Origin of the sequence: Actinoplanes auranticolor, assembly GCF_018332655.1 — a bacterium.
GTDB classification, from domain to species: Bacteria; Actinomycetota; Actinomycetes; order Mycobacteriales; family Micromonosporaceae; genus Actinoplanes; species Actinoplanes auranticolor.
The window spans coordinates 1-57,031 of the sequence record NZ_BOQL01000013.1; the positions used below are offsets into that span (position 1 = coordinate 1).

The window sequence follows — 57,031 nt, forward strand, 5'->3', positions numbered from 1 at the left end:
GGACGCCGCCGGACTTAACGTACAGTCGAGGGCCTTCCCCATAGGGGTTGGCCCTCGGCTGCTTTTGTGTGTCAGGGCCCTAGTAGCGTTGGATGGGCGCGTGCTCGACCCGCGCCCCGGCGCCCGATGGCAGGGCCGGCACCAGAATGATCTTGTACCACCCGTAGTGATCTGTTCCGTACTTGATGTGCTCCGGCAGCCCCGCCGATGGTGTGCGGGCCTCGCCGAACTTGGAAGGACTTGACCCGTGAACCCAGGACCGCAGGACGGCGGCTCCAGCAACCGCGACGACGAAGGCCGGGACGGCCGCGGTCGCGACGGAGGCTCCGGCGCGAACCCCCGCGGTGACCGGGGCGACCGAGGCGGCCCGCGCCGCGAAGGCGGCTTCCGCGCCGGCGGCGACCGCAGTGGCGACCGGGGCGGCTTCCGCGGCGGTGACCGGGGAGGTTCGTCCGGCGGTGGCGACCGCGGGGGCTTCCGTGGTGGCGACCGTGACCGTGGTGGATACCAGGGTGGCGGCGACCGCGGCGGTTCGTCGGGTGGTTACCGCAGTGGTGGCGACCGTCCGCAGGGCGGTGGGTTCCGCAGTGGCGGGGACCGCCCGCAGGGTGGCGGGTTCCGCAGTGGCGGTGATCGTCCCCAGGGCGGCGACCGCGGCGGGTTCCGTAGCGGTGGTGACCGTCCCCAGGGCGGCGGCTTCCGCAGCGGCGGTGACCGCGGTGGGTATCAGGGCGGCAGTGACCGGGGCGGCTCGTCCGGCGGTTACCGCAGCGGCGGCGACCGTCCGCAGGGCGGTGGCTACCAGGGTGGCGGTGACCGGGGTGGCTACCGCGGCGGCGGCGACCGTCCGCAGGGTGGCGGGTTCCGCAGTGGCGGTGACCGTCCTCAGGGTGGTGGCTTCCGTGGCGACCGTGACCGTGGTGGATCTCAGGGTGGCGGAGACCGTCCCCAGAGTGGCGGGTTCCGTAGCGGTGGTGACCGTCCGCAGGGTGGTGGCTTCCGTGGTGGCGACCGTGACCGCGGTGGGTACCAGGGCGGCGGCGACCGGGGCGGTTATCGCAGCGGTGGCGACCGTCCGCAGAGCGGCGACCGTGGTGGATACCAGGGTGGCGGTGACCGTCCGCAGGGCGGCGGGTTCCGCAGTGGCGGTGACCGTCCGCAGGGTGGTGGCTTCCGTGGTGGCGACCGTGACCGCGGTGGATACCAGGGTGGCGGTGACCGTGGGGGCTACCGCAGTGGCGGCGACCGTCCGCAGAGTGGTGGGTACCAGGGTGGCGGTGACCGTGGCGGATTCCGTAGCGGCGGCGACCGTCCCCAGGGCGGCGGCTTCCGTGGTGGCGACCGCGACCGTCCGCAGAGTGGTGGTTACCAAGGCGGCGGTGACCGTGGCGGATTCCGTAGCGGTGGCGACCGTCCCCAGGGCGGTGACCGTGGCGGGTTCCGCAGTGGCGGCGACCGTCTCCAGGGCGGCGGCTTCCGTGGTGGCGACCGCGACCGTGGTGGATACCAGGGCGGCGGCGACCGGGGCGGCTACCGCGGCGGGGATCGCACTGAGGGCGGCCCGCGCAACAGCTTCCAGGGTGGCGCCGGTGGTGGCTACCGGGGCGACCGTCCGCAGAGTGACCGTCCGCAGGGCGACCGTGGTGGTTACCAGGGTGGCGGCGACCGGGGCGGCTACCGCGGCGGGGACCGGCCGGGCAACCGCACCGACGGCGGCTTCCGTGGCGACCGTGACCGGCCGCAGGGTGACCGTCCTCAGGGCGGCGACCGCGGCGGGTTCCGCAGTGGCGGCGACCGTCCGCAGAGCGGCGGCTACCAGGGTGGCGGCGACCGCGGCGGATACCGCGGCACGCGTGACGACCGCAGCACCGGCGACCGTGGCCCCCGTGACGGCGGCTTCCGCGACCGCGACGACCGCGCACCCCGCGACGACCGTGGCCCTCGTGACGACCGTGCTCCGCGCACGGACGGGGCGCCTCGCGACGACCGTGGGGCTCGCGACAACCGCGGACCTCGCGACGACCGTAACTTCCGGGACGACCGCGCCCCGCGTGACGACCGGGCGAACCGGGCCGGCCGCGACGACCGCTCTGGCCGCGATGACCGGGCGACTCGTGACGACCGGGCGCCGCGGGACGACCGGGGACCTCGGGGTGAGCGTGGGTATGAGCAGCCTGACCTGCAGCAGCCCGCGTTCCAGGCGCCCGAGCTGCCCGAGGATGTCGTGGCGACCGATCTCGACAAGGAGGTTCGCGCCGAGCTGCTGAGCCTGTCTCGGGACACCGCCGACCTCGTTGCCCGGCACCTCGTGGCTGCCGGTCAGATCATCGACGAGGACTCCGAGCTCGCGTTGCAGCATGCGATCGCCGCGCGGCGGATGGCTTCGCGGATCGCGGTGGTGCGGGAGGCCGTCGGGCTGGCCGCGTACGCGGTGGGGGACTGGACCACCGCGATCGCCGAGCTGCGCACGTACCACCGGATGACGGGGCGGCAGACGCACCTGGCCGAGCTGGCCGACTGTGAGCGCGCCCTGGGTCGCCCGGAACGGGCGATTGATCTCTTCCGCGGTGCGGACAAGGACACCCTCGACAAGGCGGGCGCGATCGAGCTGCTCATCGTGGCCGCCGGCGCCCGTGGTGACCTCGGTCAGCACGACGCCGCCGTGGCGATGCTGCAGGTCCGTGAGCTGACCGCCGACGAGGACGCCGAGTGGGCCGTCCGGCTGCGGTACGCCTACGCCGACGCACTGCTGGCCGCCGGCCGGCGCGACGAGGCTCGGGAGTGGTTCGCGCGGGCCGCGGCCGCCGATGAGGACAACCTGACCGATGCGGCGGAGCGGCTGCTCGAGCTGGACGGCGTCACGATCGAAGGCGATGAGCCCGAGGACGACGACCCGGCCGACGAGAGCCAGGCCGGCGGCGGGCCGGTGGCCGCGGTGGAGACCGACTCGGACGCGCCGGCGACGGACGCCGACGAGGAGGACGAGGAGTACCGCGACGAGGCGTTCGCCGGGGATGAAGACGATGACGATGAGGACCGGGCGCAGGACGACCTGGTCGAGGACGTCGACGCCGGCATCGACGAGGCCGAGGCCGCCGACGACAAGGCCAGCGACGCAGCGGCTGGCACGCCCGCCGACGACAAGGCCGGCGACCTGGCGGCCGACACGGCCGCTGACTCCAAGGCTGGCGACGCGGCGGGCGACAACGCCGACCGAGTCACCGAGGCCAAGGCCGGCGACACGGTAGGCGACACGACCGCTGACGCCGGGGGCGGCGACGCGGCGGGCGACAACGCCGACCGAGTCACCGAGGCCAAGGCCGGCGACACGGTGGGCGACGCGGCCGTTGACGCCGAGATCAGCGGCGTGGCGGACGACAAGGTCGTCAAGGCCGCCGCCGCCGACGCGGGAGACGGCCGGGCAGCCGACGAGTTCGAGGGTGAGCGCCCGGCGAAGGGTGACAAGGAGCCGGAGGCGTGAGCCTGGTTGAGGCGTACGACCTGGTCATCTTCGACCTGGACGGCGTCATTTACCTGATCGACAAGCCGATCGAGGGTGCGGCTGAGGCGGTCGAGCGGCTGCGCTCGGCCGGCACGGCTATCGCGTATGCGACGAACAACGCGTCGCGGCGCGCGCCTGACGTGGCCGCCCTGCTCACCGGTATGGGTGTGTCCGCCACCGCCGACGAGGTTCTCACCTCGGCCGGCGCGGCGGCCGCCCTGCTGGCCCAGCGGCTGCCCGCGGGCGCTCCGGTGCTGGTCGTCGGTGCGGAGGCGTTGCGGGCGGAGGTTCGCGATGCCGGGCTTGTGCCGGTCGAGCGGTTCGAGGACGAGCCGGTTGCCGTGGTGCAGGGCTACGGTCCGGACGTCGGCTGGAAGGTGCTGGCCGAGGCGTCTCTCGCGGTCCGCGCCGGCGCCTTGTGGATGGCTACCAACACCGACCGCACCCTGCCGAGCCCGCGCGGGCCGTTGCCGGGTAACGGCTCGCTGGTGTCGGTGCTGCGGACCGCGTTGAACCGGGAGCCCGACGTTGTTGTCGGCAAGCCGGCGCCGGCGTTGTTCGAGACTGCGGCGTCGCTGTCGAAGTCGCAGCGGCCGCTTGCGGTCGGTGACCGGCTTGACACCGATATCGAGGGTGCGGTCGGCGCGGGTATGGACAGCCTGCTGGTGCTGACCGGGGTCAGCGGACCGGCTGAGCTGCTCGCGGCTCCGCCCGAGCGGCGGCCGACGTTCGTGTCGGCAGACCTGTCCGGACTGTTCGGCGAGGCTCCGCCGGCGCGGCTCGCCGCCGGGACCGACGAGCTCGGCGGCTGGCGACTGATGGACGGCAAGCTCGACGGCTCGGGCGACCCGGTCGACGCGCTGCGGCTGCTGACCGGCTTCGTCTGGGACGGCGGCAAGGCACAGGCCGGCTCGGACGCGGCCCGTGAGCTGTTTACCACGTGGGGTCTGTGAGCGCTGCCCGCAACTGTCGTTGATCCCCCGCAGGCACCACGCTTGCGGGGGATTTCCGTGTCCGCGCCGGGCGGAAGTAGCCGACTCCGCTCGTCCCGCCGAAGCCCGCGGCGACGTGGGCGGCGACAGGTGACCAGATCCGGACAGCTTCACCGATCCCCGTGACCGGGGCCAACGTGGCCGCGGTGATCGGCAGCGGATGCGCCGCAGTCCTCCGGGCGATGGCGGTCCGGACCCTTGCCGGCCACACACTCGGGGCCCGGCCCGGCCCGGCCCGGCTCGGCTCGGCCCGACCCGAGGTGGGGCGAGGTGGGCGGTGGTCAGTCGACCTGGCCGGACTGGTAGGCGAAGACCACCAGCTGGGCGCGATCGCGGGCGGTCGGTTTCACCATGGCTCTGCTCACGTGGGTGCGGGCTGTTGCCGGGCTCAGGACCAGGCGGGCCGCTATCTCCTCGTTGCTCAGGCCCTCGCCGACCAGGCTGACCACTTCGCGTTCGCGGTCGGTGAGGGCGTTCAGCTGGGGGTGGGGGCTTAGGACGCGGGTCGGGCGGGACGCGAATTCGCGGACGACCCGGCGGGTCACCTGCGGGGACAGCAGGGCTTCGCCGGCCGCGACCCGGCGGATCGCGCGGACCAGCTCGGCGGGTTTCGTGTCCTTGATGAGGAAGCCGCTGGCACCGTGGCGCAGGGCGTCGAAGACGTAGGCATCGACCTCGAAGGTCGTCAGCACGATCACCCGGGTGCCGGTCACGCCGGGGTCCGCGGCGATGCGGCGGGTGGCCTCGATGCCGTCGATGCCCGGCATGCGCACGTCCATCAGGACCACGTCCGGCCGGTGCGCTCTGGTCTGCTCGACCGCGGCGAGTCCGTCGGCTGCCTCGCCGGCCACGATCAGATCGTCCTCGCTGCCCAGCAGGGTGCGCGGCCCAGCCGGACGAGGTCCTGGTCGTCCGCGATGACCACGCTGATCGTCCGCTGCGGGGTCATCGGCGCACCGGGAGCGTGGCGGTGACGGCGAAGCCGCCTTCCGGGCGGGGATCCGCGGTCAACGAGCCGCCGAGGGCCGACACGCGTTCCTTCATGCCGGCGAGGCCGTGGCCGTCCCGGCCCGGCGTGGGCCCGGCCGTCGCGGCCGGTGTCGCTGACCGAGACGGTCAGGTCGTCGTCGGTCAGGGCGAGGCGGACCGAGGCTGTGGCCGTACCCGCGTGGCGCAGGACGTTGGTCAGCGGCTCCTGGACGATGCGGTAGGCCGCCAGGTCCACCGCCGCGGGCAGAGACGCCAGCGGACCGGCCACGTCGACCGCCACCGACACTCCTACCGCGCGGGTGCGGTCCACCAGCGCGTCCAGGCGGGCCAGGCCGTCCGGCAGGTATCTGCGTACCCGGTTCATGACGCTCACAGGATGTCACGGCGTCGCAGCAGCGCGTCGCCCGCTGCCGCGAACACCAGCAGATATCCACCGACGATCAGCGCGGCCCGGTCGCCACTGACCCGCGCCTCAACGCCGGGTGTGTCCCCGCTCGCGCCGAGCGCCGCGACCAGCGAGCCCGCATGGGGACCGGGCAGCGCCTTCTGCAGCTGCGCGACCCAGCCCAGCAGGGGCGCGGCGATCAGGGCGAGGAGATTCTGCACGGCGAGCAGCCACACCAGGCCCAGCCCGACCGGCAGGGCGACCCCGCGCAGCGCGATGCCCGACAGTGCGCCGAGGACCGTCCACATCGCCGCGATCAACCAGCCCGCACCGACCCCGGCGAGCAGGTCACCGGCGCCCGGCCAGGTCATTGTCCGGCTCTCGGCGAGCGCGACGGCGATGCTCGCCACCGCGCCCACGGCGAAGACCGCCAGCACCCCGGCCAGCGCCGCCAGGCAGACGGTGACGAGCTTGGCGGCATAGACCCGTAGGCGGGCCGGATCCTGGGTGACGACCGTCTTCCAGGTGCCCGAGGCGTACTCGCTGCCGACGGCCAGCACGCCGAGGATCAGCATCAGCGCCCCGAGGAACACGGGCAGGCCACCGATGGAGTTGCCGACGAGCTGGTCCGGCAGTAACGCCGCCAGGCCGCGATCGGCACGTGGGCCACCGGTGCCGCCCGCGTAGCCGGCGTAGGGGATGAGGTAGGTGAAGGTCAGGCTCAGCCCGATCGCGATCGCCAGCAGCGCCCAGATCGCCGGGCGGCGTACCAGCTTGGTCGTCTCGGCCCGGATGTCGTCGGCCAGCCGGGTGGCGTCGCCGGAGCGGGACAGCCGGCGCGGGGAGTGCACCCCGAAGTCCGTGTCACGTATGGCCGGCTCCCGAGGTCAAGGCGAGGAAGGCGTCCTCGAGGCTGCGCTCGTCCGTACGCAGCTCGCTGACCGCTATGCCGGCGCCGACCAGCGCGGCGTTCAGCTCGGCAGCGCGGGCCGGGGGGCACGGTGAGTCGCAGAGCGCCGTCGGTGACCTGGACGGCGTGCGGGCCGAGCAGGCTTCGGGCCTGTGCCGCGGCAGCGTCCAGCGGGGGCGGCGACCAGTCGCAGGCCCGGCTCGCCGCGGAGCTCGGCGACTGTGCTCTCGGCGACCAGCCGGCCGGCGGCGATGACGCCCACCCGGTCGCACAGCTCCTGGACCTCGGTCATCAGGTGGCTGGAGAGCAGCACCGTGCAACCGGCAGCGCCGAGGCGGCGCACCAGCAGGCGCATGTCCGCCATGCCGGCCGGGTCCAGCCCGTTGGTCGGCTCGTCGAGCACGATCAGACGCGGATCTTTGAGCAGGGTAGCGGCCACGCCCAGACGTTGCTTCATGCCGAGCGAGTAGGTCGCGTAGCGGTCGCCGGCGCGAACGGTCAGCTCGACCTGGTCGAGCACTGCCGCGACCCGGGCGGGCGCGACGCCGGCGTGGCGGGCCATGACCCGCAGATTGTCGCGACCGGTGAGGTACGGATAGAAGGCCGGCCCCTCGATGAGCGCGCCGACGCCGTCCAGCCGTCCCGGGGCCCGTCCGAACAGACGCACCTCGCCGGAGGTGGGCCGGATCAGACCCAGCAGCATGCGCAACGTGGTGGTCTTGCCGGCACCGTTGGGACCCAGGAAGCCGTAGATCTCGCCCGGCTGAACGCACAGGTCCAGGTTGTCGACGGCGGTCAGGGTGCCGTAGCGCTTCGTGAGTCGCCGGGCCTCGACGGGTGCTGTCATGAGCCCATCGTGGCCAGTTGCGGGGCTGGGCGCGTCCGCTCAGAAGCGACACTTCGCGTACGTCTCAGGTCGTACGGCCGGGCCTAGAGCAGCTTGCGCAGCTTCAGCAGGTCGAACGGGTTGGCCTTGATCGAGACCTGGCGGGACGCGATCGCTCGGGTGACGTCGAGGCGGCCCGTGACCAGGGCGATCAGGTCGTCGCTGGCCGCGATCAGGGCGATCTTGGCCTTGGGATCGTCGCCGTCGGCGATGTCGACCAGCCGGCCGCCGGTCAGCCGCGCGTGGAAGGCGGTGTCCAGGTCGGTCACCCGGCACGCGAGCGTGCGGTCCAGGTCGAGCTTGCCGCGGGTCTCGGCGTTGGCGTCCAGCCGGGCGGCGAGATCGTGCAACGCCTGCCGGCACTCGTCCACGCTGGCCAATTCCGGACCTCCTCCGCGACACCACTTCGACGCTCCGCACGGTACCGCAATGCGCCCGCGGGTACTCCCGGTAGCGTTGCACCAGCACACGCGTGGCGCGAGCCGGAGGGGAGCAACATGCAGGACGCATGGCGGGCGTATCTGGAGATGGCGCTCGGACTGACCGAGGCACCGCGCAAGCGGGCGCAGCAGGTGGCCGGCGAGCTCGTGAACCGTGGTGGCGCGACGGCCGCCCAGTTGCAGGGGCTGGTCGAGGATCTGATGTCGACCGGCGTCGCCAACCGCGAGGCGTTGACGAACATCGTGCGCTTCGAGGTGGACCGGGCGCTCGGCCTGGTCGGTCTGGCCACCGCCGACGAGGTGTCCGACCTCAACAGCCGGGTACGCGATCTGGAACGGCAGCTGCGTCAGGCCCAGGCGCGCCCCGGTACGGTCGGGGGCGCCGATGGCGGTGAGGCAGCCGGTGCTCCCGATGTGACCCTGGCCGAGCCGGGGCCGGCCGACGTCGTGCCGCCGGCGAAGAAGGCCGTGGCGAAGAAGGCGGTGGCGCGCAAGGCGGTCAAGGCGACCCCGAACGCGATGCCGGCCGCCGCCGCACCCACGACGAACATGATGCCCGCTGCCGCGACGCCGGGCCGCAAGGCGGCGAAGAAGGCCGCGGGCAACGGGACTTCCCCGGCCCAGCCGGCTCCGGTGAAGGCAGCCACGCCCGGCGCCGCACCGGTCAAGGGTGTGCCGCCGAAGCCCGCACCGAGCAAGGCCGGCCCGGGCAAGGCTGCTCCGGGCAAGGCTGCTCCGGGCAAGGCTGCTCCGGGCAAGGCTGCTCCGGGCAAGGCTGCTCCGGGCAAGGCCGCTCCCGGCAAGGCCGGCCCCGCCGCGGGCGCTTCGGTGGAGGCGGCCGGAACCGGCGCGGGTCCGGGCAAGGCGGCGAAGCCCGCGGGGAGTCCGTCGAAGGCAGCCGGCCCGGCCGCCACTGCCGGTCGGGCGAAGGTTGCCAAGGCCGCGAAGGCGGCGAAAGCCGCAGCCGCGGAACCGGCCACCCCGGCGGGAACCGTAGCGGCGCCGACCGCGCCGGTGAAGGAGGCCGCCGCGGCGACCGAGCTCCCGCCGACCGCCCCCGCGAAGAGGACGGCCACCACGAAGGCCGCCGCCAAGAAGGCAACGCCAGCCGCGGGCGGCCAGGCTTCCGGCCTGTCGGCCGGGAGTAGCCCGGCCATCGGCGAGCCGGCTGCGACCCCGCCCTCCGGTGAGGCCGCCAACAAGAGCACGCCGGCCAGGAAGGCCGCGAAGAAGACGACCAACCCCGCCACGCCGGAGGCCACGCCGTGACGTATCCGAACCAGTCACCCCGCCCGGGCCCGCCGCCCGGCGGCTTCCGCCCCGGCCCGCCCCCCGGTGGCTTCCGTTCGGGCCCTCCGCCGGCACCGCAAGGCGCTGGACAGGGCGCCGGACCGCAGAGCTCCGGACCGCAGAACTCCGGACCGCAGGGCGCCGGACCGCGGAACGACCCGGAGTACCGGCTGGACGCCACGGGCGGCACCGGGCACCCCGCCGTCGATGCCGTTCTGCAGTCGCTGGCCAACGCGGCCACGCTCGCCCCGGGCGACCAGATCGCCGAGTACGAGGGCGCGCACCAGGTGCTCCAGGAGACCCTGGCCAGCATCGACCGCTGACCCCCGTACCGGAGAATAGGTTTTCATGGCCCGCCGTGCGCGTCTCGACGCCGAGCTCGTCCGCCGTAAGCTCGCCCGTTCCCGGGACCAGGCCGCCGCGCTCGTCGCGGCCGGCCGGGTCCAGGTGCGCGGCAGTGTGGCGCAGAAGGTCGCCACCATGATCGACCCGGCCGACCCGGTCGTGGTCACCGGCGACGATCCGACCACCGAGTACGTCTCCCGGGGCAGCCACAAGCTGGCCGGGGCGCTCGCCGCCTTCACCGGGCTCACCGTCGAGGGCCGCCGCTGTCTCGACGCCGGCGCCTCGACCGGTGGCTTCACCGACGTGCTGCTGCGCCGGGGCGCCGGGCGCGTCTACGCCGTCGATGTCGGTTACGGCCAGCTCGCCTGGCCGCTGCGTACCGATGAACGGGTCATCGTCATGGAGCGCACCAATGTGCGGACCTTGACCCCCGACGTCCTCGGCGGTCCGGTCGATCTCACCGTCGCCGATCTGTCCTTCATCTCCCTGCGGCTCGTGCTGCCCGCTCTCGCCGCCTGCACCGGGCCGGACGGTGACCTCGCGCTGATGGTCAAGCCGCAGTTCGAGGTGGGCAAGGAGCGGGTCGGGTCCGGCGGGGTCGTGCGCGATCCGCTGCTGCGCGCCGAGGCCGTCCTCGACGTCGCCGCCACCGGTGCTCAGCTGGGGCTCGGCGTCGCCGGGGTGGCCGCGAGCCCGTTGCCCGGGCCGAGCGGCAACGTGGAGTTCTTCCTGTGGTTCCGGCGTGATGCCCCGCCCGCCGACGAGGCGCGGGTGCACGCTGTGGTCGCCGCCGGGCCGTCCGGCGCGGTAGCCTCCGCCGGGCCGGCACCGACGCCGGTTTCGCCCCTGATGGAGGATTCGTGACGCGGTCCGCCTTGCTGGTCACCCACACCGGCCGCCGGCAGAGCACCCAGCATGCCCAGACCGTCGCCCGCGACCTGGTCGCGGCCGGTTTCGAGGTACGGGTGATCGCCCAGGAGGTCGCCGACCTGGAGCTGCCTCCCGGCGTCACGCCGGTCGACGACCCCACGGCCGCGGAGGGTGTGGAGATCGTCTTCGCGCTCGGCGGCGACGGCACCTTCCTGCGCGCCGCCGAGCTCGCCCGGCCGGCCAAGGCGCCGCTGCTGGGCATCAACCTCGGCAAGGTCGGCTTCCTGGCCGAGGCCGAGCTGAACAACATCGACCAGACCGTGCGCGAGATCGTCGCCGGCGACTACACGGTGGACGAACGGCTCACCCTGGACGTGCGCGCCGAGTACGACGGCCGGCTCATCGCCGACTCCTGGGCGCTCAACGAGTGCAGCGTCGAGAAGGGCCAGCGGGCGCACATGCTCGAGCTGCTCGTCGACGTCGACGGGCGGCCGCTGTCGCGGTACGGCTGCGACGGTGTCGTGTGCGCCACACCGACCGGTTCCACGGCGTATGCGTTCTCGGCCGGCGGCCCGGTCGTGTGGCCCGAGGTGGAGGCGCTGCTGCTGGTGCCGATCAGCGCGCACGCCCTGTTCAGCAAGCCCATCGTCACCGCTCCGACGTCGACGTTCGTGATCACCGTGGATCCGTACACGTCGTTCGCCGTGCTCTGCTGCGACGGCCGGCGCACCTGGGACCTGCCGCCGGGTGCGCAGGTCACGGTGCGGCGCGGGGAGCTTCCCGTCCGCCTCGTACGGCTCAATCCGCGTCCGTTCACCGACACCCTGGTGGCGAAGTTCGCCCTCCCGGTCGACGGCTGGCGCGGCAACCGCCGCTGACGGCTGACCGGCCTCGGTGGGCAATTGTCGGTGGGCACCGATACTGTTCGCCCTGTGCTGGAGGAACTGCGCATCACCGGGCTCGGCGTCATCGACGACACGACCTTGAGGCTGACCACGGGTATGAATGCCATCACCGGTGAGACCGGTGCCGGCAAGACGATGGTCGTGACCGGTCTCGGGCTGCTGTTCGGCGGCCGGGCCGACGCCGGCCGGGTCCGCGCGGACCCGGGCCGGGCGGTGGTCGAGGGCCGCTTGCGCCTCGCCGGGACGCTCGGCGACGCGGTGCAGACCCGCATCACCGACGCCGGTGGCGAGATGGACGACGACGGCTCGGTGCTGCTCAGCCGCACGGTCACCATCGAGGGCCGGTCGCGGGCGCACGTCGGCGGCCGCAGCATGCCGGTGGCGATGCTCAGCGAGGTCGGCGAGCAGGTCGTCGCCGTGCACGGGCAGTCCGACCAGCTGCGCCTGCTGCGCCCGTCCGAGCAGCGGGCCGCGCTGGACCGCTTCGCCGGCCCCGGGCACGAGAAGCTGCTGGAGAGCTACCGGGAGGCCTTCACCCGCTGGCGGGCCGTGGTCGAGGATCTGGCCGACCGCCGCCGCCATGCGCGCGAGCGCAGCCAGGAGGCCGACCTGCTGACCCTCGGGCTCGACGAGATCAGCCGCGTCGACCCGCAGCCCGGTGAGGACGACGACCTGCGCGCCGAGGTGCAGCGCCTGGAGCACGCCGAGGGCCTGCGCACCGCCGCCGCGATCGCCGCGCAGGCGCTGGCCGGCGGCGTGGAGGCCACCGACGACACCCCGGACGCCACGGTGCTGCTGGGCACCGCCCGGCGCACGCTGGAGGCGCAGGCCGGGGTCGACCCGGCGCTGGGGGAGCTGGCCGGCCGGGTCGAGGAGGCCGCCACTCTGGTCGGCGACGTCTCCGCCGAGCTTTCGGCCTACCTGAGCGCGCTGGACGCGGATCCGGCCCGGCTCGAGGTCATCTACGAGCGAAGGGCGGCGCTGCGCGCGCTGACCCGCAAGTACGCCGACGACGTCGAGGGTGTCATCGCCTGGGCCGAGAACGCCCGCACCCGGCTCGCCGCGCTGGACAGCTCCGACGAGCTGCTGGAGGAGCTGGACAAGGAGCGGCTGCGCCTGGCGGCGACCGTGGGTGAGCTGGCCGCCCGGCTGACCGCCGCGCGGGTCGAGGCCGCCGGCCGCTTCTCCGACCAGGTCAGCGTCGAGCTGGCCGGGCTGGCCATGCCGCACGCCCGGGTCGAGATCGTCGTGCAGCCGCGGGCCGGCGGGCGCGACGAGCCCACGGTCCCGGTCGACGGGGCCGAGGTGGCCGTCGGGCCGGACGGCGGTGACGAGATCGAGCTGCGGCTGATCGCGCATCCCGGCGCGCCCGCGCTGCCGCTGCAGAAGGGCGCCTCGGGCGGTGAGCTCTCCCGCGTCATGCTGGCCATAGAGGTGGTCTTCGCCGGGGCCGGCGGCCCGCCGACGCTGGTCTTCGACGAGGTCGACGCCGGGGTGGGCGGTCAGGCCGCGGTGGAGATCGGCCGGCGGCTGGCCCGGCTCGCGCGTACGCATCAGGTGCTGGTCGTGACCCACCTGCCGCAGGTGGCCGCCTTCGCCGACCGGCATCTGGTGGTCGCCAAGGACACCGGCGGGGCGATCACCACCAGCGGGGTGCGCATCGTCGAGGAGACCGAGCGGGCCCGCGAGCTGGCCCGGATGCTGGCCGGCCTGCCGGATTCGGATCTGGGCATCGCCCACGCGGAGGAGCTGCTGGCCGTCGCCGACAAGGAGAAGCGGGCCTGACCTGCACACCAGCGTCGCCGCGGGGGCGGCAGTTCCGGCGTCCGGAACGCGGGAAGCCACGACGGGTGACGGGCAACTCGTACCTTTTGTCGGTGACCTTGTGCATGTCGCGTGCGGTAGAGGTGAAACCGCGTGTCAGGATGGCCGGGATGCGACTTCCCACCTTGCGCCGGACCCGGAGCGTCGAACCGGGAGCCTTCTCCGGCACCGCCCGACTGGATCGCCGGACCAAGCGCCTGGTCGGACGACTGCGCCCCGGTGACATCGCCGTGATCGACCACGTCGACATCGACCGCGTCGCGGCCGACTCGCTGGTCGCCGTCGGCGTCGCGGCGGTGCTCAACGTCAAGCCCTCGATCTCCGGCCGCTATCCGAACCTCGGGCCCGAGGTGCTGATCCAGGCCGGCATCGTGCTCATCGACGACCTCGGCGAAGAGGTGTTCGACCGGATCAGCGAGGGTGACGTCGTCAGCATCGAGGACGACACCGTGCTGCTCGGCGGCGAGCCGATCGCCACCGGCATCCGGCAGGACACCCAGACCGTCGCCGCCGCCATGGCCGACGCTCGTGAGGGCCTGTCCGTGCAGCTCGAGGCGTTCGCGGCGAACACCATGGACTACCTCAAGCAGGAGCGTGACCTGCTGCTCGACGGGGTCGGCGTGCCGGACGTGCAGACCCAGATCGCCGGCCGGCACGTGCTCATCGTGGTCCGCGGTTACGACTACAAGGCCGACCTGGACGTGCTGCGGCCCTACATCCGCGAGTGCAAGCCGGTGCTGATCGGGGTCGACGGTGGCGCCGACGCGCTGGTGGAGACCGGTTACACCCCCGACATCATCATCGGCGACATGGACTCGGTCACCGACGACGTGCTGCGCTGCGGGGCCGAGGTGATCGTGCACGCGTACCCGGACGGCCGCGCTCCCGGCCTGGACCGGGTGCACGGGCTCGGCGTGCCCGCGGTGACCTTCCCCGCCGCCGCCACCAGCGAGGACCTCGCCATGCTGCTGGCCGACGACAAGGGCGCGACGCTGATCGTGGCCGTCGGCACGCACGCCAACCTGGTCGAGTTCCTGGACAAGGGCCGCGGCGGCATGGCCTCGACGTTCCTGACCCGGCTCAAGGTCGGCGGCAAGCTGGTCGACGCCAAGGGCGTGAGCCGGCTCTACAAGCAGAACATCTCCGGCTCGTCGCTGGTGCTGCTGGTGCTGTCGGCCATCGCGGCGATGGCTTCGGCGGTCACCGTCTCCACCGTCGGCAAGGCCTATCTCTCCGTGATGTCCGAGTGGTGGGACAATCTGGTCTTCCAGTTAGGACAGCTCTTCTAATCCGCGAGTGACCAAGAGGCTTTGGCGTGATCAACTTCCGGTACCACGTGGTGTCGCTCACCGCGGTCTTCCTCGCCCTGGCGATCGGGCTGGTGGTCGGCACCGCCGCGCTCAACGGGCCGGTCGTCGACACGCTCAAGGACCGCGTCGACGCCCTCAGCAAGGACAACACCAACTACCGCGAGCAGGCGAACCAGTACCGGGACGAGCTGAACAGCACCCAGGACTTCGCCACCCAGGTGTCGCCCGCGCTGCTCAACGGCAAGCTGACCGGTCGCAAGATCCTCGTGGTGGTGCTGCCGGGCGGCCAGGACTACGCCGAGGGCACCACCGCGATGCTCAAGGTCGCGGGGGCCGCGATCACCGGTACGGTCACCGTGCAGGACAAGTTCTTCGAGCCGGCGAACGCCTTCGAGCTGCTGGACCTGGCCGACAAGGCGTCGCAGCCCACCGTGTCCGCCGAGGGCCTGCCGCTCAACAGCGACGGCGTCGAGACCTCCAGCGCCCTGCTCGCCGTCGCCCTGCTCCAGCAGGCCCAGCCGGTGTCGGCCGCCGACCTCACCGCCGTGCTGACCGCCTACACCAAGCCCGGCTATCTCAACGTCTCCGACGAGATCGTGCCCGGCGCCGAGGCCACCGTGGTGGTCTCCGGGCTGCCGCCGGTCGACCGGGACGCCGCCGAGAAGAACCGGAACGCGGTCACCCTGACCAACCAGTTCCACAAGGACCGCCCGGTGGTCGTCGGCGGCAACGGCATCGGTGACGGCAACCTGGTCGCCGAGGTCCGCTCGGACCCCACCCTGGTCAAGGAGATCTCCACGGTGGACAACGTCAGCACCGAGCAGGGCCGGCTGGCCACGGCGATGGCCGTCGTCGAGCGGGTCGTCGGGGGCAAGGTGGGACAGTACGGCCTGTCGGCGGGCGCGAGCGCGCTCGTGCCCAAGGCCTCGGGCTGAGTTCGTCCACAGGGTGCGCCGGGCCCGGGCCGGGACCGCCTAGACTCGGCGGTCGGCCGCCGAGGGGCGCGGCCCGGCGAGGCGGGAGTGCGGGCAGATGGCGGGCAAGGTCTTCAAGTCGTTCGGTACGGGGGCCGTGGTGGCCCGTGCGGCGCTGGCCTGGATCCGTCATGACCCGTACGCCGCCCAGCTGGACCGGACGAATTTCCACGGCCGCACCGTCACCCTCGCGGGTGGTCCCGCGCTCGCGCTGGGCGCCACTGCCGGTGCCGCGCTCGGTGCGCCCAGCCGGGCCACGAGCGCCGCTGCGCTGACCGCGGGCGCCACGGCCGGGGCCGTCGGCTTCTACGACGACCTGGTCGGCAACCGGCCCGAGCAGAAGGCCGCCAAGGGCTTCGCCGGGCACCTCGGGGCGCTGCGCGAGGGCCGCGTCACGAGCGGGCTGGTCAAGATCGCCGGTGTCGGTGCCGCCGGGCTGGCCGCCGCCGCTCTGCTCGCCACCGATCCCCGGGTGCGCGCCCACCGCGGCCGCCGCAAGGGTGGCGCCGTGCGCGGCGCGACCGACGTGCTGCTCGGCGCCGGCGTCATCGCCGGCACCGCCAACCTGCTCAATCTGCTCGACCTGCGCCCCGGCCGGGCGCTCAAGGCCGGCACGCTCATCGGGGCCCCGCTGGCCGTCGGCCGGGGCGGTGGTGTCGCCGCCGGGACGCTGGGCGCGGGCGCCGCGCTGCTGCCGGCCGACCTCGGCGAGGAGATCATGCTCGGCGACGCGGGCGCCAACGCCCTCGGCGCGCTGCTCGGTGTGGCTCTCGCCGCCCGGACGGGACCGGCCGGGCGGGCCGTCGCCCTGACCGTGCTGGCCGCGCTCACCGCGGCCAGCGAGAAGGTCAGCTTCACCAAGGTCATCCAGGACACGCCGTGGCTGCGCGAGCTCGACGCGCTGGGCCGCCGGCCGGCGGAATGACCGAAACCGCGCCTGCGCCGCGTTCCGGGGCCGGGCGCATCGTCGGGGCGGCCGCGCTCATCGCCGGTCTCACGGTGCTCGCGCGCATCGCCGGCTTCGGCCGCACGGTGGTGTTCATCAGCACCGTCCGCGACAACTCGCTCGGCGACCTCTACAACGCGGCCAACACAGTGCCGAACATCGTCTTCGAGCTGGTGGCCGGCGGCGCGCTGGCCAGCCTGGTGGTGCCGTTGCTGGCCGGAGCGGTGGCGGCGGGCGACCGGCAGCGGGTCGACGCGGTCGCCTCCGCCCTGCTGACCTGGACGTTGCTGCTGCTCGTGCCGCTGGCCCTGCTGGTCGCGCTGCTGGCCGGGCCGATCGTCGGCCTGCTGCCGCACATGCCGCCCGAGGCCCACGAGGTGGGCACGCGCATGCTGCGCATCTTCGCTCCGCAACTGCCGCTGTACGGGGTGGGCATCGTGCTCACCGGAATCCTGCAGGCCCACCACCGCTTCGCCTGGCCGGTGATCGCCCCGCTGCTCTCCAGTGTCACCGTGATGGCCGCCTACCTCACGTACGCGCTGGTCGACGGCCGCGGCAGTGGTCTCGGCCGGTTGAGCACCGGCGGTGAGCTGGCCCTGTCCGTGGGAACCACGCTCGGCGTCGTCGTGCTCAGTCTGTGCCTGTTGATCCCGCTGCGTGGCCTGCGCCTGCGGCTGCGCCCGGCGGTGCGGTTCCCGGGCGACGCGGGACGGCAGGTCGTCCGCCTCGGCTGGGCCGGCGCTGTCACCGTCGGCTCGCAGCAGCTCATGGTCGTCGTCGTGCTCGCCCTGGCGGCCGGCGACGGGGACCTGACCCGGTTCAACCTGGCCCAGGCGCTGTACCTGCTGCCCTGGGCGGTGCTGGCCGTGCCGCTCGCCACCGCCGCCTATCCGACATTGTCCGCGACCGCCGAGCGTGGCGACGAGAAGGGCTACCGCGCCGCGCTGGCCGGGACCGCCCGTACGGTGGCGCTGCTGGCCTGCCTCGGCGGCGCGGCGCTGGTCGCCGTCGCCGGGCCGGTCGCGACGCTGCTCGGCACGCCCCAGGCAGCGCCGGGCATCGTGGGATTCGCACCCGGACTGCTGGGCTTCGCCCTGTTCGCGCTGCTCTCCCGCGCGCTCTACGCCCGGGGCGCGACGGCGTCCGCGGCTGCGGCCACCGCGGCGGGCTGGGCGGTCGCCGCGCTCGCCGCGTTGACCCTGGCCGCCGTGCTGCCCGGGGACGACCGGGTGCTTGCGCTGGCCCTGGCCAACAGCGTCGGCATGCTCACTCTGGGCGTGTTGCTGGTGGCTGCCGTACGCCGCCGCGCCGGTGCCGGAGCGCTGGCGGGGCTGACCCGCGCGACCGCCGTCGGTATCGTGGCGGCGGTCGTGGCCGGACTGGCCGGGTGGGGTGCGGTCGAGGGCCTGCGGCACGCGACGGGTGTGACCCCGGCAGGTGGGGCGAGCCTGCTCTCGGGCATGCTGGGCGGTGTCGTGGTGGTGGTCGTCTTCCTCGCGGTGACCTACCCGCTGGACCGCCACGACCTGCGACCCCTGGTCGCCACCGTGACCGGGCGGATACGCCGGAAGCCGGCACCGGACGAGAAAGGCGCAACGTGACCGACGCAGCACGGGCGACGATGTGGCACGGCTCGGTCGCACTGGTGCTGGGCTCCAGCACCGGTGGCGTCGGACGGCACGTGGCCTCGCTCACCCGTGGCCTGCTCGCGGCCGGTTGCCGGGTGCTGGTCTGCGGGCCCGCGGCGGCCGACGAGCTGTTCGGCTTCTCCGCGGCCGGCGCGCAGTTCGCCCCGGTGGAGATCCCGGCCAACCCCGGCCCCCAGGACTCCGGCGCGGTCCGGGCCCTGCGCCGAGCGCTGACCGGCCGCGACGTCGACGTCGTGCACGCGCACGGGCTGCGGGCGGCCTTCGTCGCCTCGCTGGCCCGGCCCGCCGCCCCGCTGGTGGTCACCTGGCACAACGCGGTCCTCGCCCGCGGCCTGCGCGGACAGGCGTCGGCGCTGGTCGAGCGGATCGTCGCCCGCGCGGCCACCCTGACCCTCGGCGCCTCCGAGGACCTGGTGGAACGCGCCGTGGCGCTGGGCGCCCGCAACGCGCGCCTGGGTGCGGTCGCCGCGCCCGCACTGGCCGCGCCCAAGCGCAGCCGTGCCGCCGTACGGGCCGAATTCCGGCTCACCCCGGACACCCCGCTGATCCTCTCGGTCGGCCGGCTGCACCCGCAGAAACGGTACGACGTCCTGGTCGAGGCGGCCGCCCGCTGGCGCGACCTGAAGCCGGTCCCGACGGTGCTGGTGGCCGGGTCCGGGCCCAGCTACATGCTGCTGGCCCAGCGCATCTCGGAGGTGCGGGCCAAGTTCTTCCTGCTCGGCCACCGCAAGGACGTGCCCGACCTGCTGGCCGGCGCCGACCTGGCGGTGATCACGAGCGACTGGGAGGCCCGCCAGCTGTTCGCCCAGGAGGCGCTGAATGCCGGCGTGCCGCTGGTGACCACGGCCGTGGGCGGACTGCCGGGACTGGTAGGAGACGCCGCGGTGCTGATCCCGCCGGGAGACGTGGACGCGCTCGACACGGCGGTGCGCGAGCTGCTGGCGGATCCGGCCAAGCGAGCGGAGTATGCGGCCCGGGGGCCGCGCCAGGCGGCGACGTGGCCGTCGGAGGAGGACACGGTCGCTGACGTGCTGGCCGCTTATGCGTCGGTGACGACAAGCGCGCGGGCAGGCCAGGGGTGAGCGAGCCGGACCCCGGCACCACCGCACCCGAGCCGGACGACGACCCGACACCGGGCGCGCCTGCGTCAGGGAGCACGCCCGGACCTGCCGCGACCGAGTCCGCTCGGACCCACGCTCCTGACCCGGATAAACCGGCCGACGCCGACCGTGCTGCGGCGCCGGAGGTGGCCGCGACCGAAGCCGGTCCGCTCCCCTCCGGGGATGAGGACCCGGCCACCCGCAAGAGTGGCGAACTCGGCGATCCAGCAGCTCAGAAGGCGGCCGCGGCGGTAGGCCGCGACGGCGGCGCGCTGAGCGATCCAGCCGGTCAGCAGCCCGAAACGGCGGAGAGCGAAAGCAGCCCCGAGCCCGGCGGGCCGGACCGCGAACCGGCCGGCGGGAAGAGCCGCAAGCCCGGCGACCCGGGCCAGGAAACGGCCGGCCGCAAGCCCGGCAGCCCGGGCCGGCAAGCGGCCGGCCGAAAGAGCCGCAAGCCGGCGCGTAAACCCGGCAGCGTGCGGCCGAGACGCACGACCGCCGAAGCCCGGGGCAGCTGGCCGGCCAGGGTCCGCAACACCCTCCGCCGCGGGATCAGGCCGGACTCCGCGCCCCCCTCCCGGATGCGCCGGGGACGGACCTGGCTGCCGTACCTGTTGATCGTGCTCGCCGCGGCCGCCAGCATCGCCGGGCTCGCCGTGCGGCCCGCCACCGGAGCCCCGCAGGACACCGCCGACTACGTCATCCTGGCCGGGGCCGCCGGGCTACGTTGGGACGATCTCGACCCGCAGCGGACGCCCGCGCTCTGGCAGGAGGCCAGCCGCGGGTCGATCGGGTGGCTCTCGGTGCGGTCCGCGCACTCCACCACCTGCCCGGCCGACGGCTGGCTCACGCTCGGCGCCGGGAACTACGCGATCTGGGCGAACACCCGGGTCGACCGGCAGTGCCCGCCCGTGCAGCCCGTCCTCACCCAGCCCGATGCCATCGGCGCCAATCTGCCCGAGCTGGGCGGGGTAGTGCGGGGCAACCAGGACAACCAGCCCTACGGCGCCCTGCCCGGTGCGCTCGCCGAGTCCGTGCGGTGCACCGTGGCCGTCGGGCCGGGTGCTGCCGTTGCCGCCGCCCGGCCGTTCGGGCGGGTCGACCGGTACGCGCCCAGCCTGCCCGACGATCCCCGGCGCCTGCTCTCCGACTGTGTGCTGAGCGTGGTCGACCTGGGTACGGTCAGCGGCTCCGGTACCGCCCGGCAGGCCCTGGTGGCCCGGGCCGATGCGACGCTGGCCCGGATCATCGCCGCCCGCCCCGAGCGGTCGCTGATCATGGTTGCGGGCGTCTCCGACACCGACACCACCTCGCGTCTGCACGTGGCCATCGCCGAGGGCCCGGGCTGGCAGGGTGGCTGGCTGACCTCGGCCGGCACCGGCCGTGACGGTTATCTGCAGCTCGTCGACCTGGCTCCGACCGTGCTGAGCGCGCTGGGCCGGCCCTCGCCGGAGGGGCGGTTCAGCGGCTTCAGCGCCCTGTCGGTCCCCGGGCGGCCGGCCGATCCGGCGGAGGCCGTCGGCGGCGAGAACAACGCGGACAAGCGGGCCGGCGCCCAGCTGGGGATCGCCGGGATCTACTTCTCCGGGCTGGGTGCCGTACAGCTGGCGGTTTTTCTGCTGGTCGTCCCGTTGATGATCCGGGCCCGGCGGCATGCCGGGCCGACCGGACCAGCTGCCGCGCCGCGGTTGCTCGTGCTCGGCGCCGAGGTGCTGCTCATCGCAGTGGCCCTGGCCATCCCGGCCGCCCTGCTCGCCGACGCCGCGCCCTGGTGGCGGGCCGGGCGCCCGGGCATCGTCTTCGCGGCGCTGACCTTCGCGCTGATGCTCGCCGGCACCGTCGCGGTCCGTCTCGCGCCGCGCTATCCGCGCACCCTGTGGCCGATGGGGGTGGTTTCCGCGGTCGGCGCCGCGGTGGTCGGCTTCGACCTGCTCACCGGCGCGCAGCTGCAGCTCAACGGCGTCGCCGGCTACTCGGCGATCGAGGGCGCGCGCTACTCCGGGGTGGGCAGCGTCGGGCTGGGCGTGTTCGTGGCCGGGATGCTGTTCCTGGCCGGCTGTGTGGCGCAGTGGGTTCGCCGGCCCTGGCGGCCCGTGGTGGTCGTGATGGTCGGCGGCCTGGCGGTCGTGATGGTCGGCAGCCCCTATCTGGGCGCCGATCCGGTCGGCGCGATCGCCGTCACCGCCGGGGTGTGCGTCGCCGCCGCGATCAGCACCGGTGGCTGGCTGACGTTCCCGCGGTTCGCCTGGGCGGCGCTCGCCGGGCTCGCGGTCACCATCGGCTTCGCCGTGCTGGACCTGCGCCGGCCGGAGCTCGAGCAGGGCAGCCTGGGGCGCGCGCTGACGGCGCTGGGCGAGGGTACGGCGGGCCCGGCCATCCAGCGCGCGGCCACCTCCAACGCCCACGCCCTGGACAGCCCCCTGACGCTGCTGGCCGTGATCGGTGTCCTGATGCTCGCCTTCAGCCAGTTCTCGCCCTGGGGCGGCCTGAACCGGGTCTTCGGCCTGCACCCGGCGCTGCGCGCGGCGCTGGCCGGCACCACCGTCGCCACGATGATCGCCGGGGTGCTGGGCGGGGCGGCGTTCGCGGTCGCCGGGGCCGCCGCCGCGGTGGCCGTGCCGCTGGCCGTGCTGACCACGTTGCGGGTGCTCGGCCACGCCGCCGACCGCACCCGGCCGGAAGGCGGCACCGACGGCCCGGGCGGGCCCGGTCTGTCGATGCGGCCCGGCCCGGTGACGCCGCCCCCGGGCGACAAATCCGACTCGGCGGGCGTGACCGTGCGTCAGCGCTGACCCGGACACGCGTGACGACCAGCCCGAACGTGCGCGCGCCGGCGATGGTGTTACCGTGGAATCCCGTGGATGGCGCGATCTGCCGATGATGGTTGAGCGCCGGTCTGCACGATCGCATCTGACCGACCACGGGAGCAGGCCTTGGCTGCAACATCACGCGAGACGCGGCACATCTTCGTCACCGGGGGCGTCGCCTCCTCGCTGGGCAAGGGACTCACCGCCTCCAGCCTCGGCAATCTGCTGACCGCTCGGGGACTGCGGGTCGTCATGCAGAAGCTCGACCCCTACCTCAACGTCGACCCCGGCACGATGAACCCGTTCCAGCACGGCGAGGTCTTCGTGACCGAGGACGGCGCGGAGACGGACCTCGACGTCGGGCACTACGAGCGGTTCCTGGACCGGGCGCTGGCCGGTAAGGCCAACGTCACGACCGGCCAGATCTACTCGTCGGTGATCGCCAAGGAGCGGCGCGGCGAATACCTGGGCGACACCGTGCAGGTCATCCCGCACATCACCAACGAGATCAAAGAGCGCATCTTCGCGATGGCCGATCCCGACGAGTACGGCCGCACGCCGGACGTGGTGATCACCGAGGTCGGCGGCACGGTCGGTGACATGGAATCACTGCCGTTCCTCGAGGCGATCCGCCAGGTGCGCCACGAGATCGGCCGGGACCACGTGTTCTACCTGCACGTCTCCCTGGTGCCGTACCTGGCGCCGTCGGGCGAGCTGAAGACCAAGCCGACCCAGCACTCGGTGGCCACGCTACGCAACATCGGTATCCAGCCGGACGCGCTGGTCTGCCGCAGCGACCGGGAGATCCCGGAGAAGCTCAAGCACAAGCTGTCGCTGTACTGCGACGTCGACCGCGAGGCCGTGGTGGCCTGCCCGGACGCGCCGAGCATCTACGACATCCCCAAGGTGCTGCACCGCGAGGGCCTGGACGCGTACGTGGTGCGCCGGCTCGGGCTGTCGTTCCGGGACGTGGACTGGTCGAGCTGGGACGACCTGCTGGAGCGGGTCCACCACCCGCGGCGCACGATCACCGTGGCGCTGGTCGGCAAGTACGTCGACCTGCCGGACGCGTACCTGTCGGTCAGCGAGGCGATCCGGGCGGCCGGCTTCGCCAACCACGCCCGGGTGCAGCTGCGCTGGGTGCCCAGCGACGACTGCGACACCCCGGCCGGGGCCGCCTCCGCCCTGAAGGGCGTCGACGGCATCGTGATCCCCGGCGGCTTCGGCATCCGCGGCATCGAGGGCAAGATCAACACCTCCCGGTACGCGCGGGAGAACGGCATCCCGATCCTGGGTCTGTGCCTCGGCCTGCAGTGCATGACCATCGACGCCGCGCGCCACCTGGCCGGCCTCGACGGCGCCAACTCGCTGGAGTTCGACGAGCAGGCCCCGCACCCGGTCATCTCCACCATGGCCGACCAGGAGGACATCGTCGCGGGCAAGGGCGACCTGGGCGGCACGATGCGCCTGGGTGCGTACCCGGCGGCGCTGGCCGAGGGCTCGATCGTGGCCGAGGCGTACGAGAACACCGAGATCTCCGAGCGGCACCGGCACCGCTACGAGGTCAACAACGCGTACCGGGACCGGCTGGCCCAGGCCGGCCTGAAGTTCTCCGGCACCTCGCCCGACGGGCGGCTGGTGGAGTTCATCGAGCTGGACCGCGAGACGCACCCGTTCTTCGTGGCCACCCAGGCGCACCCGGAGCTCAAGAGCCGGCCGACCCGGGCGCACCCGCTGTTCGCGGCGTTCGTCAAGGCCGCGGTGGAGTACGCCGCCGCCGACGAGCTGCCGGTCGAGGTGGCCGACGACACCAGGACCGTCGCCGAGGGCGGCAAGGGCAAGGCCGGCAAGGCCGCGGTCGCGGCGTCATGACGGCCTTCGCGCACGAGACCCTGTCGCGCTCCGAGCGGTACGCGGGGCCGATCTTCACGGTCTACTCCGACCAGGTCACCATGTCCGGCGGTGGCACCGCCGCGCGCGACGTGGTGGTCAACAAGAACGCGGTGGTCGTGGTCGCCCTGGACGACGTCGACCGGGTGGTGCTGATCAAGCAGTACCGGCACGCCGTCGGTGGGCGGCTCTGGGAGCTGCCGGCCGGGCTGTGCGACGTCGACGGCGAGGACCTCGTCGTCACCGCCGCCCGCGAGCTGGCCGAGGAGGCCGACCTCAACGCCGGCCGCTTCGACCTGCTGGTGGATCTGCACCCCTCGCCCGGTTTCAGCACCGAGAAGGTGCGGATCTTCCTGGCCCGGGAGCTGACCCCGGTGCCCGAGGACGAGCGGCACGAGCGCACCGACGAGGAGGCCGACATCGAGATCGTCTGGCGCGACCTCGACGAGGCCGTCGCGATGGTGCTGCGCGGCGAGATCACCAACGCGGCCGCGGTCAGCGGGCTGCTCGCCGCCGCCCGGGCGCGCGAGGACGGCTGGGCCACGCTGCGCCCGACCGACACGCCGCCACTCTGAGCTGCGATCCGGTACGCCCGCTGAGCGGGCGTACCGGTCGGGGCCAGGCCGGGTCTGGGGCCAAGAGCGGCAGGCCGGCACAAGGCGGGCCAAGCGGAAAGGCCGGCACAAGGCGGGCCAAGCGGAAGGCCGGCGGAAGCCGGGCCGGGCCGGGCGGAAGCCCGGCCGAAGCCGGGCCGTCAGGCGGCCTTGAGGACGGCCTCGCCGGTCAGCTCGACCGAGCGCACCCGGTCGTCGATCTCCGTGGCGTAGTGGGCCACGATCACCTCGTCCGCCCCGCACGACGCCGCGAAGTCCGCCAGGTAGGCGCGGACCTCCTCGGGAGTGCCGGCCGCGGTGTACTTCGTCATCGCGGCCAGCTGGCGGCCGTTCGGCGAGGCCAGGAAGGCGTCGATCTCCGCGTCGGTGAAGTTGGTGCCGACCGCGCCCCGGGAGATCATCGCCCGGGTCCGGGCCCGGTACGCCACCGTCATCTGCTGGATGGCCTCGTCGTGGTCCTCGGCGGCGAAGACGTTCGCGCCCGCGATGACGTACGGCTGCTCCAGCTGCGCGGACGGCTGGAACGTCTCGCGGTAGATCTCCACCGCCTGGTGCAGGTGGGCCGGGGCGAAGTGCGAGGCGAACGCGTACGGCAGCCCGAGCTGCGCCGCCAGCTGCGCGCCGAACAGTGACGAGCCGAGGATGTACAGCGGCACCACCTCGGGCGCCCGCGGCACCGCCTGCACGCCGGGCACGCGGGTCCGGCCGCTCAGGTAGCCCTGCAGCTCCAGCACGTCCTGCGGGAACGAATCCGCCGACGTGGGGTCGCGCCGCAGGGCCAGCATCGTGTTCTGGTCGCTGCCCGGCGCGCGGCCGAGGCCCAGGTCGATGCGGTCGGGGAACAGCGTGGCCAGGGTGCCGAACTGCTCGGCGATCACCAGCGGGGAGTGGTTGGGCAGCATGATCCCGCCCGCGCCCAGCCGGATCGTGTCGGTGTGCGCGGCGATGTAGCCGATCAGCACGCTGGTGGCCGACGAGGCGATCGACGGCATGTTGTGATGTTCGGCGTACCAGACGCGCCGGTAGCCGCTGCGTTCGGCGGCGCGGGCGACGGCCACGCTGGCCTCGAAGCTGTCCCGCACGGCCTGGCCGGCGGTGATCGGAGCGAGGTCCAGCAGGGCGAGGGGCAGGGGGGAAGCGGCCATCTCTGCATCCTCCGTCGTGGTGGTCGTGCCACCAACCGGCGGCGGCCACGCGTGACCACCGCCACGGGAACCCGGCGCCGCGAGCGGACAGGAACCAGTTGTGAACCCATCCCAGCGAGCCCGGATCCGCGCCGGCGATCCCGCGACGTTCGGGCAGCTCTTCTCCGACCACGCGCAAGAGGTGTACCGGTACGTCGTGCGCAGCACCGGCAACTGGAGCGCCGCCGAGGACATCGTCTCGCTGACCTTCCTGGAGGCGTGGCGGCTGCGCGGCAAACTGCGGCCCGACGGGGACAGCGTGCGGCCCTGGCTGCTCGGCATCGCCGTCAACGTGCTGCGCAACAACCGGCGTGCGGCCCGCCGGCACGCCGCCGCGCTGGTCCGGTTGCCACCGGCCGAGGCGATGCCGGACTTCGCCGACGAGCTCGTCAACCGGATGCGTGACAGCGAGCAGCTCGCCGCCGCCACGGCCGCCCTGGACCGGCTGCGGCCGGCCGAGCGGGAGGTGTTCACGCTCTGCGTCTGGTCCGGGCTGGACTACGCGCAGACCGCGGAGGCGCTGGGCGTACCGGTCGGCACGGTCCGGTCCCGGCTGTCCCGGGCCCGGGCGAAATTGCGCGAGCTGACCGCGGAGCCGGGCCGGCCGGCCCCCGGGCCGGGCAGTGGACAGGCACACCTCGGCCGTACCGATACGGCCCGATCGAACCAGGAGCACAAGCGATGAAGCAGTCACCACGGCTCGACCCGGCCGAACGGGCCGAACTGGCGCGCCTGCTGCCGCCGCCGGGGGACCCGGAGCTGAGCCGGATCCGGCACCGCCTGCTCAAGGACGCGTTCCTGCAGCAGGTGGCCGAGCCCCGGACCGGGTGGTCCGGCCGCCGGTTCACCCTGCTCGCCGCGCCGCTCGCGGCCGCGGTGCTGGTCGCGGCGATCATCGGGGTGGCGGTGCTCCACGGTCGGACGGGCGGCGGCACGACCACCGGCGCCGATTCGCGCGTGGCGGTCGCCGTCGGCGACGCGACCGGCGTCGCGCCGCTGATGGACCGGGTGGCCGCGGTCGCGGGCCGGGAGCCGTCGGTGCCGCTCGGCCGGGACGAGTACGTCTACGTCAGAAGCCGGGTGGCCTGGCTGATGCTCGCCGGAGAGCCCAGCTCCGGTCAGCAGGAGATCGGTGCCACCAACTCCGTCCTCGACGAGGTGCACGACCGGGAGATCTGGCTGCCCGCGGCGCGGGGCGACGAGGGCCTCATCCGGGAACGGGGCGAGACGTTCGGCCTGTCCGGCGCGGAACCGAACAGCACCTACGCGGAGCTGCCCACCGATCCGGCCGAGCTGCTCGAGCGGATCTACGCCGAGACCCGGGGGCAGGACAGCGGGCCGGACACCGCCGCGTTCGGCTTCCTCGGTGACGCGCTGCGGGAGTCGTTGCTGCCCCCGCCGGTGGCCGCCGCGATCTACCGGGCGGCCGCGCGGATCCCCGGGGTGGTGCTGGTGGCCGACTCGGTCGACGCACAGGGCCGGCACGGGGTCGCCGTCGCGCGGACCCGCGAGGACGGCGAGCGGCTGGAGTGGATCTTCGACCCGGTCACCTTCGAGTACCTCGGGGAGCGTTCGTACCTGGTCCGGGACACCCCGCTGGGCAAGGCCGGGATGCTCACCGGTACGACCGCGGTCCTGCAGCGGGGCGTCGTCGCCGGCAAGGGCGTGCTGCCGCGGTAGCCACCGACCGGCTCCAAATCTTGATCTTCGCGCAACGGATCGGCAGTATCTTCCACTTGGTGGGACGGTAATCTGCTAAGCAGCCCGTCTCGGGTATGAGCCATCGACGTCTCTCCCGGAAAGGACGGTGTCGACTCATGAAGGTCGGCATTCCGAGCGAAGTCAAGAACAACGAGTTCCGGGTCGCGATCACCCCCGCGGGGGTCTTCGAGCTGAACCGGGCCGGTCACCAGGTGTACGTGCAGGCCGGCGCCGGTGCCGGCTCGTCGATCACCGACGCCGACTACGTCGCCGCCGGGGCCACGATCCTGGCCGGGGCCGACGACGTGTGGGCCACCGGCGATCTGATCCTCAAGGTCAAGGAGCCGATCGCCGAGGAGTACGGCCGGATGCGCGAGGGCCAGGTGCTCTTCACGTACCTGCACCTGGCGGCGTCGAAGGAGTGCACCGACGCGCTCATCGACCGCAAGGTGACCGGCATCGCGTACGAGACCGTCGAGCTGCCCGACCGCTCGCTGCCGCTGCTGGCCCCGATGTCCGAGGTCGCCGGCCGGCTGGCCCCGCAGGTCGGCTCCTACCACCTGATGCGTTCCGGCGGCGGCCGTGGCGTGCTCATGGGCGGCGTCCCGGGCGTGTACGCGGCCAAGGTCGTGGTCATCGGCGCCGGTGTCTCCGGCATGAACGCCGCCGCGATCGCGCTGGGCATGCAGGCCGAGGTGCTGGTGCTGGACAAGAACATCGCCCGGTTGCGCGCGGCCGACGCCGACTACCGCGGTCACCTGCAGACGATCGCGTCGAACGCGTACGAGATCGAGAAGGCCGTCATCGACGCCGACCTGGTCATCGGCGCGGTCCTGGTCCCCGGCGCGAAGGCGCCGAACCTGATCTCCAACGAGCTGGTGTCGCGGATGAAGCCGGGCAGCGTGCTCGTCGACATCGCCATCGACCAGGGTGGCTGCTTCGAGGACTCGCGTCCCACCACGCACGCCGACCCGGTCTACCGGGTGCACGAGTCGATGTTCTACTGCGTGGCCAACATGCCCGGCGCGGTCCCGCACACCAGCACCTACGCGCTGACCAACGTCACCCTGCCGTACGCGCTGGAGCTGGCCAACCTCGGCTGGCGCGACGCCGTCAAGGCCGACCCGGCGCTGGCCCTGGGCGTCAACACCCACGACGGGCACGTCATCTACGGCCCGGTCGCCGACGCGCACGGCATGCAGGCGCTGTCCCTCGCCGAGGTGCTCAGCTGACCTCAGACAAGATTCGGCGGGCCGTGCAGACCTATCTCGACCACCTGTCGGTCGAGCGCGGCCTGTCCCGCAACACCCTGGCCTCGTACCGCCGGGATCTGGACCGGTATTCCGAGACGCTGGCCGCGGCCGGCGTCGGTGATCTCGCCGACGTCACCGCGGCCCAGGTCACCGCGCATCTCGCCGAGCTGCGCGCGGGGTCGCCGGAGCATCCGGCGCTGTCGGCCGCGTCGGCGGCCCGGGCCGTGAGCGCGGTACGCGGCCTGCACCGTTTCGCCGCCCGCGAGGGTCTCGTGGCGCACGACGTGAGCCGCGAGGTGAAGCCGCCGACACCGCCGAAGCGCCTGCCCAAGGCCCTCGACATCGACCAGGTGACCCGGCTGCTGGCCGTCCCGGGCTCCTTGCGCGACACCGCGCTGCTGGAGTTCCTCTACGGCACCGGCGCGCGGATCTCCGAGGCGGTCGGGCTGGCCGTCGACGACCTGGACTTCTCCGACGACGCGGCGGTCACCCTGCACGGCAAGGGCGGGCGCACCCGACTGGTCCCGCTCGGCCGGTACGCCCGCGCCGCCCTGGAGTCCTACCTGGTGCAGGGCCGCCCGGAGCTGGTCGCGAAGGGACGGGGCACGCCGGCGGTCTTCCTGAACCAGCGCGGCGGACCGCTGTCGCGGCAGAGCGCCTGGACGATCCTGCACCGGGCCGCGGCGGCCGTCGGGCTGCCCGTGGAGGGCCCGCACGCCGTGTCGCCGCACACACTGCGGCACTCGTACGCGACGCACCTCCTCGACGGTGGCGCGGACGTCCGGGTGGTCCAGGAGCTGCTCGGACACGCCTCGGTGACCACCACGCAGCTCTACACTCTTGTGACAGTGGACCGGCTCCGGGAGGTGTACGCGACCTCCCACCCGCGCGCTCGTTAGAAGGTGAGCGTCAGTCCCTGCGACACGCCGAACGGCTGACCCCGGTCGGGCGGTCCTCGTGGCGTACAGTCGGGCATCGGCTCCGGCTGCGGGTCGAGAGGGGGCTGGGGACGTGAGCGGAAATCATGATCGCGCTGAGGCGTGGACCAATGCCCTGCGCGACCAGCAGAGCTCGCTGGACCTCGGCGCCGACCTCGGCCCGGCCGACCCGACGGCGTACACGATGCGCCGGCCGATCCCCGAGCCGATGCCGACCGACCGGCACGGCCCCGCGCGGATCATCGCCCTGGCCAACCAGAAGGGTGGCGTCGGCAAGACCACGACGACCATCAACCTGGGCGCCGCCCTGGCCGAGTACGGCCGCAAGGTGCTGCTCGTCGACTTCGACCCGCAGGGCGCCTGCTCGGTCGGCCTGGGTGTCAACCCGCACAACCTCGACCTGAGCATCTACAACCTGCTCATGCAGGACGACGTCACCGCCGAGGACGTCATCATCAAGACCGATGTGGCCGGCCTGCACCTGCTGCCGGCCAACATCGACCTGTCGGCCGCCGAGATCCAGCTGGTCAACGAGGTCGCCCGGGAGATGGCCCTGGCGCGGGTGCTGCGCACCGTGCGCAAGGAGTACGACTTCATCCTGATCGACTGCCAGCCGTCGCTGGGCCTGCTGGCGATCAACGCGCTGACCATCGCGCACGGCGTGCTCATCCCGCTGGAGTGCGAGTTCTTCAGCCTGCGCGGCGTGGCCCTGCTGCTCGACACCATCGACAAGGTCCGCGAGCGGCTGAACTTCGACCTGGAGCTCGAGGGCATCCTGGCGACCATGTACGACAGCCGCACCACCCACTGCCGCCAGGTGCTGCAGCGGGTCGTGGAGGCGTTCGGCGACAAGGTCTACCAGACCGTCATCACCAAGACGGTCAAGTTCCCGGAGTCCACGGTGGCCGGCGCGCCGATCACCAGCCTGGACCCGGCCAGCTCGGGCGCCCGCAACTACCGGCAGCTCGCCCGCGAGGTCATCGCCGCCAAGGCGGAACGGGGCTAGGTTGCTCTTCGCCCTCGGCGAACCGGTCGCGTTCGTCGCGCTGGTCGTCGCCTTCCTGCTGGGCCTGCTGCTGCGGGCCCTGGCGATCCGGATCACCGCGCGCACGCTGGGCCTGGCCGATCGCCGCGACCCGGTGACCCCGCGGCTGCGCGAGGACGTCGACCCGTTCGGCGCGGTCGCGGCGGCCGTCGGCGGCATGGGCTGGGGCAAGATGATCTCGGTCGACGAGGTGCCCCGCTACCACGGCCGGGGCCGCGCGGCGGCGGTCTTCGCGTCCGGCCCAGTGGTCTGCATCCTGGTCTCGCAGCTGCTGTTCCTGGCGTACGTGCTGCTCTTCCCGGACAACCTGCTGTCGGTGTTGAACATGTCCGACGTGCTGCGCGGCTTCACACTGCCGCTGGGCGAGCAGGTGCTGCTCTGCCTTGCGGTCGGCCTGCTGGCCTTCGGCCTGCTGGCGCTGATCCCGACCCCGCCGCTGGACGGCTTCGGCATCCTGTGGTCGGCGCTGAAGCGGCCGGGGCAGGGCGCGCAGCAGACGCGGCTGTGGCTCGAGGAGAAGAACCTCGGCGTGCTGATCCTGCTGATCTGCTGCTTCTTCCCGCTCAGCTACCCGTTCCTGCTGATGATCCTCGACGTGCTCGGGGTCCTCTTCCTGCGCCTGCGGGGCGGGCCCGTCCCGCTCTGACGGCGCCGGTCAGGTGGTCGTGCCGAGACGGTACGACAGCGCGAGGATCTCCCGCAGCGCGCCGGCGTCCGCCTGATCGACCCGCTTGAGGTAGAGGCACCCCTTGCCGAGCTTGTGCGGCCCGAGGCGCTCCAGCAGGCTCGTGTACTCCTCCATGAGACCCGACAGGTACAGCGTCGTCTGGGCGGCGCGCGGGGAGAAGCTGATCGCGGGGGTGTCACCCTCACGGCCCGAGTCGTAGCGGTAGTGGTGGGAGCCGAAACCGACGATGGACGGACCCCACAGCACCGGCGGCTCCCCGGTCACCTCGCGCAGGGTCTCGATCAGCAGCGTCGCGTCCCGGCGCCGCTGGTCGTCGCTGATGGTGTCGATGAACGCGCCGACGTCACCGTCGGTCGCCGTGGTCTTGTTGCCGCTGTCCGCCATCGCCTTGTACCTCCCGGGCGGATTTTAGACCCGTCCCGCGCGGAAAAGCGGTTGCCGCCGGTGGGTGATCTCGCGCAAGCTGCCTGCATGACGTACTGACGGGCACCACTTCCAGCGCACCGACCACGTCCGTACGTCTGTAGAAAGAGCACTCCTTGTCTCAGCAGCAGTCTGCCTCCGTCACCGTCTTCGCCTCCGACGGAAGCTGGATCGAGTCCGACGCCGTCACGCAGTGCCACCAGGTGGCCGCCCTCGACGGCATGCTCCACGTCGCCGCCCTGCCGGACCTGCACCCCGGCAAGGGCGCCCCGATCGGTGCCGCGATGGCGTCGACCGTGCTCTACCCGCACCTGGTCGGCTCCGACATCGGCTGCGGGATCGCCGTGTTCCCCGTCGGCCTCAAGCGCGCCGTGCCCGAGCGCCTGGCCGGCCGCTTCCCCGACCTGGACCGGCCGGTGGACCGGGACGACCCGGCGTGGGCCCACGTGGACGCCGACATCCCCGCCGGCCACACGGAGAGCCTGGGCACCGTCGGGCGGGGCAACCACTTCGTCGAGCTGGCCCGGGTCCGCGGCGTGCTCGACGCCGGCCACGCGGCCCGGCTCGGGCTGGCCGCCGGCGACCTCGTCCTGATCGTGCACAGCGGCTCCCGCGGCCTGGGCGAGCGCATCCTGCGGTCGCACACCGAGGTGCACGGTGCGGGCCCCGCTGCCGACCCGGCGGACTACCTGGCCCGGCACGACGAGGCCGTGCGCTGGGGTTCGCTGAACCGCCGGCTGATGGCGGCCCGGGTCGCCCTCGCCCTGGGGGCCACGCCCACCGCACCGATCGTCGACGAGTGCCACAACCTGGTCGAGGTCCGCGACGGGGCCTACCTGCACCGCAAGGGTGCCGCCCGCGGGGACGGCCGTGACGTGCTCGTCGCCGGCACCCGTGGCACCCCGTCGTACCTCGTGGCGGCGCACGCCGGGCCGGACGCCAACTACTCCGTCGCCCATGGGGCGGGCCGCAAGATGTCCCGCGCCGACGCCCTGGTCCGGGGGCGGGCCAAGCACACGGTCGAGGAGCTACGCCGGACGCCGGTGGGATCGCTCGTGGTCTGTGGCGACCGGCAGCTGCTGTTCGAGGAGGCGCCGACGGCGTACAAGCGGATCGAGCAGGTGATCGGCGATCTCGTCGGGCACGGCCTGGCGACGTCCGTGGCCGAGACGGTCCCGGTGGTCACCTACAAGACGGCGGACCTGGGCAGCGCACCGCGGCGGGACCGCCGCGACCACCGCCGGGGCCGGGGCCGGTCGTGAGCGAGCACGTGCACCTGCTGCTGTCGGCCGGGCGTGGCCCGCAGGAGTGCACCTGGGCGGTCGCGCAGCTCGTGCGCCGCCTGGAGGCCGGCGCCGTCCGGGACGGCCTGACGACCCACCGGGCCGAGACCGTGCCCGGCGACCGGCCGGGCACCTACCGCTCGGTGCTGGTACGGATCTCCGGTACGGGCGCCACCCGATTCGCCGGCTCGTGGACCGGCACCCTGTGCTGGCAGGCTCCGAGCCCGTACCGGACCAGCGCCGGCCGGAAGAACTGGTACGTCATCGCGCAACCGTGCGAGGTCGGCGCCCCGCACACGGCGTTCGCGGAGCAGGACGTCGACATCGTGGGCTGCCGGACCGGCGGGCCGGGTGGCCAGCACCGCAACAAGGCCAGCACCGCGGTCCGGGCGACCCATCGTCCTACCGGGATCGTCGTGGTGGTCGACACCGAGCGCCGGTTCAGCGACAACCGCCGTCTCGCCCTGGAGCGCATCCGGGCCCGGCTCGAGCAGAACGACCGGGCCGGGGAACAGGCTGTACGTAACGGCCGCTGGCGGGTCCACGATGGACTGGTCCGCGGTGATCCCTCCCGCACCGAGCGGCCGCCGGGCTGACTGTCGACTTTCGATGTCCACAGGGGGGGTGTCGATATTGGACCGCAACGATTAACCTACTGACAGTTCCGACGCCGGCCACGGGGGTGGGCTCAGGAACTAACGGGGGGAAATCATGTCGTTGTCCGGCATACAAGCACGCCCATCGCGGCGAATAAGCGCATTGGCGATCGCCATTCTGCTATTCGCTGCACTATTCCAGGTCGTCCTGCCCGTCCGGCCGGCCCGCGCGGTCATTTCCACGGACCACGTCACCTTCTGGAACACGGTTCTGATCAACACGTACCGGCAGCTCACCGGGGACGCGGCCGCGCCGACCCGGATCAGCCGGGCCGGGGCGATCATGCACGTGGCCGTCTACGACGCGGCGAACTCGGTGCTGTGCGCCCGACGCGCGGCCGACTGCCTCGGCCAGCCGTACGCGATCAAGGTGGCCGGCGGCGGAGACTTCAACACCGCGGTGGACTACGCCGCGTACACGACGCTGACCAGTCTCTACCCCTCGCTCGCGGGGGTGTACCAGGCCAGGCTCGCCGAGGCCCAGGACGGCGTCGTGGCCTCGCCCCAGCAGGCCGCGGGCCGGTCCATCGGGGAGCAGGCGGCCCAGGCCATCCTGCAGCGGCGAGCCGGCGACGGTTCCGACGCGCCGATGTCCTACACGTACGACGGGGTCCCCGGTGCTTTCCAGCAGATCGGCACCGGTGCGCCCGTGACCCCGCAGTGGGGCGCGGTCCGGCCCTTCGTGATGACCAGCGGTTCGCAGTTCCGGCCGCCCATGCCGGGCGAAGGATCGACCTACGACGAGGTCGTGACCGGTGCGGAGTACACCGCGCAGTTCGACGAGGCGCGGCGGCTCGGCTCGCGCGACTCGACCGAGCGGACCGCCGACCAGACCCGGGCCGCGTTCTTCTGGGCCAACGACGCCGACGGTACCTACAAGCCGCCGGGCCAGCTGTTCTCCCACACGCAGACCGTCGCCAACGGTCAGAACGTCTCGGCGGAATCCAGGGCGAAGCTGTTCGCGCAGGTCGCGATCGCCATGGCGGACGCGGCGATCCTGGCCTGGGACGCGAAGTACAACACGCCGGTCGACCTGTGGCGGCCGGTCACCGGCATCAACCAGGCCGACACCGACAACAACCCGGACACCCCGAAGGTGGCCTGGCAGCCGCTGGCCGAGGCGACGCCGAACTTCCCGGCCTACGTGTCCGGGCACGCGACGTTCGCCTACACCTGGGCCACCGTGATGCAGCACTGGTTCGGCCGGGACAACATCCGGTTCACCGGCGACACCGACGACCCCGACGCCACCGTCAGGACGCGCACGCTCGCGAGCTTCAGCGCGGCCGCCGACGAGAACGCACACAGCCGGCTCTGGCTCGGCGTGCACTGGCACTTCGACGCCGACGCCGTACTCAATCCGGGCACGGAACTCGGCGAATACTCGGTCGACAATTCGCTCTACTACAACAGTTCCCCGACGGAGCTGCTGTATCAGCACCGCGACGGCGTCACCAATGCGCGGACGGTTTGCAACAACACCGGCCGTCAATTGTCGAATGAGCACCGGTGGGAATTCTGGCGGTGCGCGGTGAGCGGCAGTTCGTTCGATCTCTTCGTCCGCTGACCCATTTCCGCCGCCCATTCCGGGACCGGGGACCGCGCCTGCCGTGGTCCCCGGTCGCGGGCGTCCCGCTTACTACGGTTGACGCTATATATCGTCGGCCGTACTATCGGCCGCGTGCAAGAACCTACCTTCCTCATCCTGACCGCGCTGGCCGCCGAGCCGCTCCACGGGTACGGGATCGTCCAGTCCGTCACCGCCCTCTCCGACGGTGAGGTGAAGCTGCGGCCCGGCACGCTGTACGGCGCCCTCGACCGGCTCGCTGACCAGGGCCTGATCGCCGTCGAACGCGAGGAGGCCGTCGACGGGCGACTGCGGCGCTACTACCGGCTCAGCGACGCCGGGGCGACCGCCCTGACCGAGCAGGCCGAGCGGCTGCGCCGACGGGCCGCCACCGCCGAGGCGCAACTGGGTCTCCGGCCCGGGTTCTCCGGCGGTGCCGCATGAGCCTGCGCGATCGTGTGCTGCTGGCGGCGTACCCGGCCCGCCTGCGCCGCCGCCACGGCGCCGAGCTGATCACCACCTTGAGCGAGCTGACCCAGGGGCGTCCGTCCCGGTCCGACCGGCTGCGCCTGGTCACCGACGGCCTCCGCGAGCGGTTCCGGCTGCCGGTGCGGCAACCGCTGGGTGTGGTCATCGCGGTGCTGGCCACGCTGGTCGGCGGGGCGATCGGCCTGGCCGCCGGGTCGTGGGCGGGCGAGCAGACGTACCCGTCGATGCCGGCGGTGGAGGCCGTGGCCCGCGACATCCTGGGCCCGGCGGCCCGGCCCGACCGCCTCGAGCGTGAACGTTTCGCGCTGGACGTCGTCGAGCGGCTCGGCACGCCGGCCGGCCCCGCTGACGTGCAGCGCCGGGTGGGAGAGATGCACACGCGGCTGGGTGAGACGGGCTGGAGTGTCACCCCCGTCGAGCGCCGCGGCGACGACCAGTGGAGTTTCTGGGCGCAGTCCGGCGGGCTGCGGGTCTCGGTGGCGGGGTATTCCGGCCCGGAGTCCGCTGTCGAGGCCATGGGATATCCGGTGCGCCCGGCCACGTACCTGCCGTTGGTCCTCGGTGGTCTGCTGGTGGGGCTGCTGGCCGGCTGGCTCGTGGGAGCGGCTCTGGCGTACCGGTTGAGGGGGTCCGTCCCGGCCGTCGTGGTGGCAGCTCTCGGAGCGGTGACCCTGGCCGTGCCGGCTGCGAAGCTCTACCAGGGTCTGATCATCTTCCTGGGCCGGGATGACGGCTTCGGCGTCGGCGCGCTGGTGCACGACGCGCTCGCCTGGATGCCGTGGCCCCTGCGGGACCCGACCGTGTTCCCGGACTCCCTCGGGCCCGGCCTGCGGGCGCTGCTGGCGGGCTCGACGCTGATCGCGCTCGCCGTGGTGATCGCCCCGCGGCCGGGCGCCGGATCCGGTGTGTCTCAGCCGGCTAGGGGCGAGTAGCCCGGCGTCCAGCCGGAGACGTCGCAGAGCCGGCCGCGCCACAGACAGCCGCCGCGGCCGGCGTGGTCGGGGGAGTGGATCCGGGCGTTGCGCAGATGGAGGTAGCTCGTCGGCGCCATCAGGGCCGTGTACTGCCGGTGGGTCACCTCGCCGCCGGTGTCGCGCAGCTTGACGGCCGCGTGGGCCAGGTCGGACTGTTCCTTCACGTGCTCGGCCATACCGGTGTAGAAGGCGTCCTCGTTGTTGGTCATCTCGCTGACCTCGGCGAACCACTGCCACTGCGGGATCAGTTCGCCGCTGACCAGCAGGCCGTGCACCGTCAGGCTGAGTTGGACGCCGGGGTCCACCGGCTCGGTGAGCCGGTCCATCTGCGCGACGTAGGTGTCGAGGACCTTGTCCGGTCCACCCCAGTCGGCCCGCATCCGATCGGACACCGTGCACCCCCCGCTCAGGCTCCCCGGCTCCGACTCTAGGACAGCACCTCGCCGACCCGGCCGGTATCGGAGAATTCGGCCTTGACCTCGACCGGAATGCCGTTGAGCACGCTGTTGCCGGAGAGCCGGTCGATGACGAACTCGTCGGTGAGCACGTTGCTGTTCACTCCCGGATGGGCGGCGGCGACCGCCATCCGGGTGCCGGCCAGGCCGTGTCCCCAGCCGTGCGGCAGGCTCACCACCCCGGGCATCACCCGGTCGGTGACCTCGACCCGCGCCGACAGGGTGCCCGCCCGCGAGGTGACCCGGGCGTCGCCGCCGTCGGCCAGGGCCAGGCGGGCCGCGTCGGCCGGGTGGACCTGCAGCGTGCAGCGGTCCCGGCCCTTCACCAGGGCGGGGACGTTGTGCATCCAGCTGTTGTTGCTGCGCAGGTGGCGGCGGCCGACCAGGACCAGGTCGTCGTGGTCGCGGCCGAGCGCGGTGCGCAGCCGCTCGACGTCGGCCGCGATCGGGGCGGCGCACAGCTCGACCTTGCCGCTGGGGGTCTGCAGCACCTCGGGGAGCCGGGGCTGCAGCGGGCCGAGGTCCACCCCGTGCGGCTCGGCCAGCAGCCGGTCCAGGGACAGCCCGCCGGGGCTCGCGCCGAAGCGCTCCCCGTACGCCCCGGTGCGCAGGGCGATGTCGAGCAGTCGCTCGGCCGGGTGGTCGCCGGTGACCAGTGCCCGCAGCTCGGACGCGGCGCGCCCGGTCGCCGCGGCGGCCCGCTGCAGCGCCTGCTCCAGCATCTGCTCGTGCAGGATTGCGGGGTCGGTGGTGGCGCCCCGGCCGGCGGCGATGAGGGTGAGCCGGGCCAGGATGTCGCACTCGTCCAGGGCCGCCGGCTCGCCCGGCAGCACCGGCGGGGAGTACGCGGCGAAGTTGCGCACCGCCAGCGCCAGGAACGAGAAGTCGTAGTGACCCTTGCGCGCGGGGTCGCTCGGTGGCAGCACCACGTCGGCGTGCCGGGTGGTCTCGTTGAGATACGGGTCGACGCTGACCATGAAGTCGAGCCCGCCGAGCGCCCGGTCCAGCCGTTCGCTGTTCGGTGTGGACAGCACCGGGTTGCCGGCCACCGTGACGAACGCCCGCACCTGCTCGTCGCCGGGCGTCTCGATCTCGTCGGCCAGGGTGGCCACCGGCAGCTCGCCCTTGATCTCGGGCAGGGCCCGGACCCGGCTGTGCCACCGGCCGGTGTGGAACCCCTTGCCACCGGCGCGCGGGCGCGGGCTCACGTGCGCGGCGAGCGGGAACATCACGCCGCCGGGCCGGTCGAGGTTGCCGGTGAGCACGTTGACGACGTCGACGAGCCAGCTGGTCAGGGTGCCGAACTCGACCGTGCAGGTGCCGATCCGGCCGTACACCGCGGCGGTGGGCGCGGCCGCGAGCTCCCGTGCCAGGCCGCGGATTCTCTCCGCCGGTACGGCGCAGACCGCACTGACCCGCTCGGGCGGGAAGGCGCCGGCGAGCTCCCGCACCTCGTCGACGCCGGTCACGTGGCCGGCCAGCCCGCCCAGCTCGACCAGGCCCTCGGCGAACAGGGTGTGGACGATGCCGAACAGCAGGAACGCGTCCGTGCCGGGCCGGATGAACAGGTGCTCGTCGGCGTGCTCGGCGGTGCGGGTGCGGCGCGGGTCGACCACCACGAACCGGCCGCCGCGGGCCTGGATCGCCTTGAGCCGGCCCGGGAAGTCGGCCGCGGTGGCCAGGCTGCCGTTGGACTCCCAGGGGTTGGCCCCCAGCACCAGCAGCAGGTCGGTCCGGTCGAGGTCCGGCACCGGGATGGTCAGCGGGTTGCCGTAGAGGTAGCCGCACGCCACGTGCTTGGGCATCTGGTCGACGGTGCTGGCCGAGAAGATGTTGCGGGTGCCGAGGGTGCGCAGCAGCGGCGTCAGGTAGAGCCCGCCGGCCATGGTGTGCACGTTCGGGTTGCCCAGGTACAGGGCGACGGCGTGCGGGCCGTACCGGTCGATGATCGGCCGCAGCCCCCGCTCGACGGCCTCGAACGCCTCGTCCCAGCCCACCTCGACGTGGGTGCCGCCGCGGCGCACCAGGGGCCGGCGCAGCCGGTCCGGATCCGCCGCCAGCTCGCCGAAGGTGGCGCCCTTGGGGCAGATGAAGCCGTGGCTGAACACGTGCTCGCGGTCGCCGCGCGCGGCGACGATCCGGTCGTCGCGGGTCGTCAGCTCCAGGCCGCACGCTGCCTCACACAGCGGGCAGGTCCGGAACGCCGTACGTGTGGCAACACCAGCCATGTCGATCACCCGTCTCGTGGTTACTGACCAGTATCCTGCCATGGCGGCGGCCCTTCCCCCAGGGATTGATAGGTATCACTCCAACTGCGAGGATGACGTAGGTGACTGGTGGCGCGATGGCAACCGTGAAGCGGGCTGTGGTCCCGGCGTTCTCCGCGATGGTGCTGGTGCTGGCCGGCCCGCTGACAGCGGCGCCCGCCGCGGCCGCGCCGCCGGACGCCGATCCGGACCATCCCTGGCGGATGCGGCACTGGCCGCAGACCCAGCCGTGGCAGCGCGACCAGCCGGCCGCCCGCCGGGCCGGTGCGGACGCTCCCCAGCCGGTCGACCCGCAGAACTACGAGCTGCCGGACACCATGACCTGGGACGACTACCGGGCGGTGCCGGGCACCGACTGGTCGGATCCGGCGGTGCCGGGCTCGGTCCGCAACTTCCGGGGCGCCCTCGTGCTGGTCGATTTCCCCGATCAGCCGTTCGTCGTGACGCAGCCGGCCAACTCCACTGTCTTCGGCAATCCGTCCACCGTGCACGACCTGCCGCGCGCCGACGTCCCCGCTTTCTACCGGGACTTCCTCAACAAGCCCGGCGAGCTGAACCGGGGCCACACCATCCACGAGTACTGGATGGAGGACTCCGGCGGTCGCTACGGCATCGGCCTGGGCTCGCACGGCGTCTACCAACTGCCGGCCAAGAGCCACGAGTACGGCATCGAGAACTCGATGCAGCGCGGCCTCGGCTGCCCGGCGGGTGACAAGTGCGGCCGCGACCTGCGCGCCGACGCCCGCGCCGCCTGGCTCGCCGACGTCGGGGAGACGGTGGCCGAGCAGTACGACTTCGTCTTCTACCTCGCCGCCGGGCAGGACGAGTCGTCCACCTGGCAGGAGTTCGGCCAGATGAAGTTCGCCGACCGGGACAGCGTCCCGGACGCCTTCGGGCCGCCGGACGCGGCCCTGCCGAACTGGAACGCGACCCGCTACGTCGACTGGACCTCGTGGCAGGCCTCGGCCACGGTCTGGCCGAACGCCGCCAACGGCAGCTCGGTGCAGGCGGAGAGCTCGGGCATGTCCACCTACGCGCACGAGTTCAGCCACATCCTGGGCGTGGGGGACAACTACAACAACCCGTACTCGGTGCCCGCGCGGCGCGACTACAGCGGGCCGTGGGAGATGCTCAGCCGCGGCACGTTCAACGGGCCGGGCGGTCCGCACAGCCGCTGGCTCATCCCGGGCACCGCCGGGTCGTCGATGGGCGCCCAGCACATGCTGCGCAACAAGATGAAGCTCGGCATCATCGACGACGCCGCGGTGCTGCGGCTCTCCCGTGACGCCCTCGCCGGCTCGGGTGTCGTCGTGGCCCGGGTCAAGGCCCGCGCGGTCGAGCCCGGCCGGGGGCTGTCAGGGATCAACGTGACGCTGGACGGCGGGGACGGCAGCCCGGCCTGCGACACCGCCACCGACCCGTACTGCGACGGCGGCCGGTACGACAACTACACGGTCGAGGTGGTCGACCGGATGGGCTTCGACTCGTTCACCCCCGACTCCGGGGTGCTGCTGGCCAAGACCAAGAACGCCGACACGGCGCCGTTCATCTGGACCGTCGACGCGAACCCGCAGGACATCGACAAGGTCGACTTCGTGCTCCCGGACGGGACCCCGCAGAAGATGACCATCGGCGACTACCGGCAGCTCTCCGACGCGCTGTTCCACGCCGGCACCGGTTCGGGCAGCGAGTACGAGTACGTCGACACTGCCAACCGGCTGCACTTCTACGTGCTGGACGTGCGGCGGGACAAGGTGGGCGTGCTGTCGTACACGGTCGCGGTCCGCTCGCTCGACGGCGCCGGACCGCAGGCCCGCGGCGTGGTGGCCGGCCCGGCCGTCGCCGCCGTGGCGCCCTCCGGCTGGGCGCGCTGCCGCATCCCGGTCCGCAACACCGGCCGCGCCACCACGACGGCGGGCCCGCTGAGCGCCTACACCGGCTCCGACGTCTACCGCGTGTCCGCCTCGGCCGGTGCGGGCTGGACGTCCTGGCTGCCGCACGCGGTCACCGACGTGGCCAACGGCCGTAGCGCGTCGGTGGACGTCTACGTCAAGCGCCCGGCCGGCGCCCGGGGCACCCGGGTCGCGGTCACCGTCACCTCGGAGAGCAACCCGGCCGCGACGGCCACGACCTCGTGCCGGGTGCGGTGAGGGCTACCGGAAACCGGCGCCGGTCAGCAGCACCAACCCCACAGCCGTCAGCGGTACGGCGGCCAGCAGCGCGACCAGGCGACGCCGCCACGTGTCCACGACCAGCACCGTGAGGAGTATCCCGAGCGTCACGTCGATGAGGGCCGTCCACAGCGGCCCGGAGCCGTAATTGCGGTCACCGATGCGGCGGGCGTACACCACTGCCTCGGCGAACATGACGGCTGTGGGCATGGCCGACGCCGCGAGCTGCCACCGCCCGGGGCGCCGCGCGGCTATCCCGGCCCCGCCGAAGACCACTCCGGCGATCACGGCGGCGCCCATCCACATGATGGCCACGGAGTTGTACATGTTGGCGACGTCGTCGTCCTGGATCACGGCCGCCGCCAGGTAGTAGCTCGGCACGGCGACGACCAGCATGACGACCGCGGCGGCGATGCCCCGGGCCCAGCCCCACCGCCCCCAGTACGCGAACAGGAACCCGGCCACCGCCCACACGGCCAGGGAGTTGCCCAGCTCGCCGAACGGGGACGGCACGTACTTGATCCATACGAAGTCGAGCGCCCCGAGCAGCAGGCCACCCACGGGGGCGGCGACGACGGCGTTCCGGTTGATCATCACCTCCGGGAGCTTAGGCACGTATCCGGCCCGGCAGATCGGGCGTCGGGCGGATTCACCCGCCCCCCGGATCGGCCGAAAGGCCGACCGGAGCTGTCGATGCCGGGCCCGCTCCTTCGTCGTAGCGGTATGTCCGATCAGATCCGGCTCAGTGCCGTCACCCTCGACTGTCCCGATCCCCGCGCGCTCGCCGAGTTCTATGCGGCCGTCATCGGCGGCACGGTGACGTGCCGGGACACGCAGTGGGCCACCGTGCAGGGCCCGAACGGCCGCATCGACTTCCAGCGCGTCCCCGGCTACACCCCGCCGGCCTGGCCCGACCCGGCGTCGTCGATCATGATGCACCTCGACTTCCTCGTCACCGACCGCGCCACGACCGAGGCCCGCGTGCTGGCCGCGGGCGCCACGAAGTACGACTTCCAGCCCAACAGCGGCCAGTGCTTCGTGTACGCCGACCCGGCCGGCCACCCGTTCTGCCTGACCACCTGGGACGGGCTGATGCCCTGAGGGGTCGCCCGGTGCAGGGTGTAGCGTGCAACTGCTGAAGGGGTGCGTGGTCATGGAGTTCGACGTCACCATCGAGATCCCCAAGGGAACTCGCAACAAATACGTGTTCGACCACCCGACGGGCCGTCTGCGCCTGGACCGGACCCTGTTCACCGCGACCCAGTATCCGGCCGACTACGGCTTCATCGACGGCACGTGGACCGCGAAGAAGGACGCGCTCGACGCGCTCGTGCTGGTCCGCGAACCGACGTTTCCCGGATGCCTCATCCGGTGCCGGCCGATCGGCATGTTCCGGATGAGCGACGAGCACGGGCCGACGCCGAAGGTGCTGTGCGTGCCGACCGCGGACATCCGCCTGGCGGATCTGCGCGAGATCACCGACCTCGACCCGTTCCTGCAGCTGGAGATCCAGCACTTCTTCGAGATCTACAAGGCCATCGAGCCCGGCCGGAGCGTCGACGTGGGCGGCGAGCGCTGGGCCGGGCGGGCCGACGCCGAGGCCCAGGTCGTGGCCGCCCTCGGCGGTCAGGAACCGACGTAGGCGAGGGCGAAGCCGATCGTCGGGACGCCGAACAGGACCGAGATCAGCGCGAGTTTGGTGATGGTCGGGCGGCGGGTGAGGATCGCGTACGCGGCCAGCAGCACCGGCGCCATCACCAGCTGCGCCGTCAGGGTGGAGCGCGGCACCAGCACGTCGAGCCACGCGCAGAGGATCGAGATCGCCAGCGCGCCGGCCCACAGGGCGATCCCGAGCCGGTGGGCGAAGCGCGCGCCGAAGCGCACCGCGAACGTCGTGTCCCCGGCGCCGGTGTCGGCGGCCAGGTCGGTCACGGTCGTCGGCAGGTACAGCGCCGCCGCGAACAGCAGGCCGATCAGCCCGAACTGCCACGGGAACTCCCACGGCGTACGGGTGATCGCCCAGCCCGCGGCGGGGGAGACGACCCCGACGACGAGCGCGTTGACCGCCACGTCCCAGCCCGGCCGGGTCTTGAGCCGCAGCGGCGGCACGCTGTACGCCCAGCCCAGCAGGAGCACCCCGGCCACCCCGAGCACGAACAGCGGCCCCACGAACAGCGCACAGGCCAGGGCCATACCGGCGATCCCGTAGTACCACCGCTGCAGCCGCTCGGCGGACAGCGCCCCGGTGACCAGCGGCGCGGTGGCCTTGCGCGGGTTGGCGCGGTCGCTGCGCAGATCGTGTAGGTCGTTCTGGGCCAGCACCGCGCCCCAGACGAGCGGGCCCAGCACCAGCAGAGCCACCAGGGCCCGGGCTGCGTCGGCGCGGGCGGGCAGCCAGGCCTGCCCGGCCAGCACCGTGCCCAGGTAGGCGGGCACCCAGGAGACCGGCCAGAACCAGGGCCGGGAGACCAGGACGAGCAGCGCGGCGGGACGGTCCAGCACCGTAGTCATACCGGCATGGTCCACCGTCGTGTCTGTGGGCCGGCTGAGAACACGCTGCGCGTTAATCGGCTGCGGCGACCTCGGCCCGCACCTAGGCTCCGATCGACAGCAGTCAGTCCGCGCACGGGGGATGGTCGGCCATGACGAGCCAGCTGCACGCGATCTGCTTCCTGGCCCACGAACCCCGGCGCCTCGCGCGGTTCTGGTCCGAGCTCCTGGGCCGCGAGCTGGTCGACGATGCCCGGGACGGGGTCGCGCTGCTGCCCGACGCGGACAACGCGTACCGGATCCGGTTCCTCGCGCACGACGAGCCGAAGCTCTCCCAGAACCGCGCCCACTTCGATCTGACCAGCGCCTCCGAGCAGGATCAGCAGCAGACGGTGGCCCGGGCCCTGGCGCTCGGCGCGCGGCACACCGACGTCGGCCAGCTGCCCGAGGAGGGGCACGTGGTGCTGGCCGACCCCGAGGGCAACGAGTTCTGTGTCATCGAGGCCGGCAACAACTTCCTGGCCGGCTGCGGATTCATCGGCGCGGTGGCCGGCGACGGTACGCAGGCCGTCGGTTACTTCTGGAGTGCGGCGCTGGGCTGGCCGCTGGTGTGGGACCAGGACGAGGAGACCGCGATCCAGTCGCCCGCCGGCGGTACGAAGATCACCTGGGGCGGTCCGCCCCTCATGCCCCGGACGGGCAAGGACCGGCTGCAGCTCGACCTCGCGGTAGGCGTCCACACTGACGTGCGGGCCGAGGTCGACCGCCTGATCTCCCTCGGCGCCAAGCGCGTCGAGACCGGCCCGCGCGACGACGGCCGGGTGCTGATGACCGACCCCGACGGCAACGAGTTCACCGTGCGCGGCTGAGGCGGCCGGGTCAGAGGGTCAGCACGATCTTGCCGCGGGCGTGGCCGGTCTCGCTCAGCTCGTGGGCGGCGACGGCCTCCTCCAGGGGGAACGCGGCCGCGACCGGCACGGTGAACCGGCCCTGCTCCGCGAGGGCGGCGGCCACCGCCAGCCCGCCGAGCGCCTGCGGATCCGCGCCGGGACCGCCCGAGTGGGACAGGTGGACCCCGTACGCCGCGGCGTTCAGATCCGCCACCGTCACCACCCGGTCCGGGCCCCCGGCCAGCGTGACCAGATCGGGCAGGGAGCCGGAGCCCGCGCAGTCCAGCACGGCGTCCACCGGGCCGACGCGGTCCCGCAGCCCCGGCCCGTACGTCGTCGGTGCCGCCCCGAGGCCGGCGAGGAAGTCGTGGTTGCGGGCACTCGCCGTGCCGATGACCGTCGCGCCGCGGGCCACCGCGAGCTGCACGGCGACCGTGCCCACACCGCCGGCCGCGCCCTCGATCAGCAGGGTCGTGCCGGGGCCGGCGCCCAGCCGGTCGAGCACGCGGGTGGCGGTCTCCACGTTCGCGGCCGCGCCACCGGCCTGCTCCCAGCTCAAAGCGTCCGGCTTGGCCGCCCAGCCGGTCAGCACGGCGTAGCCGGCGTTCGCGCCGCCCAGCCGCGCGACGTCCACGACGCCGAAGACCGCGTCGCCGGGCCGGACGTCCGTGACGCCCGCGCCGACCTCGTCGACCACTCCGGCGGCGTCGACGCCGGGTACATGCGGCAGCGTCAGGGGCAGGCGGTCGCGGAAACGGCCGGACCGCAGGTACCAGTCGGCGGGGGTGACTCCGGACGCCCGTACCGCCACCCGGATGTGGCCCGGCCCGGCGTGCGGCTCCGGTGCCTCGACGACGCGCAGGACGCCGGCGGGGCCGTACTCGCTGAACTGCAGTGCTCTCATGGACCGGGACGTTAACGGAACACCCCGTCCGTTTGGCTAAAGTGAGAGACATGCCGGAACGGTTGCCTCACACCCTGCGCTCCGACGCCCGGGACAACCGCGAGCGGATCCTCGCGGTGGCCCGCGCCACGTTCGCCGGCGCGGGCCTGGACGTGTCGATGCGCGAGATCGCCCGCCGCGCCGAGGTCGGCCCGGCCACCCTCTACCGCCGCTTCCCGACCAAGGAGGCGCTGGTCACCGAGGCCTTCGCCGAGCAGATGCACGCCTGCACCGCCGCCGTCGACGAGGGCCTGGCTGACCCGGACCCCTGGCACGGCTTCTGCCACATGATCGAGGAGATCTGCGCCCTGCACGCCCGGGACCGGGGTTTCACCGCGGCGTTCATATCGACCTTCCCGCACGCGATCGACTTCACCGCGGCCCGCGAACGCGCGCTGCGATCCGTCACCGAGCTGGCCCGCCGGGCCAAGGCCGCCGGCAAGCTCCGCCAGGACTTCGTCCTCGACGACCTGATCCTGATCCTGATGGCCAACAGCGGCATCCGGGCCTCCTCACCGGCCACCGCGTCGGGCGCGTCCCGCCGCCTCGCCGCGCTGCTGATCCAGGGCTTCTCCGCCGAGCCGGACACGCTGCCCCTGCCCCCGGCGGTCCGCCTGCCGCTCATGCCGGTGACGTGATCCGATGACGGCATCGGCCAGGACCGCGCTCGCCGTGCCGGGCGCGCTGCCGGTGGCCGCCTGGTCGCTGCTGGGCCGGTTCGGGTTCGCGATGACCAACCTGAGCCTGCTGATGTACGTCGCGGCCCGCACGGACTCCTACGCCGTCGCGGGTTCGATCTCGGCGGCCGGCCTGATCGGCACCGCGGCGGGCATCATCGCGCAGAGCAGGCTCCTCGACCGGTACGGGCCGACCCGCACCCTGCTCACCTGCACCGTGCCGTACGCGTTGCTGAGCGCTGCCGTGATCCTCGCGATCGACGCGCGAGCGCCCACCCTGCCGCTCGCCGTCCTGGTCGTCGTGCAGTGCGCAGCGCTGCCGACCGTGCAGGTCGCCTCCCGGGCGATGTGGGGCCGTCTCGTCCCGGCCGGTCCCGTCCGCGACGCGGCCTACAGCTACGAGGCGATCAGCTTCGAGGTGTGCTGGCTCCTCGGCCCCGCCGTGGCCGCCGTGCTCGCCACCTGGCTGTGGCCCGGATCCGCCCTGCTGATCGCGGTCGCGCTGAGCACGGTGGGCGCGGCCGGCTTCGCCCTCACGGCGGCAGCCCGGTCCCACCGCGGGCCGGCGGCGCCCGGGACAGCGACGGCACCGGACCGGCCCGCCGACGGCTTGCACGCGACGGGCCTGGCCGTCCTGCTCGTCGCCACGGGCGCCTTCGGCCTGATCATCGGGTTCGTCGTGGTCGGCGTCACGGCCGGAACCCGGGACAACGGTGAGCCGCAGCTGGCCGGGCTGCTGCTGGGGCTGTGGTCCATCACGTCCGTGGTCAGCGGGGTGGCGTACCAGCGGGCGCCCTGGCCGCGTCCTCCGGCGATCCGCCTGCCGGTGCTGATGGCCGTGTTCGGGCTGGTCCTGGTGCTCCCCGCGCTGGCCGGCGGCACGCCGGTCCTGACGGTCGCGGTCGTCCTGGCCGGCGCGACCCTGGTGCCGCAGGTCACCCTGCACAACACGCTGCTCGATCGGCTCGTGCCGCCGCGGCGGCTGGCGGAGGCGTTCGGCTGGATGACCACCGCCGTCTTCGCGGCGAACGCGGGCGGTCAGGCGCTCGGCGGGCTGGTCATCCAGCGCTACGACTACCGAACGGGGTTTCTCACCGCGGCGGCCTGCGGTCTTGGTCTGGCGGTGGTGGTGTGGGCGGGCCGGAGACATCTGGTGCCCCGCTCGCCGTGACGCCGTACCGGTGGGCGAGGGCGGCGACGGTCGTGGCCATCGCCCGGCGCAGCTCCGCCGGGGCCGTGACCTCCACCTCGGCGCCGAGCCGGAGCAGTTCCTGGCCGGCGTGCCGGACGTTCTCGATCGGGATGGTCGCCTCCACCCAGCCGTCGCGGTCCGGCTCACCCGAGGACTCCGCGACCGCCCGTACCACGGCCGGATCGGCCAGGTCGGGCAGCCGGGCCAGGCCTTCGGCCGACAGCCGGATCGTCGCGCTCGCGGTGAACCGGCGGGCCTCGTACTCCGCCAGATAGGCCGTCCAGTGCGCCACCAGGTCGAAGCCGGCCGGCCGGGCGAAGCGCTCGGTGGTGACGGTGACGTCCCGCACCTGGGCGACCCGGTAGGTGGCGATCCGGCCGGCGTTCCCGGAGGCCGCGACGAGATACCAGGTGCCGGACTTGAGGACCAGCCCGTACGGCCGCAGCCGGCGCCGCACCTCCTGCGGCGCCCGCCACCGCCGGTAGCCCACGTCGACGGCGTGCTGGGCCACGACCGCGTCCATGAGCAGCGTCAGGAACGGCTGCGCCGGCGCCTCGTGGTGCCAGCCGGGCGCGTCCAGGTGGAACACCGCCGCGGTCCGGGCGGCCTGGTCACGCAGCTCCGCCGGGAGAGCCGCGAGCAGCTTGAGCCGGGCGGCGGCCACCTCCTCGGCCAGCCCCAGATCGGCCGCCGGCGCCGGCAACCCGGCCAGGAACAGCGCCCGCGCCTCCCCGCCGCTGAGCCCGGTCAGCCGGGTCCGGTAGCCCTCGACCAGCCGGTAGCCGCCGTGCTGGCCGGTCTCGGCGTACAGCGGCACCCCCGCCGCCTGCAGCCGGGCCAGGTCGCGGTACGCCGTGCGGACCGAGATCCCCAGCTCCGCCGCGAGCTGGCCGGCGGACAGCCGCCCGCGGGTCTGCAGCAACAACAGCATCGACAGCAAGCGACCGGCAGGCATGCGCTGATCATGCCGCTCAACCCTGACAGGTACTGACACAGCGCGGCCTTACGGTCCCGGCATGACACACGACGGCAGCACCGACTTCGACTTCCTGCTGGGCCGCTGGACGGTTCACCACCACAAGCTCGCCGACGGCACGGACCGCGACTGCACCGAGTGGATCGACTTCGCCGGGGTGGGGGAGGCCCGCCCGGTCCTCGCCGGCACGGGCAACGTCGACACCGTCTCGGCGACCCTGCCCGACGGACGCGCCTTCGAGGGCCTGACACTGCGCCTGTACGACCCCGGTGCCGACCTGTGGCGCATCTGGTGGTCGTCGACGACCAACCCGGGCCGGCTGGACCCGCCCGTCGAGGGACGCTTTCGTGACGGGCGAGGCGTGTTCCTCGGCGAGGACGAGGTCGGCGGCAAGCCGGCCCTGGTCCGCTTCCTGTGGTCGGCGATGACGCCCACGTCGGCGCGCTGGGAGCAGGACTTCTCCTTCGACGGCGGCCGCACCTGGGATCCGGTCAACTGGATCATGACCTTCACCCGCCGCGGCGACTGATTTCCCTCAAGGCCCCGCCGCCGGGGCCGATAGTGCCCTCACCTGTGACGTACCCGCCACGGGGTTCACCGTCCCCCCGGAGATGGCCATGTCGAATCGGTCCCGGCGCCCCGGCCTGAAGGCTGTCGCCACGGCGGCAGCCGCCCTCACCGCCCTGTCCTCGGCGCTCGGCGCGCTGCCGGCCGCCGCGGCGGAACCCGCCGTCGCGGGTACGTCGTCGATCATCGTCGGGGTCCGGTCCGGTGCCAGCACCACGGCGGTCGTCGGGCAGCTCGATGCCGCGCCGGGCATCGAGGTGCTGGAATCCGACCCGATCGCCCGGCTGGCCGCGGCCGACGTCACGGTCCCGGCCGCCGACCTGGGCGCCGCGTTGCGGCAGCTGCGCAGCAACCCGGGCGTGGCGTACGCCGAACTCAACCACGTCGTCCGGAGCACCGGCGTCACGCCCGACGACCCTGCCTTCGCCGACCAGTGGGGTGCCACGCGGACCGCCCAGCCGGCCGCCTGGTCGCGGTCCACCGGCAGCGGTGTCACCGTCGCGGTCGTCGACTCCGGCGTCAGCCCGGTGTCCGAGCTCGCGGGCCGGCTCCTGGCCGGCTACGACTTCGTCGACGACGACAGCGACGCCACGGATGTCCACGGCCACGGCACCCAGGCCGCCACCGTCATCGCCGCCAAGGGCAACAACGCCGCCGGCCTGGCCGGGGTGTGCTGGGACTGCAAGATCCTGCCCGTGCGCGTCCTGGGCGCGAACGGCCTGGGCTACACCGACGACGTCGCGGCCGGGATCACCTACGCCGCCGACCGGGGCGCGCACGTCATCAACCTGTCCCTGGGCGGCCCCGACTACAGCCGGCTCACCGAGAACGCCGTCGACTACGCCGTCGCGAAGGGCGCCGTCGTCATCGCCTCGGCCGGCAACTCCGGCGTCAGCGCCCGCAGCTACCCGGCCGGACACCCCAACGCGATCGCCGTCGCCGGTTCGACCAGCACCGACGGCCGGTACAGCTGGTCCAACCACGGCACCGCGGCCGACCCCTGGGTGGATGTCGCCGCCCCGGGCAGCAACATCGCGCAGGGCATGAACGGCGGCCTGTACTGGTACGCCGGGACCAGCTCGGCCGGACCGGTCGTCGCCGGCATCGCCGCACTCGCCCGCTCGGCCGCCCCGGCCGCCTCGGTGGCGCAGATCCGCGCGGCGATCGAGACCGGCGCCGACCCGGTGGGCACATGGGTCGCCAAGGGCCGGGTCAACGCCGGCGCCACCCTGGCCGCGCTGACCGGCACCCCGAACCCGGCCCCGACCCCGCCGGCCCCGCCGACCCCGCCGGCCGGCCCGGTCATCACCGGCCTCGGCCTCACCGACGGACAGCTGATCCGCGGCACCGTGACGTTCTCGCCGTCGGTCACCTCGGCCACGGCCCTGACCAAGGTGCAGCTGCGCACCCAGTCCGGCACCAAGGACGTCACCACCAACCTCCCGCTGACCGGCGCCCGTCAGGTCTCCTGGAAGACGACCAGCTTCACCGGCCCGGCCACCCTGACGCTGACGGCCACCGATGCCGCCGGCCGCACCGCCACCGCGCAGGTCAAGGTCACCGTGGACAACACCGCACCGGCCGCCACGATCACCAGCCCGGCCGCCGGTGCCAAGGTCACCCGGACCGTCCCGGTCACCATCAGCACCACCGCGACGGACGTGGCGAAGGCCGAGCTGCTGGTCAAGAACACGGTCGTCGCCACCGCCACCACCGCCCCCTGGACGCTGACCTGGGACAGCGCCGGCGCCAACGCCGGCGTCAGCCTCACCGTGCGGGTCACCGACACCGCCGGTAACGTCACCACGGTCACCCGCGCCGTCGTCGCCGACAACGCCGGACCGGCGCTGAGCTGGCGGACACCCGCGGCCGACGCGGTCGTCGGCGGAACGCTCAAGGTGGAGGCGAGCGCCACCGACGCCTCCGGTGTGGCCAAGGTCGAACTTCTCCGCGGCGACACAGTGCTGGCCACCGACACCACCGCGCCGTACTCCTTCGGCTGGAACACCGCGGGCGTCACCGGCCGGACGGCCCTGGTCCTGCGGGCCACCGACAAGCTGGGCTACGTCTCCACCACCGCGCGCACGGTCGTCGTCGACAGCAAGGCCCCGGTCGTGACCTCGGCCAGCCCGGCCGCCGCCGCCTCGGTCACCGGCGCGGTGGCGACCAGCCTGGTCGCCACCGACGAGCAGGGCGTGGCCGCCATCGAGCTGCTGGTCAACGGCAAGCGGACGGCCGGCGTCCGGGGCCGCACGAGTCTGGTCTTCGCCATCCCGGCCGGCCGGCTCACCGGTACGCCCACGCTGACCTGGACGGTCACCGACAAGGCGGGCAACGCGACCACGGTCACCCGCACGGTCAGCATCGTCAAGGCGGCCGGCCGGAACTAGGCCGGCCTCCTCTGGCAGGATCGACGGGTGGAAGACCGCAGGACCGCCACCGTGCTGCTCGTGTTCGGGCGCGGTGTCATCGGCGCCGGCGAGCACTACACGCTCACGCCGGCCAGCGCCGCCCGCGTCCAGGCCGCCGCGGACTACACCGTCGCGCACCCCGGCGTCTCCCGCATCGTCTTCACCGGCGGCTGGGCCGAGGCCACCGAGGGCGCCGGGCAACCCCCGGCGGGCTGGCGGGAGGGCGACCTGATGCTGCGCGAGGCCCGGTCGGCGGGCCTCGACCGGCACGCGGACCTGCGCGCCGAGACCCGGTCACGCAGCACGCTGGAGAACCTCGTGCACACCGTGGAGGACGGGCTGCTCGACGGGTACGCGTTCGACGCCGTACACCCGCTCGGTCTGGTCTCGCACCGCGAGCACCTGCCGCGGATCCGCCTGCTCGCCGCCAAGGTCCTCGGCGTGGGCGCCCGAGCTTTGCTGGACGTGCCCGCCACCGGGGGAGAGACGCCGCTGCCGTGGCGTTCCGAGCGGGCCGCCCGGGTCATCGCCCGCCTGGGCTTTCTCGGCACCCGCGACCCGGCCGCGCTGCTGCGGCGCGAACGCCGGATGGTCGCCTCCCTGCGCCGCGCCGAGCGCCTGTTACGAAACCCACCGAAGGAGTTGCGCCGGGCCCGCGACGCGCGGCGCCCGGCTGGGTAAGGAAGCGGTGCCACCGGACCCACGGACGGGCCGGCGACACCACAGAGGAGAACCACGTGCACGAGGAAAACCGGTCCATGATCGTTCTCCTGCCGGTCTATCAGCCCAGCCACCACCTGCCCACTCTCATGACCGAGCTGCGCCGGGTGGCGCCGCGGTGCCGGTTCGTCATCGTCGACGACGGCAGCAGCCCGGCCGCCGCCGAAGTGCTGCGGCAGGCGGAGAACCTCGGCGGCACGGTCCTGCGCCACCCCCGCAACCAGGGCAAGGGCGTCGCCCTCAAGACCGGTCTCCGGTACGCGGCCCAGCAGCATCCCGGCCACGACGTCGTCTGCGCGGACGCCGACGGCCAGCACAGCGTCACCGACATCGTGCGGGTCGCCGACCGCGTCGCACAGACCGGTCACACCGTGCTGGGTGTCCGCCGCTTCGCCGAGAACGTCCCGTTGCGCAGCAAGGTCGGCAACACGGTGACGCAGGTACTGTTCCGGGCCGCCACCGGCCGTGGGGTGCAGGACACCCAGACGGGGCTGCGGGCGTACCCGTCGGCTCTGCTCGAATGGCTCGGCACGGTCCCCGGCGAGCGCTTCGAGTACGAGATGAACGTGCTGCTCGAGGCGGCCCGCGCCGGGCACCGGATCGAGCAGGTCGTGATCACCACGACCTACCTGGACGACAACGCGTCCTCGCACTTCAGCCCGCTGAGCGACTCGGCGCGCATCTACTGGCCGCTGCTGCGCTACGCGGCGGCGGCCCTGCTGACGCCGGCCCGGGCGACCCGCTGACCGCCCGGGGCCGGCATCATCTCAGCACCAGGTCAGGGTGGAGTTCGACCGGGTGACGTTGCTGATGGTGTTGTTCGTGCCGGTGCACGGGCTCCACCGGATGTTGGTGTTGCTGACGGTGAGGTTCTGGAAGCGGATGTTCGACGAGGCCGGGAAGTCGGTGCGCGAGGAGATCCGCACCTCGCCACCGCCGCTGATCGTCCCGGACGCGCCGGCCAGCACGACGTTGTAGCAGTTCTCGATGAGCACCGAGTTGTTGCCGGTGTTGGCGATGTCCACCCGGTCGATGACCGCGCCGCCGCTCTCCGAGACGCAGAAGATGCCCCGGCCGCCGCCGCGCGCCTTGACGGTCCCGACGCGGATGTTGGTGGCGTAACTGCTGCCGATCCGGCCGTTGCGGTTGGCCATCCGGAACGCGGCGTAGCCGGTGCCGGCGCCCGCGTTCTCCGCGTCGACGGTGCCCACGGTGGCGTTGACCGTCTGGTTGAGCAGCAGCCCGGACTCACCGACGTTGCGGGCCGTGACGGTGCCGATGGTGATGCCGTCGACGCCGTAGGTCTCCACGGCGTGCGAGCTGGCCCCGGAGACGTAGGCGCTGTCGATCCGGATGTTGCGCGACGGCACGGACTTGTCGCCGTAGTTGTCGATCCGGACGCCGAGGCCGCTGGACAGGCGCATGTCGATCTGCCCGAGGATCAGGTTGTTCACGCTGCGCATGAAGATGCCGTACAGCGGGGCGCCGGTGACGTTGAGATGGGCCACCTCGACGTCGCGGGTGCCGCGGGAGTAGATCGGCGCCTGGTCGCCGGAGCCGGTACCGGTCACGTTGATCGTGCCGCACACGTCCAGCAGCGTGTAGCTGGGCAGCGAGATCCGGGAGTTCGCGCTGATCGAGCCGGAGCCGCGGACCAGCACGTTCTGCTTGGACGTGCGGCTGGGCAGGCTGCTGATCGCGGCCTGCACCGCCGCGCGCATGTCGGTGCCGGTGTAGACGGTGCTGCTGCCCCGGCGGGCGGTCCAGGTGCTGCCGCTGAGCGTCGCCTCGGCTTGGTACGACAGGGCGCCGCAGGCGGCGGCCGAGGCCTGGGAGAGGCCGACGGCGACGCCGGTGCCGGAGAGCACCAGCGTGGTGGCGGCCAGCAGGCCGGTCCGCCAGCGCCGGCGCGCGGTGGTCTTCGGGCTTGGGGAGGTCATGACTGCTCCAAAATCTCGGCTGACGAGCTGGCCGCCGTGCGCCCTCACGGCTGTGTTCGATGCTCCGGTAAGCGCTTTCCATACACGGACATCGATGTAAAGGAGATGTTAACGGTCACTACCGAGGTGTCAAGGCCGGCCGGCCCGTGACCGGCGGCGGCGAGCGACGTTGAACCATCGCGGAGCGGTGTTCCGCAGGGCCGGCGGGGGTACGGGGTTGAGCGGGGAACAGCTTGTCGAGCCCGTGGTCTACGGTCTTCACGTGCCAGAACAGCCAGTCTCGGACCCGGCCGCCGACACGCCGTCACCCGACGCCGCCGCCGGGCCCGGTCCCGGCCTGCCCGGTTCCGGCGTGCCTGATCTCGGCTTGCCCGATTCCGGCCTGCCCGTCGAGGCCGACTCCGGCAAGTTCACCGTCCGGCTGACCAACTTCACCGGCCCGTTCGACCTGCTGCTGCAGCTCATCGGCAAGCACAAGCTCGACGTGACCGAGATCGCGCTGCACCAGGTCACCGACGACTTCATCGCCTACATCCGGGCCATGGGCGACGACTGGGACCTGGGCGAGACCAGCGAGTTCCTGCTGGTCGCGGCCACCCTGCTGGATCTGAAGGCGGCCCGGCTGCTGCCCTCGGCCGAGGTGGAGGACGAGGACGACCTGGCCCTGCTGGAAGCCGGCGACCTGCTCTTCGCCCGCCTCCTGCAGTACAAGGCCTACAAAGAAGCCGCGGCCGTCATCGCGGACCTGGAGGGCGTCGGCGCCAGACGCTGGCCGCGCGCGGTCTCCCTGGAGCCCCGGTACGCCGAGGCCCTGCCCGACCTGGTCCTCGGCATCGGCCCGGAACGCCTGCTCAAGCTGGCCCTGAAGCAGTTCCTGCCCAAGCCCGGGCCGCCCGAGGTGTCGATCGCGCACATCCACCAGGTCCGGGTCAGCGTCCGCGAACACGCCACCCTGATCCGCGACCGCCTCCGCCGCGCGGGCAGCGCGACCTTCAGCCTGCTGATCGCCGACTGCGAGAACACCCTCGAGGTGGTGGCCCGCTTCCTGGCGCTGCTGGAGCTGTACCGCGAGGGCCTGATCGACTTCGAGCAGCCGGTGTCGCTGGAGGAGATGACGGTCCGCTGGATCGGCGGTGACCGGGCCGAAGGCGACCTCGACATCGACGACTACGAAGGCACACCCCCGGAACCGGACACGGCGGCGATGGACCTGGACGAGGAGGACGCCCACTCCGAGCCGGGCGCGATGGCCTCGGTGGACCAGGACCAGGACGAGGACGACGACGCGGACCTCGACGACTTCGACGTCCCGGACTTCACCGAATACCCCGGCCCCATCCCGGATTCCGCCGACGCCGACGCCGACGCCGACGAGGCCGATGCCGACGCCGACGCTGCGGATGCTGGCGGCGACGGGCGCGGTGCGGCGGAGTTCCCGGCGGGGGCCGAGGCGGACTCCGGCCTGGCCGGGCCGGGTGAGTTCGGGTCGGCGGGGGCGGGTACTTCTGGGGCCGACCGCACCGCAGACCGTGTTTCGACCGACGAGGAACTGTCATGAGCGACGAGCGTCCCGAGTCCCTTGCCGCGCAGGCCGCCTCCTGGGTGCCGCCCTGGGAGCGGGCACCGCGGCCGCCCGATCGGGACTTCGAGGCCGAGGTCCGGGCGGGGGAGCGCGACGACGAGGAGCTCGCCGAGTCGGATCTCACGGATGACGACGACGACTTCGATCCCGCCTTCGAGGGTGCGGACCCGGCGCCCGGTGACGGGGTGCCGGCCGAGTTGCCGCCGTTCCCGGAGGAGGCCGGGGGGCCGCCGACCGTGGACGCCCCGCGCGAGATGCCCGGTGACGAGGAGCGCGAGCCGACCGATGTCGGTGGCGGGCCGGAGCTGCCGCTGCCGGGCGCCATCGAGGAAGCCGCCGAGAACGAGATCGGCAACGCCCCGCTGGTCGACGCGCCGATCGACGGTGACGACGCCGGGGATGTCTTCGACGCGGCCGCCGACGATGACGTCGATGACGACGCGGACGTGGACCTGCCGTTCACGGAGGAGGTGCCCGGACCGGGAGAGGACGACGAGCCGCCCGCCGGAGACACTCCCGCCGGGCGGGCTGACGGGTCCGCGTCGACCGCCGCCGCCGACGCCGCTGCTGACGCCGACGAGGCCCATGCTGAGGCGACCGGAGCGCCGCCGACCGGCGACGACGCCGAGCCGGTCAGGCCCGGGGGTGGGTCGGGGGCCGCGGATGCGGCCGCTCGGGGTGCCGCCGACGTTGAGGCCGCGGTGACCGCCGGGGCCGTGGCGAGTCAGCCTGTGGCGCGGGCGCGGCCGAGTTCCGGGATTCCCGCGCAGGGGCGTGGCAGCAAGGGGGGCGCCGCTGCTTCTGGTGCGGCGTCGACCCGTACCGGAGAAGAAGCGGAACCCCTCCCGCCGATGGACGATGCCGAATTGCGGGCGGCGCTCGAAGCCATTCTGCTCGTCGTCGACGAGCCGGTCGCCGAG

50 protein-coding genes and 2 pseudogenes (1 of these 52 cut by a window edge) are annotated in these 57,031 nt (G+C 73.2%); 38 read left to right on the plus strand and 14 right to left on the minus strand.

What is annotated here, in order from left to right; translation table 11 throughout:
- Window positions 1-79: 79 nt before the first annotated feature.
- Window positions 80-2,359, minus strand: coding sequence for a hypothetical protein (locus tag Aau02nite_RS05345; RefSeq protein WP_212987271.1), 2,280 nt, complete (start codon window positions 2,357-2,359; stop codon window positions 80-82).
- Here Aau02nite_RS05345 and Aau02nite_RS05350 point away from each other — a divergent pair.
- Together Aau02nite_RS05350 and Aau02nite_RS05355 are read left to right on the plus strand one after the other, a co-directional pair.
- Window positions 2,309-3,481, plus strand: a complete 1,173-nt coding sequence (locus Aau02nite_RS05350) for a tetratricopeptide repeat protein (RefSeq protein WP_438841100.1) — start codon at window positions 2,309-2,311, stop codon at window positions 3,479-3,481. The two genes, Aau02nite_RS05345 and Aau02nite_RS05350, sit on opposite strands and share 51 nt — an antisense overlap.
- Window positions 3,478-4,455 carry an HAD-IIA family hydrolase gene (locus Aau02nite_RS05355; protein ID WP_212987198.1) on the plus strand — a complete coding sequence of 326 codons (978 nt, stop codon included), beginning with the start codon at window positions 3,478-3,480 and terminating at the stop codon, window positions 4,453-4,455. The genes Aau02nite_RS05350 and Aau02nite_RS05355 overlap by 4 nt, the downstream gene beginning before the upstream one ends.
- A gap of 320 nt (window positions 4,456-4,775) precedes the next feature.
- On the opposite strand, the pseudogene Aau02nite_RS05360 reads toward Aau02nite_RS05355, so the two are convergent.
- The 4 genes and pseudogenes from Aau02nite_RS05360 to Aau02nite_RS05375 form a co-directional block, all read right to left on the minus strand.
- Window positions 4,776-5,443, minus strand: a pseudogene (locus Aau02nite_RS05360) (response regulator transcription factor).
- A 410-nt stretch (window positions 5,444-5,853) separates the two neighbouring features.
- Window positions 5,854-6,720, minus strand: coding sequence for an ABC transporter permease (locus Aau02nite_RS05365; protein WP_246594922.1), 867 nt, complete (start codon window positions 6,718-6,720; stop codon window positions 5,854-5,856).
- 120 nt (window positions 6,721-6,840) lie between these two features.
- Window positions 6,841-7,626: an ABC transporter ATP-binding protein gene (locus Aau02nite_RS05370; RefSeq protein WP_246594923.1), complete on the minus strand. Its 786-nt coding sequence runs from the start codon at window positions 7,624-7,626 to the stop codon at window positions 6,841-6,843.
- Window positions 7,627-7,709: 83 nt separating this feature from the next.
- The gene (locus tag Aau02nite_RS05375; protein WP_212987199.1) at window positions 7,710-8,045 is read right to left on the minus strand and encodes an SCP2 sterol-binding domain-containing protein; all 336 of its coding nucleotides are present in this window, start codon (window positions 8,043-8,045) and stop codon (window positions 7,710-7,712) included.
- A gap of 117 nt (window positions 8,046-8,162) precedes the next feature.
- On the opposite strand from Aau02nite_RS05375, the pseudogene Aau02nite_RS05380 reads away from it, so the two are divergent.
- The 13 genes and pseudogenes from Aau02nite_RS05380 to Aau02nite_RS05440 all read left to right on the plus strand — a co-directional run.
- Window positions 8,163-8,699: pseudogene (locus Aau02nite_RS05380) on the plus strand (phasin family protein); the annotation flags it as partial.
- A gap of 671 nt (window positions 8,700-9,370) precedes the next feature.
- The gene (locus tag Aau02nite_RS05385) at window positions 9,371-9,718 is read left to right on the plus strand and encodes a hypothetical protein (protein ID WP_212987272.1); all 348 of its coding nucleotides are present in this window, start codon (window positions 9,371-9,373) and stop codon (window positions 9,716-9,718) included.
- 25 nt (window positions 9,719-9,743) lie between these two features.
- Window positions 9,744-10,604 carry a TlyA family RNA methyltransferase gene (locus Aau02nite_RS05390; RefSeq protein ID WP_212987200.1) on the plus strand — a complete coding sequence of 287 codons (861 nt, stop codon included), beginning with the start codon at window positions 9,744-9,746 and terminating at the stop codon, window positions 10,602-10,604.
- On the plus strand, window positions 10,601-11,488 hold the full coding sequence (locus Aau02nite_RS05395) for an NAD kinase (RefSeq protein WP_212987201.1): 888 nt from the start codon (window positions 10,601-10,603) through the stop codon (window positions 11,486-11,488). The genes Aau02nite_RS05390 and Aau02nite_RS05395 overlap by 4 nt, the downstream gene beginning before the upstream one ends.
- 54 nt (window positions 11,489-11,542) lie before the next feature.
- The gene (gene recN / locus Aau02nite_RS05400; protein ID WP_212987202.1) at window positions 11,543-13,300 is read left to right on the plus strand and encodes a DNA repair protein RecN; all 1,758 of its coding nucleotides are present in this window, start codon (window positions 11,543-11,545) and stop codon (window positions 13,298-13,300) included.
- A 149-nt stretch (window positions 13,301-13,449) separates the two neighbouring features.
- Window positions 13,450-14,628, plus strand: a complete 1,179-nt coding sequence (gene steA / locus Aau02nite_RS05405) for a putative cytokinetic ring protein SteA (protein ID WP_212987203.1) — start codon at window positions 13,450-13,452, stop codon at window positions 14,626-14,628.
- A 26-nt stretch (window positions 14,629-14,654) separates the two neighbouring features.
- Window positions 14,655-15,584, plus strand: coding sequence for a copper transporter (locus Aau02nite_RS05410; RefSeq protein ID WP_212987204.1), 930 nt, complete (start codon window positions 14,655-14,657; stop codon window positions 15,582-15,584).
- Window positions 15,585-15,681: 97 nt separating this feature from the next.
- Complete coding sequence (locus Aau02nite_RS05415) at window positions 15,682-16,548, plus strand: hypothetical protein (protein ID WP_212987205.1); 867 nt, start codon at window positions 15,682-15,684, stop codon at window positions 16,546-16,548.
- On the plus strand, window positions 16,545-18,170 hold the full coding sequence (gene murJ / locus Aau02nite_RS05420; protein WP_212987206.1) for a murein biosynthesis integral membrane protein MurJ: 1,626 nt from the start codon (window positions 16,545-16,547) through the stop codon (window positions 18,168-18,170). Before Aau02nite_RS05415 ends, murJ begins: the two co-directional genes overlap by 4 nt.
- Window positions 18,167-19,300 carry a glycosyltransferase family 4 protein gene (locus Aau02nite_RS05425; protein ID WP_246594924.1) on the plus strand — a complete coding sequence of 378 codons (1,134 nt, stop codon included), beginning with the start codon at window positions 18,167-18,169 and terminating at the stop codon, window positions 19,298-19,300. The genes murJ and Aau02nite_RS05425 overlap by 4 nt, the downstream gene beginning before the upstream one ends.
- A gap of 164 nt (window positions 19,301-19,464) precedes the next feature.
- Window positions 19,465-22,110 carry a hypothetical protein gene (locus tag Aau02nite_RS05430; RefSeq protein ID WP_307857844.1) on the plus strand — a complete coding sequence of 882 codons (2,646 nt, stop codon included), beginning with the start codon at window positions 19,465-19,467 and terminating at the stop codon, window positions 22,108-22,110.
- 141 nt (window positions 22,111-22,251) lie between these two features.
- Window positions 22,252-23,997 (plus strand): CTP synthase, encoded by a 1,746-nt coding sequence (gene pyrG, locus Aau02nite_RS05435; RefSeq protein ID WP_246594925.1) that lies wholly within the window; start codon window positions 22,252-22,254, stop codon window positions 23,995-23,997.
- Window positions 23,994-24,590: an NUDIX domain-containing protein gene (locus Aau02nite_RS05440; RefSeq protein ID WP_212987207.1), complete on the plus strand. Its 597-nt coding sequence runs from the start codon at window positions 23,994-23,996 to the stop codon at window positions 24,588-24,590. The genes pyrG and Aau02nite_RS05440 overlap by 4 nt, the downstream gene beginning before the upstream one ends.
- Window positions 24,591-24,769: 179 nt before the next feature.
- On the opposite strand, the gene Aau02nite_RS05445 is transcribed toward Aau02nite_RS05440, so the two are convergent.
- Window positions 24,770-25,774: an LLM class flavin-dependent oxidoreductase gene (locus tag Aau02nite_RS05445; RefSeq protein WP_212987208.1), complete on the minus strand. Its 1,005-nt coding sequence runs from the start codon at window positions 25,772-25,774 to the stop codon at window positions 24,770-24,772.
- A gap of 100 nt (window positions 25,775-25,874) precedes the next feature.
- Here Aau02nite_RS05445 and Aau02nite_RS05450 point away from each other — a divergent pair, with 100 nt between their 5' ends.
- The 6 genes from Aau02nite_RS05450 (at window position 25,875) to Aau02nite_RS05475 (ending at window position 31,396) form a co-directional block, all read left to right on the plus strand.
- On the plus strand, window positions 25,875-26,498 hold the full coding sequence (locus tag Aau02nite_RS05450) for an RNA polymerase sigma factor (RefSeq protein ID WP_212987209.1): 624 nt from the start codon (window positions 25,875-25,877) through the stop codon (window positions 26,496-26,498).
- Window positions 26,495-27,493, plus strand: coding sequence for a CU044_5270 family protein (locus Aau02nite_RS05455; RefSeq protein ID WP_212987210.1), 999 nt, complete (start codon window positions 26,495-26,497; stop codon window positions 27,491-27,493). The genes Aau02nite_RS05450 and Aau02nite_RS05455 overlap by 4 nt, the downstream gene beginning before the upstream one ends.
- Window positions 27,494-27,630: 137 nt before the next feature.
- The gene (ald, locus tag Aau02nite_RS05460) at window positions 27,631-28,746 is read left to right on the plus strand and encodes an alanine dehydrogenase (protein ID WP_212987211.1); all 1,116 of its coding nucleotides are present in this window, start codon (window positions 27,631-27,633) and stop codon (window positions 28,744-28,746) included.
- A complete protein-coding gene (locus Aau02nite_RS05465) occupies window positions 28,743-29,666 on the plus strand; it encodes a site-specific tyrosine recombinase XerD (RefSeq protein ID WP_438841102.1) in 924 nt (307 codons plus the stop codon). Before ald ends, Aau02nite_RS05465 begins: the two co-directional genes overlap by 4 nt.
- Window positions 29,667-29,778: 112 nt before the next feature.
- Window positions 29,779-30,711 (plus strand): ParA family protein, encoded by a 933-nt coding sequence (locus Aau02nite_RS05470; protein ID WP_203774887.1) that lies wholly within the window; start codon window positions 29,779-29,781, stop codon window positions 30,709-30,711.
- A 1-nt stretch (window position 30,712) separates the two neighbouring features.
- Window positions 30,713-31,396: a zinc metalloprotease gene (locus Aau02nite_RS05475; RefSeq protein WP_212987213.1), complete on the plus strand. Its 684-nt coding sequence runs from the start codon at window positions 30,713-30,715 to the stop codon at window positions 31,394-31,396.
- 9 nt (window positions 31,397-31,405) lie between these two features.
- On the opposite strand, the gene Aau02nite_RS05480 is transcribed toward Aau02nite_RS05475, so the two are convergent.
- Window positions 31,406-31,822 carry a DUF1801 domain-containing protein gene (locus Aau02nite_RS05480; protein ID WP_212987214.1) on the minus strand — a complete coding sequence of 139 codons (417 nt, stop codon included), beginning with the start codon at window positions 31,820-31,822 and terminating at the stop codon, window positions 31,406-31,408.
- Window positions 31,823-31,977: 155 nt separating this feature from the next.
- On the opposite strand from Aau02nite_RS05480, the gene Aau02nite_RS05485 reads away from it, so the two are divergent.
- The 5 genes from Aau02nite_RS05485 (at window position 31,978) to Aau02nite_RS05505 (ending at window position 36,788) form a co-directional block, all read left to right on the plus strand.
- Window positions 31,978-33,123: an RNA ligase RtcB family protein gene (locus Aau02nite_RS05485; protein ID WP_212987215.1), complete on the plus strand. Its 1,146-nt coding sequence runs from the start codon at window positions 31,978-31,980 to the stop codon at window positions 33,121-33,123.
- Entirely contained in the window at window positions 33,120-33,740 is a 621-nt protein-coding gene (gene prfH / locus Aau02nite_RS05490) for a peptide chain release factor H (protein ID WP_212987216.1), read from the plus strand. The genes Aau02nite_RS05485 and prfH overlap by 4 nt, the downstream gene beginning before the upstream one ends.
- Window positions 33,741-33,855: 115 nt before the next feature.
- Window positions 33,856-35,367, plus strand: coding sequence for a vanadium-dependent haloperoxidase (locus Aau02nite_RS05495; RefSeq protein WP_212987217.1), 1,512 nt, complete (start codon window positions 33,856-33,858; stop codon window positions 35,365-35,367).
- A 114-nt stretch (window positions 35,368-35,481) separates the two neighbouring features.
- Entirely contained in the window at window positions 35,482-35,811 is a 330-nt protein-coding gene (locus Aau02nite_RS05500; protein WP_212987218.1) for a PadR family transcriptional regulator, read from the plus strand.
- A complete protein-coding gene (locus Aau02nite_RS05505; protein ID WP_212987219.1) occupies window positions 35,808-36,788 on the plus strand; it encodes a hypothetical protein in 981 nt (326 codons plus the stop codon). The genes Aau02nite_RS05500 and Aau02nite_RS05505 overlap by 4 nt, the downstream gene beginning before the upstream one ends.
- Here Aau02nite_RS05505 and Aau02nite_RS05510 read toward each other — a convergent pair.
- The gene (locus Aau02nite_RS05510) at window positions 36,767-37,222 is read right to left on the minus strand and encodes a GvpU-like protein (RefSeq protein ID WP_246594926.1); all 456 of its coding nucleotides are present in this window, start codon (window positions 37,220-37,222) and stop codon (window positions 36,767-36,769) included. The genes Aau02nite_RS05505 and Aau02nite_RS05510 overlap by 22 nt on opposite strands.
- 35 nt (window positions 37,223-37,257) lie before the next feature.
- A complete protein-coding gene (locus Aau02nite_RS05515; protein ID WP_246594927.1) occupies window positions 37,258-39,513 on the minus strand; it encodes a molybdopterin-dependent oxidoreductase in 2,256 nt (751 codons plus the stop codon).
- A 116-nt stretch (window positions 39,514-39,629) separates the two neighbouring features.
- On the opposite strand from Aau02nite_RS05515, the gene Aau02nite_RS05520 reads away from it, so the two are divergent.
- Complete coding sequence (locus Aau02nite_RS05520; protein ID WP_246594928.1) at window positions 39,630-41,702, plus strand: M6 family metalloprotease domain-containing protein; 2,073 nt, start codon at window positions 39,630-39,632, stop codon at window positions 41,700-41,702.
- Window positions 41,703-41,705: 3 nt separating this feature from the next.
- On the opposite strand, the gene Aau02nite_RS05525 is transcribed toward Aau02nite_RS05520, so the two are convergent.
- Window positions 41,706-42,317 (minus strand): DUF6518 family protein, encoded by a 612-nt coding sequence (locus Aau02nite_RS05525; RefSeq protein ID WP_246594936.1) that lies wholly within the window; start codon window positions 42,315-42,317, stop codon window positions 41,706-41,708.
- 129 nt (window positions 42,318-42,446) lie between these two features.
- On the opposite strand from Aau02nite_RS05525, the gene Aau02nite_RS05530 reads away from it, so the two are divergent.
- Window positions 42,447-42,824, plus strand: coding sequence for a VOC family protein (locus tag Aau02nite_RS05530; protein WP_212987222.1), 378 nt, complete (start codon window positions 42,447-42,449; stop codon window positions 42,822-42,824).
- A gap of 52 nt (window positions 42,825-42,876) precedes the next feature.
- Window positions 42,877-43,365 carry an inorganic diphosphatase gene (locus tag Aau02nite_RS05535; protein WP_212987266.1) on the plus strand — a complete coding sequence of 163 codons (489 nt, stop codon included), beginning with the start codon at window positions 42,877-42,879 and terminating at the stop codon, window positions 43,363-43,365.
- Here the strand turns inward: Aau02nite_RS05535 and Aau02nite_RS05540 are convergent.
- Window positions 43,350-44,234, minus strand: a complete 885-nt coding sequence (locus Aau02nite_RS05540; protein ID WP_212987223.1) for a UbiA prenyltransferase family protein — start codon at window positions 44,232-44,234, stop codon at window positions 43,350-43,352. The two genes, Aau02nite_RS05535 and Aau02nite_RS05540, sit on opposite strands and share 16 nt — an antisense overlap.
- 131 nt (window positions 44,235-44,365) lie before the next feature.
- Between Aau02nite_RS05540 and Aau02nite_RS05545 the strand changes: the two genes are divergently transcribed.
- Window positions 44,366-45,082 carry a VOC family protein gene (locus Aau02nite_RS05545; RefSeq protein ID WP_212987224.1) on the plus strand — a complete coding sequence of 239 codons (717 nt, stop codon included), beginning with the start codon at window positions 44,366-44,368 and terminating at the stop codon, window positions 45,080-45,082.
- A 10-nt stretch (window positions 45,083-45,092) separates the two neighbouring features.
- Here Aau02nite_RS05545 and Aau02nite_RS05550 read toward each other — a convergent pair whose 3' ends face one another.
- Window positions 45,093-46,007, minus strand: coding sequence for an NADP-dependent oxidoreductase (locus Aau02nite_RS05550; protein ID WP_212987225.1), 915 nt, complete (start codon window positions 46,005-46,007; stop codon window positions 45,093-45,095).
- Between the two features lie 50 nt (window positions 46,008-46,057).
- Between Aau02nite_RS05550 and Aau02nite_RS05555 the strand changes: the two genes are divergently transcribed.
- Both Aau02nite_RS05555 and Aau02nite_RS05560 read left to right on the plus strand, forming a co-directional pair.
- A complete protein-coding gene (locus Aau02nite_RS05555; protein ID WP_212987226.1) occupies window positions 46,058-46,684 on the plus strand; it encodes a TetR/AcrR family transcriptional regulator in 627 nt (208 codons plus the stop codon).
- 4 nt (window positions 46,685-46,688) lie between these two features.
- Window positions 46,689-47,894, plus strand: coding sequence for an MFS transporter (locus tag Aau02nite_RS05560; protein WP_212987227.1), 1,206 nt, complete (start codon window positions 46,689-46,691; stop codon window positions 47,892-47,894).
- Here Aau02nite_RS05560 and Aau02nite_RS05565 read toward each other — a convergent pair.
- Complete coding sequence (locus Aau02nite_RS05565; RefSeq protein ID WP_212987228.1) at window positions 47,815-48,870, minus strand: helix-turn-helix transcriptional regulator; 1,056 nt, start codon at window positions 48,868-48,870, stop codon at window positions 47,815-47,817. The genes Aau02nite_RS05560 and Aau02nite_RS05565 overlap by 80 nt on opposite strands.
- Before the next feature lie 61 nt (window positions 48,871-48,931).
- On the opposite strand from Aau02nite_RS05565, the gene Aau02nite_RS05570 reads away from it, so the two are divergent.
- The 4 genes from Aau02nite_RS05570 to Aau02nite_RS05585 all read left to right on the plus strand — a co-directional run bounded on the left by Aau02nite_RS05570 (window position 48,932) and on the right by Aau02nite_RS05585 (window position 53,335).
- Window positions 48,932-49,420: a hypothetical protein gene (locus Aau02nite_RS05570; protein WP_212987229.1), complete on the plus strand. Its 489-nt coding sequence runs from the start codon at window positions 48,932-48,934 to the stop codon at window positions 49,418-49,420.
- 88 nt (window positions 49,421-49,508) lie between these two features.
- Complete coding sequence (locus Aau02nite_RS05575) at window positions 49,509-51,848, plus strand: S8 family serine peptidase (protein WP_212987230.1); 2,340 nt, start codon at window positions 49,509-49,511, stop codon at window positions 51,846-51,848.
- A 27-nt stretch (window positions 51,849-51,875) separates the two neighbouring features.
- Window positions 51,876-52,550 (plus strand): YdcF family protein, encoded by a 675-nt coding sequence (locus Aau02nite_RS05580; RefSeq protein ID WP_212987231.1) that lies wholly within the window; start codon window positions 51,876-51,878, stop codon window positions 52,548-52,550.
- Window positions 52,551-52,627: 77 nt separating this feature from the next.
- The gene (locus Aau02nite_RS05585) at window positions 52,628-53,335 is read left to right on the plus strand and encodes a glycosyltransferase family 2 protein (RefSeq protein ID WP_212987232.1); all 708 of its coding nucleotides are present in this window, start codon (window positions 52,628-52,630) and stop codon (window positions 53,333-53,335) included.
- A 21-nt stretch (window positions 53,336-53,356) separates the two neighbouring features.
- On the opposite strand, the gene Aau02nite_RS05590 is transcribed toward Aau02nite_RS05585, so the two are convergent.
- Window positions 53,357-54,529, minus strand: coding sequence for a hypothetical protein (locus Aau02nite_RS05590; protein WP_246594929.1), 1,173 nt, complete (start codon window positions 54,527-54,529; stop codon window positions 53,357-53,359).
- 352 nt (window positions 54,530-54,881) lie between these two features.
- On the opposite strand from Aau02nite_RS05590, the gene Aau02nite_RS05595 reads away from it, so the two are divergent.
- Both Aau02nite_RS05595 and scpB read left to right on the plus strand, forming a co-directional pair.
- Window positions 54,882-56,087, plus strand: a complete 1,206-nt coding sequence (locus tag Aau02nite_RS05595) for a segregation and condensation protein A (RefSeq protein WP_246594937.1) — start codon at window positions 54,882-54,884, stop codon at window positions 56,085-56,087.
- A gap of 494 nt (window positions 56,088-56,581) precedes the next feature.
- A protein-coding gene (gene scpB / locus Aau02nite_RS48035; protein WP_438841103.1) for an SMC-Scp complex subunit ScpB crosses the window boundary here: on the plus strand, window positions 56,582-57,031 show its beginning. Its footprint extends 480 nt past the window's final position; the window shows 450 of its 930 coding nt (coding positions 1-450); the start codon lies at window positions 56,582-56,584; its stop codon lies off the right edge, out of view.

What these genes read in the sequence shown, in the direction of transcription:
- Aau02nite_RS05520 (WP_246594928.1), top strand. Translation starts at nt 39,630, where the DNA reads ATGGCAACCGTGAAGCGGGCTGTGGTCCCGGCGTTCTCCGCGATGGTG.
- Aau02nite_RS05480 (WP_212987214.1), bottom strand. Translation starts at nt 31,822, where the DNA reads ATGGCGGACAGCGGCAACAAGACCACGGCGACCGACGGTGACGTCGGC.
- Aau02nite_RS05525 (WP_246594936.1), bottom strand. Translation starts at nt 42,317, where the DNA reads ATGATCAACCGGAACGCCGTCGTCGCCGCCCCCGTGGGTGGCCTGCTG.
- Aau02nite_RS05390 (WP_212987200.1), top strand. Translation starts at nt 9,744, where the DNA reads ATGGCCCGCCGTGCGCGTCTCGACGCCGAGCTCGTCCGCCGTAAGCTC.
- Aau02nite_RS05440 (WP_212987207.1), top strand. Translation starts at nt 23,994, where the DNA reads ATGACGGCCTTCGCGCACGAGACCCTGTCGCGCTCCGAGCGGTACGCG.
- Aau02nite_RS05545 (WP_212987224.1), top strand. Translation starts at nt 44,366, where the DNA reads ATGACGAGCCAGCTGCACGCGATCTGCTTCCTGGCCCACGAACCCCGG.
- Aau02nite_RS05345 (WP_212987271.1), bottom strand. Translation starts at nt 2,359, where the DNA reads ATGCTGCAACGCGAGCTCGGAGTCCTCGTCGATGATCTGACCGGCAGC.
- Aau02nite_RS05495 (WP_212987217.1), top strand. Translation starts at nt 33,856, where the DNA reads ATGTCGTTGTCCGGCATACAAGCACGCCCATCGCGGCGAATAAGCGCA.
- steA (WP_212987203.1), top strand. Translation starts at nt 13,450, where the DNA reads ATGCGACTTCCCACCTTGCGCCGGACCCGGAGCGTCGAACCGGGAGCC.
- Aau02nite_RS05455 (WP_212987210.1), top strand. Translation starts at nt 26,495, where the DNA reads ATGAAGCAGTCACCACGGCTCGACCCGGCCGAACGGGCCGAACTGGCG.
- Aau02nite_RS05505 (WP_212987219.1), top strand. Translation starts at nt 35,808, where the DNA reads ATGAGCCTGCGCGATCGTGTGCTGCTGGCGGCGTACCCGGCCCGCCTG.
- Aau02nite_RS05415 (WP_212987205.1), top strand. Translation starts at nt 15,682, where the DNA reads ATGGCGGGCAAGGTCTTCAAGTCGTTCGGTACGGGGGCCGTGGTGGCC.
- Aau02nite_RS05555 (WP_212987226.1), top strand. Translation starts at nt 46,058, where the DNA reads ATGCCGGAACGGTTGCCTCACACCCTGCGCTCCGACGCCCGGGACAAC.
- Aau02nite_RS05585 (WP_212987232.1), top strand. Translation starts at nt 52,628, where the DNA reads ATGATCGTTCTCCTGCCGGTCTATCAGCCCAGCCACCACCTGCCCACT.
- Aau02nite_RS05515 (WP_246594927.1), bottom strand. Translation starts at nt 39,513, where the DNA reads ATGGCTGGTGTTGCCACACGTACGGCGTTCCGGACCTGCCCGCTGTGT.
- Aau02nite_RS05570 (WP_212987229.1), top strand. Translation starts at nt 48,932, where the DNA reads ATGACACACGACGGCAGCACCGACTTCGACTTCCTGCTGGGCCGCTGG.
- Aau02nite_RS05530 (WP_212987222.1), top strand. Translation starts at nt 42,447, where the DNA reads ATGTCCGATCAGATCCGGCTCAGTGCCGTCACCCTCGACTGTCCCGAT.
- Aau02nite_RS05540 (WP_212987223.1), bottom strand. Translation starts at nt 44,234, where the DNA reads ATGACTACGGTGCTGGACCGTCCCGCCGCGCTGCTCGTCCTGGTCTCC.
- Aau02nite_RS05535 (WP_212987266.1), top strand. Translation starts at nt 42,877, where the DNA reads ATGGAGTTCGACGTCACCATCGAGATCCCCAAGGGAACTCGCAACAAA.
- Aau02nite_RS05575 (WP_212987230.1), top strand. Translation starts at nt 49,509, where the DNA reads ATGTCGAATCGGTCCCGGCGCCCCGGCCTGAAGGCTGTCGCCACGGCG.
- Aau02nite_RS05370 (WP_246594923.1), bottom strand. Translation starts at nt 7,626, where the DNA reads ATGACAGCACCCGTCGAGGCCCGGCGACTCACGAAGCGCTACGGCACC.
- Aau02nite_RS05565 (WP_212987228.1), bottom strand. Translation starts at nt 48,870, where the DNA reads ATGCCTGCCGGTCGCTTGCTGTCGATGCTGTTGTTGCTGCAGACCCGC.
- murJ (WP_212987206.1), top strand. Translation starts at nt 16,545, where the DNA reads ATGACCGAAACCGCGCCTGCGCCGCGTTCCGGGGCCGGGCGCATCGTC.
- Aau02nite_RS05560 (WP_212987227.1), top strand. Translation starts at nt 46,689, where the DNA reads ATGACGGCATCGGCCAGGACCGCGCTCGCCGTGCCGGGCGCGCTGCCG.
- ald (WP_212987211.1), top strand. Translation starts at nt 27,631, where the DNA reads ATGAAGGTCGGCATTCCGAGCGAAGTCAAGAACAACGAGTTCCGGGTC.
- Aau02nite_RS05445 (WP_212987208.1), bottom strand. Translation starts at nt 25,774, where the DNA reads ATGGCCGCTTCCCCCCTGCCCCTCGCCCTGCTGGACCTCGCTCCGATC.
- Aau02nite_RS05590 (WP_246594929.1), bottom strand. Translation starts at nt 54,529, where the DNA reads ATGACCTCCCCAAGCCCGAAGACCACCGCGCGCCGGCGCTGGCGGACC.
- Aau02nite_RS05550 (WP_212987225.1), bottom strand. Translation starts at nt 46,007, where the DNA reads ATGAGAGCACTGCAGTTCAGCGAGTACGGCCCCGCCGGCGTCCTGCGC.